Annotated in this window: 54 protein-coding genes, 1 pseudogene and 1 riboswitch (1 of these 56 running past the window's edge); of the genes and pseudogenes, 25 read left to right on the top strand and 30 right to left on the bottom strand. The window is 46.0% G+C overall.

The annotated features are described in order from the left end of the window. The 6 genes and pseudogenes from WH95_RS17555 to mtgA all read left to right on the top strand — a co-directional run. Positions 1 to 30 carry the final stretch of a DEAD/DEAH box helicase gene (locus WH95_RS17555; protein ID WP_245622994.1) on the top strand. The gene continues 3,165 nt to the left of window position 1, outside the view, so the window shows 30 of its 3,195 coding nt (coding positions 3,166–3,195); its start codon lies off the left edge, out of view; the stop codon is at positions 28 to 30. A gap of 168 nt (positions 31 to 198) precedes the next feature. Then, entirely contained in the window at positions 199 to 375 is a 177-nt protein-coding gene (locus tag WH95_RS21880) for a DDE-type integrase/transposase/recombinase (RefSeq protein ID WP_082114222.1), read from the top strand. An 860-nt stretch (positions 376 to 1,235) separates the two neighbouring features. After that, on the top strand, positions 1,236 to 1,805 hold the full coding sequence (locus tag WH95_RS17550; RefSeq protein WP_046509652.1) for a hypothetical protein: 570 nt from the start codon (positions 1,236 to 1,238) through the stop codon (positions 1,803 to 1,805). Further along, the gene (locus WH95_RS17545; protein ID WP_046509650.1) at positions 1,805 to 2,422 is read left to right on the top strand and encodes a hypothetical protein; all 618 of its coding nucleotides are present in this window, start codon (positions 1,805 to 1,807) and stop codon (positions 2,420 to 2,422) included. The genes WH95_RS17550 and WH95_RS17545 overlap by 1 nt, the downstream gene beginning before the upstream one ends. Positions 2,423 to 2,743: 321 nt before the next feature. Next, positions 2,744 to 2,894: pseudogene (locus tag WH95_RS21825) on the top strand (IS6 family transposase); the annotation flags it as partial. Between the two features lie 617 nt (positions 2,895 to 3,511). Beyond that, the gene (mtgA, locus tag WH95_RS17535; protein ID WP_046509648.1) at positions 3,512 to 4,177 is read left to right on the top strand and encodes a monofunctional biosynthetic peptidoglycan transglycosylase; all 666 of its coding nucleotides are present in this window, start codon (positions 3,512 to 3,514) and stop codon (positions 4,175 to 4,177) included. Positions 4,178 to 4,283: 106 nt separating this feature from the next. On the opposite strand, the gene WH95_RS17530 is transcribed toward mtgA, so the two are convergent. The 5 genes from WH95_RS17530 to WH95_RS17510 all read right to left on the bottom strand — a co-directional run bounded on the left by WH95_RS17530 (position 4,284) and on the right by WH95_RS17510 (position 10,896). Continuing rightward, on the bottom strand, positions 4,284 to 5,066 hold the full coding sequence (locus WH95_RS17530) for a substrate-binding periplasmic protein (RefSeq protein ID WP_046509646.1): 783 nt from the start codon (positions 5,064 to 5,066) through the stop codon (positions 4,284 to 4,286). A 201-nt stretch (positions 5,067 to 5,267) separates the two neighbouring features. Further along, entirely contained in the window at positions 5,268 to 6,077 is an 810-nt protein-coding gene (gene iolB, locus WH95_RS17525) for a 5-deoxy-glucuronate isomerase (RefSeq protein ID WP_046509645.1), read from the bottom strand. A 51-nt stretch (positions 6,078 to 6,128) separates the two neighbouring features. After that, complete coding sequence (iolE, locus tag WH95_RS17520) at positions 6,129 to 7,016, bottom strand: myo-inosose-2 dehydratase (protein ID WP_046509644.1); 888 nt, start codon at positions 7,014 to 7,016, stop codon at positions 6,129 to 6,131. A gap of 4 nt (positions 7,017 to 7,020) precedes the next feature. Next, positions 7,021 to 8,868 carry a 3D-(3,5/4)-trihydroxycyclohexane-1,2-dione acylhydrolase (decyclizing) gene (gene iolD / locus WH95_RS17515; protein WP_046509642.1) on the bottom strand — a complete coding sequence of 616 codons (1,848 nt, stop codon included), beginning with the start codon at positions 8,866 to 8,868 and terminating at the stop codon, positions 7,021 to 7,023. Positions 8,869 to 8,958: 90 nt separating this feature from the next. Then, the gene (locus WH95_RS17510; RefSeq protein ID WP_046509641.1) at positions 8,959 to 10,896 is read right to left on the bottom strand and encodes a bifunctional 5-dehydro-2-deoxygluconokinase/5-dehydro-2-deoxyphosphogluconate aldolase; all 1,938 of its coding nucleotides are present in this window, start codon (positions 10,894 to 10,896) and stop codon (positions 8,959 to 8,961) included. Between the two features lie 209 nt (positions 10,897 to 11,105). Between WH95_RS17510 and iolG the strand changes: the two genes are divergently transcribed. Then, the gene (gene iolG / locus WH95_RS17505) at positions 11,106 to 12,095 is read left to right on the top strand and encodes an inositol 2-dehydrogenase (protein WP_046509670.1); all 990 of its coding nucleotides are present in this window, start codon (positions 11,106 to 11,108) and stop codon (positions 12,093 to 12,095) included. A 105-nt stretch (positions 12,096 to 12,200) separates the two neighbouring features. Here the strand turns inward: iolG and WH95_RS17500 are convergent, their stop codons facing one another. From WH95_RS17500 to WH95_RS17485, 4 genes are all read right to left on the bottom strand, one after another. Beyond that, a complete protein-coding gene (locus WH95_RS17500) occupies positions 12,201 to 13,022 on the bottom strand; it encodes an inositol monophosphatase family protein (RefSeq protein WP_082114221.1) in 822 nt (273 codons plus the stop codon). Positions 13,023 to 13,083: 61 nt separating this feature from the next. Then, positions 13,084 to 14,214, bottom strand: a complete 1,131-nt coding sequence (locus tag WH95_RS17495; RefSeq protein ID WP_046509640.1) for an ABC transporter ATP-binding protein — start codon at positions 14,212 to 14,214, stop codon at positions 13,084 to 13,086. After that, positions 14,211 to 16,445 carry an ABC transporter permease gene (locus tag WH95_RS17490; RefSeq protein ID WP_046509639.1) on the bottom strand — a complete coding sequence of 745 codons (2,235 nt, stop codon included), beginning with the start codon at positions 16,443 to 16,445 and terminating at the stop codon, positions 14,211 to 14,213. The genes WH95_RS17495 and WH95_RS17490 overlap by 4 nt, the downstream gene beginning before the upstream one ends. Before the next feature lie 36 nt (positions 16,446 to 16,481). Further along, positions 16,482 to 17,513: an ABC transporter substrate-binding protein gene (locus WH95_RS17485; protein ID WP_046509637.1), complete on the bottom strand. Its 1,032-nt coding sequence runs from the start codon at positions 17,511 to 17,513 to the stop codon at positions 16,482 to 16,484. A 402-nt stretch (positions 17,514 to 17,915) separates the two neighbouring features. On the opposite strand from WH95_RS17485, the gene WH95_RS17480 reads away from it, so the two are divergent. Next, positions 17,916 to 18,743: a MurR/RpiR family transcriptional regulator gene (locus WH95_RS17480; protein WP_046509668.1), complete on the top strand. Its 828-nt coding sequence runs from the start codon at positions 17,916 to 17,918 to the stop codon at positions 18,741 to 18,743. Positions 18,744 to 18,780: 37 nt separating this feature from the next. Here WH95_RS17480 and WH95_RS17475 read toward each other — a convergent pair whose 3' ends face one another. Further along, complete coding sequence (locus WH95_RS17475) at positions 18,781 to 19,797, bottom strand: helix-turn-helix domain-containing protein (RefSeq protein WP_052742122.1); 1,017 nt, start codon at positions 19,795 to 19,797, stop codon at positions 18,781 to 18,783. Between the two features lie 152 nt (positions 19,798 to 19,949). Between WH95_RS17475 and WH95_RS17470 the strand changes: the two genes are divergently transcribed. The 3 genes from WH95_RS17470 (at position 19,950) to WH95_RS17460 (ending at position 23,558) form a co-directional block, all read left to right on the top strand. After that, a complete protein-coding gene (locus WH95_RS17470) occupies positions 19,950 to 21,995 on the top strand; it encodes a TonB-dependent receptor domain-containing protein (RefSeq protein WP_052742121.1) in 2,046 nt (681 codons plus the stop codon). Between the two features lie 5 nt (positions 21,996 to 22,000). Continuing rightward, entirely contained in the window at positions 22,001 to 23,134 is a 1,134-nt protein-coding gene (locus tag WH95_RS17465; RefSeq protein ID WP_046509636.1) for an ABC transporter substrate-binding protein, read from the top strand. Positions 23,135 to 23,276: 142 nt separating this feature from the next. Beyond that, on the top strand, positions 23,277 to 23,558 hold the full coding sequence (locus WH95_RS17460; protein ID WP_046509635.1) for a DUF2218 domain-containing protein: 282 nt from the start codon (positions 23,277 to 23,279) through the stop codon (positions 23,556 to 23,558). A 116-nt stretch (positions 23,559 to 23,674) separates the two neighbouring features. Here WH95_RS17460 and WH95_RS17455 read toward each other — a convergent pair whose 3' ends face one another. The 3 genes from WH95_RS17455 to pspA form a co-directional block, all read right to left on the bottom strand. After that, complete coding sequence (locus WH95_RS17455; RefSeq protein WP_046509634.1) at positions 23,675 to 24,157, bottom strand: hypothetical protein; 483 nt, start codon at positions 24,155 to 24,157, stop codon at positions 23,675 to 23,677. A 77-nt stretch (positions 24,158 to 24,234) separates the two neighbouring features. Continuing rightward, the gene (locus WH95_RS17450) at positions 24,235 to 24,462 is read right to left on the bottom strand and encodes a hypothetical protein (protein ID WP_046509633.1); all 228 of its coding nucleotides are present in this window, start codon (positions 24,460 to 24,462) and stop codon (positions 24,235 to 24,237) included. A 77-nt stretch (positions 24,463 to 24,539) separates the two neighbouring features. After that, complete coding sequence (gene pspA / locus WH95_RS17445) at positions 24,540 to 25,208, bottom strand: phage shock protein PspA (RefSeq protein WP_046509632.1); 669 nt, start codon at positions 25,206 to 25,208, stop codon at positions 24,540 to 24,542. Positions 25,209 to 25,369: 161 nt separating this feature from the next. Here pspA and pspF point away from each other — a divergent pair, with 161 nt between their 5' ends. Further along, the gene (gene pspF / locus WH95_RS17440; protein ID WP_046509631.1) at positions 25,370 to 26,368 is read left to right on the top strand and encodes a phage shock protein operon transcriptional activator; all 999 of its coding nucleotides are present in this window, start codon (positions 25,370 to 25,372) and stop codon (positions 26,366 to 26,368) included. Between the two features lie 91 nt (positions 26,369 to 26,459). Here pspF and WH95_RS17435 read toward each other — a convergent pair whose 3' ends face one another. From WH95_RS17435 to WH95_RS17415, 5 genes are all read right to left on the bottom strand, one after another. Further along, positions 26,460 to 27,437 carry a helix-turn-helix domain-containing protein gene (locus WH95_RS17435; protein WP_046509630.1) on the bottom strand — a complete coding sequence of 326 codons (978 nt, stop codon included), beginning with the start codon at positions 27,435 to 27,437 and terminating at the stop codon, positions 26,460 to 26,462. 271 nt (positions 27,438 to 27,708) lie between these two features. Continuing rightward, complete coding sequence (locus tag WH95_RS17430) at positions 27,709 to 28,230, bottom strand: winged helix DNA-binding protein (RefSeq protein ID WP_046509629.1); 522 nt, start codon at positions 28,228 to 28,230, stop codon at positions 27,709 to 27,711. 55 nt (positions 28,231 to 28,285) lie between these two features. Continuing rightward, positions 28,286 to 29,581, bottom strand: coding sequence for a TRAP transporter large permease (locus WH95_RS17425; RefSeq protein ID WP_046509628.1), 1,296 nt, complete (start codon positions 29,579 to 29,581; stop codon positions 28,286 to 28,288). Positions 29,582 to 29,594: 13 nt separating this feature from the next. Further along, complete coding sequence (locus tag WH95_RS17420; protein ID WP_046509627.1) at positions 29,595 to 30,167, bottom strand: TRAP transporter small permease; 573 nt, start codon at positions 30,165 to 30,167, stop codon at positions 29,595 to 29,597. Between the two features lie 119 nt (positions 30,168 to 30,286). Next, positions 30,287 to 31,264: a TRAP transporter substrate-binding protein gene (locus WH95_RS17415; protein ID WP_046509626.1), complete on the bottom strand. Its 978-nt coding sequence runs from the start codon at positions 31,262 to 31,264 to the stop codon at positions 30,287 to 30,289. A 276-nt stretch (positions 31,265 to 31,540) separates the two neighbouring features. Between WH95_RS17415 and pxpB the strand changes: the two genes are divergently transcribed. Genes pxpB through WH95_RS17400 form a run of 3 tightly spaced genes read left to right on the top strand, consistent with a single transcriptional unit; the run spans position 31,541 to position 34,141 of the window. Beyond that, positions 31,541 to 32,287 (top strand): 5-oxoprolinase subunit PxpB, encoded by a 747-nt coding sequence (gene pxpB / locus WH95_RS17410; protein ID WP_046509625.1) that lies wholly within the window; start codon positions 31,541 to 31,543, stop codon positions 32,285 to 32,287. After that, a complete protein-coding gene (locus tag WH95_RS17405; protein ID WP_046509624.1) occupies positions 32,287 to 33,378 on the top strand; it encodes a 5-oxoprolinase subunit C family protein in 1,092 nt (363 codons plus the stop codon). Before pxpB ends, WH95_RS17405 begins: the two co-directional genes overlap by 1 nt. Continuing rightward, positions 33,365 to 34,141, top strand: coding sequence for a LamB/YcsF family protein (locus WH95_RS17400; RefSeq protein ID WP_046509623.1), 777 nt, complete (start codon positions 33,365 to 33,367; stop codon positions 34,139 to 34,141). The genes WH95_RS17405 and WH95_RS17400 overlap by 14 nt, the downstream gene beginning before the upstream one ends. Positions 34,142 to 34,184: 43 nt before the next feature. Here the strand turns inward: WH95_RS17400 and WH95_RS17395 are convergent, their stop codons facing one another. The 4 genes from WH95_RS17395 to WH95_RS17380 form a co-directional block, all read right to left on the bottom strand. Continuing rightward, on the bottom strand, positions 34,185 to 35,312 hold the full coding sequence (locus WH95_RS17395; protein ID WP_046509622.1) for a ribonucleotide-diphosphate reductase subunit beta: 1,128 nt from the start codon (positions 35,310 to 35,312) through the stop codon (positions 34,185 to 34,187). Positions 35,313 to 35,348: 36 nt separating this feature from the next. Next, positions 35,349 to 38,213, bottom strand: a complete 2,865-nt coding sequence (locus tag WH95_RS17390) for a ribonucleoside-diphosphate reductase subunit alpha (RefSeq protein WP_082114219.1) — start codon at positions 38,211 to 38,213, stop codon at positions 35,349 to 35,351. Positions 38,214 to 38,318: 105 nt separating this feature from the next. After that, a riboswitch (cobalamin riboswitch) is annotated at positions 38,319 to 38,528 on the bottom strand. A gap of 90 nt (positions 38,529 to 38,618) precedes the next feature. Next, positions 38,619 to 39,701, bottom strand: coding sequence for a D-TA family PLP-dependent enzyme (locus WH95_RS17385; protein WP_245622992.1), 1,083 nt, complete (start codon positions 39,699 to 39,701; stop codon positions 38,619 to 38,621). 4 nt (positions 39,702 to 39,705) lie between these two features. Beyond that, complete coding sequence (locus WH95_RS17380) at positions 39,706 to 40,584, bottom strand: MurR/RpiR family transcriptional regulator (RefSeq protein WP_113772045.1); 879 nt, start codon at positions 40,582 to 40,584, stop codon at positions 39,706 to 39,708. Positions 40,585 to 40,835: 251 nt separating this feature from the next. Here WH95_RS17380 and WH95_RS17375 point away from each other — a divergent pair, with 251 nt between their 5' ends. The 4 genes from WH95_RS17375 (at position 40,836) to WH95_RS17360 (ending at position 45,327) form a co-directional block, all read left to right on the top strand. Next, the gene (locus WH95_RS17375) at positions 40,836 to 41,363 is read left to right on the top strand and encodes a TRAP transporter small permease (protein ID WP_046509621.1); all 528 of its coding nucleotides are present in this window, start codon (positions 40,836 to 40,838) and stop codon (positions 41,361 to 41,363) included. Continuing rightward, complete coding sequence (locus tag WH95_RS17370) at positions 41,360 to 42,640, top strand: TRAP transporter large permease (protein WP_046509620.1); 1,281 nt, start codon at positions 41,360 to 41,362, stop codon at positions 42,638 to 42,640. Before WH95_RS17375 ends, WH95_RS17370 begins: the two co-directional genes overlap by 4 nt. A 97-nt stretch (positions 42,641 to 42,737) precedes the next feature. Further along, positions 42,738 to 43,793 (top strand): TRAP transporter substrate-binding protein, encoded by a 1,056-nt coding sequence (locus tag WH95_RS17365; protein WP_046509619.1) that lies wholly within the window; start codon positions 42,738 to 42,740, stop codon positions 43,791 to 43,793. 82 nt (positions 43,794 to 43,875) lie between these two features. Continuing rightward, a complete protein-coding gene (locus WH95_RS17360; RefSeq protein ID WP_046509618.1) occupies positions 43,876 to 45,327 on the top strand; it encodes a M81 family metallopeptidase in 1,452 nt (483 codons plus the stop codon). Here WH95_RS17360 and WH95_RS17355 read toward each other — a convergent pair. Both WH95_RS17355 and WH95_RS17350 read right to left on the bottom strand, forming a co-directional pair. Beyond that, complete coding sequence (locus WH95_RS17355; RefSeq protein WP_046509617.1) at positions 45,324 to 46,709, bottom strand: M20 family metallopeptidase; 1,386 nt, start codon at positions 46,707 to 46,709, stop codon at positions 45,324 to 45,326. The two genes, WH95_RS17360 and WH95_RS17355, sit on opposite strands and share 4 nt — an antisense overlap. Beyond that, positions 46,709 to 48,286: a gamma-glutamyltransferase family protein gene (locus WH95_RS17350; protein WP_046509616.1), complete on the bottom strand. Its 1,578-nt coding sequence runs from the start codon at positions 48,284 to 48,286 to the stop codon at positions 46,709 to 46,711. The genes WH95_RS17355 and WH95_RS17350 overlap by 1 nt, the downstream gene beginning before the upstream one ends. A 285-nt stretch (positions 48,287 to 48,571) precedes the next feature. On the opposite strand from WH95_RS17350, the gene WH95_RS17345 reads away from it, so the two are divergent. Beyond that, complete coding sequence (locus tag WH95_RS17345) at positions 48,572 to 50,248, top strand: monovalent cation:proton antiporter-2 (CPA2) family protein (RefSeq protein WP_046509615.1); 1,677 nt, start codon at positions 48,572 to 48,574, stop codon at positions 50,246 to 50,248. Between the two features lie 32 nt (positions 50,249 to 50,280). Here the strand turns inward: WH95_RS17345 and WH95_RS17340 are convergent, their stop codons facing one another. Then, a complete protein-coding gene (locus WH95_RS17340) occupies positions 50,281 to 50,886 on the bottom strand; it encodes a substrate-binding periplasmic protein (RefSeq protein WP_052742120.1) in 606 nt (201 codons plus the stop codon). Between the two features lie 403 nt (positions 50,887 to 51,289). Here WH95_RS17340 and WH95_RS17335 point away from each other — a divergent pair, with 403 nt between their 5' ends. Next, positions 51,290 to 51,706, top strand: a complete 417-nt coding sequence (locus tag WH95_RS17335) for a GNAT family N-acetyltransferase (RefSeq protein ID WP_157845998.1) — start codon at positions 51,290 to 51,292, stop codon at positions 51,704 to 51,706. A gap of 47 nt (positions 51,707 to 51,753) precedes the next feature. On the opposite strand, the gene WH95_RS17330 is transcribed toward WH95_RS17335, so the two are convergent. Further along, the gene (locus tag WH95_RS17330) at positions 51,754 to 52,068 is read right to left on the bottom strand and encodes an AzlD domain-containing protein (protein ID WP_046509612.1); all 315 of its coding nucleotides are present in this window, start codon (positions 52,066 to 52,068) and stop codon (positions 51,754 to 51,756) included. Beyond that, on the bottom strand, positions 52,061 to 52,756 hold the full coding sequence (locus tag WH95_RS17325) for an AzlC family ABC transporter permease (RefSeq protein WP_046509611.1): 696 nt from the start codon (positions 52,754 to 52,756) through the stop codon (positions 52,061 to 52,063). Before WH95_RS17325 ends, WH95_RS17330 begins: the two co-directional genes overlap by 8 nt. A gap of 124 nt (positions 52,757 to 52,880) precedes the next feature. Here WH95_RS17325 and WH95_RS17320 point away from each other — a divergent pair, with 124 nt between their 5' ends. After that, a complete protein-coding gene (locus WH95_RS17320; protein WP_046509610.1) occupies positions 52,881 to 53,345 on the top strand; it encodes an Lrp/AsnC family transcriptional regulator in 465 nt (154 codons plus the stop codon). Between the two features lie 54 nt (positions 53,346 to 53,399). Here WH95_RS17320 and WH95_RS17315 read toward each other — a convergent pair whose 3' ends face one another. Next, positions 53,400 to 54,302 (bottom strand): LysR family transcriptional regulator, encoded by a 903-nt coding sequence (locus tag WH95_RS17315; protein ID WP_046509609.1) that lies wholly within the window; start codon positions 54,300 to 54,302, stop codon positions 53,400 to 53,402. A 104-nt stretch (positions 54,303 to 54,406) separates the two neighbouring features. Here WH95_RS17315 and WH95_RS17310 point away from each other — a divergent pair, with 104 nt between their 5' ends. Beyond that, positions 54,407 to 55,171: an SDR family oxidoreductase gene (locus WH95_RS17310; RefSeq protein WP_046509608.1), complete on the top strand. Its 765-nt coding sequence runs from the start codon at positions 54,407 to 54,409 to the stop codon at positions 55,169 to 55,171. Here WH95_RS17310 and arfB read toward each other — a convergent pair. Beyond that, positions 55,160 to 55,585, bottom strand: a complete 426-nt coding sequence (gene arfB, locus WH95_RS17305) for an alternative ribosome rescue aminoacyl-tRNA hydrolase ArfB (RefSeq protein WP_046509607.1) — start codon at positions 55,583 to 55,585, stop codon at positions 55,160 to 55,162. The two genes, WH95_RS17310 and arfB, sit on opposite strands and share 12 nt — an antisense overlap. Before the next feature lie 49 nt (positions 55,586 to 55,634). Next, a complete protein-coding gene (locus tag WH95_RS17300) occupies positions 55,635 to 56,303 on the bottom strand; it encodes a glutathione S-transferase (RefSeq protein WP_046509606.1) in 669 nt (222 codons plus the stop codon). A gap of 310 nt (positions 56,304 to 56,613) precedes the next feature. Between WH95_RS17300 and WH95_RS20770 the strand changes: the two genes are divergently transcribed. Together WH95_RS20770 and WH95_RS17290 are read left to right on the top strand one after the other, a co-directional pair. Then, positions 56,614 to 57,090, top strand: a complete 477-nt coding sequence (locus WH95_RS20770; protein WP_157845997.1) for a PAS domain-containing protein — start codon at positions 56,614 to 56,616, stop codon at positions 57,088 to 57,090. A 112-nt stretch (positions 57,091 to 57,202) separates the two neighbouring features. Further along, positions 57,203 to 57,671 (top strand): IS1182 family transposase (locus tag WH95_RS17290; protein WP_046509604.1); only part of this gene is annotated, 469 nt, incomplete at its 3' end.

Here is a 57,671-nt window from a genome sequence, read left to right as displayed (position 1 = left end):
AGTGTCCAACTGAAGCTATACTGTTCTTAGGTCACTTCAAAATACTTTCTACGTACTTAATTTAAGACGCTATGTTGAGTTGTTCTGCAATTACAACGCACTCGGAAACTAAAGCATGCAGACATGATTTAATGCCAGAAGTGTTTGTAAGTCAACGGAACATCACGAAGGCCGGGAAATGGTGGATTATTCAACGCTTTGCCGTTGGGTTTAGCGTTACGCTCCGGAATTGCTAAAGATACTCCATTGGTACAAGAAAGTCGTTCCTATTCCTGGCGCGAGGATGAGGCCTATATAAAGGTTGAAGGGAAGAGGAAATACTTGTCTCGAGCTATTGAAAAGGACGGGGATACCCTCGATTTTTCTTGTCCTTAACGCGCAACACTAGAGCAGACAAGCGTTTCCTCAGTTAAACTCTCAAACGCAAGCAGCAATATGTCCCTATATTTATCTCATCAGACAAGGCTCTAACATATAGAGAAGCTATCAGTGAGTTGAAAGCTGAAGGCAAGATCCATTAACCGGCTATTTGGTGTTTATGCCTGAAATCCGTCTCGATAATGGAGTTTTGTACCTTGGTTAAGTTTTTGCAACGGAGTCGTGAATTTTGTCCTTTTATAAAATACTACCTCAATGGCAGAAATATAAAGAGGTAGGAAAATGAAAATCTACTGTAGAGTAATCTCGAGAGGATTTTTGCAACAGAGCCGATATGTATGGGGTAACTTAATTAAATCAAACATATGGTCCTTCATGAATATATTTTCATATGGCACATAGCATAGTGGTTTATAACATTGAAAAAGAAGATGTTGTAAGGTATGTAATGTTGAAATCGGCTTGTTATTGAAATCGAATTATCGGTGGTTGCGTGCCCCCGCAACCAATATAAACCCCGGTAACTCACAGAGTTACCGGGGTTTTCCTTTAATCTGGCTATTTCCCTGGCTGGTCATTGGGTTAATTTGGGCGTGAATGAGTTATCAGAAGTAGGCTAGATAAAATTTTTGATATTTAACCTTTTTAGTTGATGATTTTGACTTAATGCACCTTAAGAGGTAGTTTTGTGTCTCTAAAATGTTTCAGCAAAATTATAATAAATGCTTCGTATCTTTGTTAGTTGAGGCTAGAAGTCGGGATGCTACAGGCTAAACCTAGCTCTGCTAAGATGGCTAGATGCCATCTTGGCATGTTTGATCGAGATTCTGAAGCTACTACATAACAGGGAGTTTTCTATGAAGATCAAAAGCGCTATCTCTGCTTTTTCTGTCTTGGCCTTTATGACCATACCGTTGTCTGCGTCTGCCGGAGATTATATAGATGACGTTGATAAGGCAAAGATTGTTACTTCTTACCCATTTTTTGGTATTGAACCTGATGCCTCTCTGAAAAGCGTATTGGCCTATTTTGAACGTATGGGATACGACAAAACTCAAGATAAGTTTGATGAGGTAACAAAATCGCGAATAGCTGCGTTTGAAATAAATAGGTCACCTCAACTCATTAAAATTAAAATTAGCGAATCAGAAGAATTTGGAAAACGAACGATAGAATTTAAAGGCTCTAATCCAGATAAAACGTTTTTAGATCAAGTCACAGATGTAATCGTGAACGACCTGTGTGAAGGGAAATTTGAAAAACGGCGAGCACCAAATAATAATGCGGCTCTGTCATGCATTACGCGTCCCGTGGATATGACTGCGGTAAAGGCAAAAGCAAAAGACAGTGACGGTGTGAAATATAGCTTAAGTTTCACTCGACGTGGCGATAAAAAAATGAGTCTAGTCTACTATAGTGAAAAGTGATGAATAGCTTACTATTTATGCAAGAGGATAACGCCAATGGAAAAAATTTTACAATGCGTATTTTGTACTTTTTTTCTGCATTTTTGTTACTCCTAACTACACTGGCTAAGGCTGACGAACGGCCGTTTGTCCGTGATAATGCGCAAGCAGAATATTTAAAGGCTCTTAAGTTTTCAGGAATACCATTTAATGCTGCAGTAGACGATTTAATCGAACATTTTAAGGTACTAGGTTTTAGCAATGTACTAGATATGCCTCTTGGCCTCAAAGGGCGCAATGTGACTTTGAGAAACCTTGATGCAATGGGGAGCTCTGTTACTATTATGGATGTTCCTTCAACAGGCGTGCGTAATGTTACGATTGGTCTACGTAGTGTCAGCCAAGGTAAGGCATGGTGGGATATGTCTTACAGTTCAGACTTGCAGAGTATCATAGACACATTATGTGATGGTAAACTTGAAAAAAATACGTCTCAAGCAGAAGCTGTTCACTGTGCAGAAACTACTGGAATTTTGTATGTTTTTGCGAACATTAATGACGAAACAGGTGTGAAATATCGTCTAAATATTGTGGCAACAACTGATTCAATGTTGCGTATCAGTTATTCTCATAATTAAGAAATGAATCAAATATCGCACTATTCTTTCATTGTAATTATTTTGCGGCACACAAAATTGAATTTGTACGAGCTTGGTTGGTGCCGAATAACATCGAGCAGATATTTGTTGTGCTAAATAGGACGCAAGAGCTCTAACGCTTGTTCAAAACGACAACTGATTTTTAATTTTACTCCTTTGCGATCAGCTTCTCTCGGAATGACCTCTACACGCCCAATTAGCCTTTGGAGTATTTCTGCTGTTTGTGATTTGATGCTTTCTTGCTGCAGAACTTTCTCGAATTGCTTAGGTAATGTCTCCATAATTAGAGGGCGCATTACCCGTGGTGTTGAGGTAGATTACACAATGATTTAATCGTTGGGTGCAACACTATGCTACAGAGATCGGAAAACGGCTAAGGTGGTAATGGCTTCGCCCGAGCGAAGCTGGAACTTGGAAAGTTGATGAAACTTATATCAGGGCTCGTGGTAAGTGAATGGGTAATGCCCCCGTTTTTAACGGGTTCATGAAGTAGAATTTTCATGTATGTGCCCGAACATGCTTCAGGCAAGTCTCTGTTTTTGCGTGATACTGCCGAGGGCCATATTGGGTCAACCATTTTAATATAGCTTATGGCAAAGTGGTTTTAATATTGAAAAGAGGATGTTGTAAGATACGTAATGTTTAAATTTAAAAAAAAATCGGCTTGTTATTGAAATCGAATTATCGGTGATTGCGTACCCTCGCAACCAAAGTGCTCTGGAAAACGCCATAGATATCAATAGCTTACCAATGTATATGGTGAGCCTTTTTTGGTCTAATCCTAACGAACACCTAATCATCTGCTACCAAATTGCAACCAAACGAAAATTTTTTTGTGATTGTACTTGGTTGCTGGCAAACTCTCGAACGGGCGAATAAAACTGGTTCACGTCATGCGCCTATACCTGATTCACGATTAAGCCAAACCGTAATATAAGTGAATAACTCAGATATTTGACGGAACCAAACTGCGGAAAACTCTTATTGTACCAAAAAGTAAGGTTGTTAAACTGATGCGCTCGATTAATTTCTGTCAGGAATAAGTCCCGTTCGGGATGATTTAATTTGATGAAATTGTTTTTCCGTCGTTTGATTTGGCTGGGTCTGTTAATTGGGGGGGGATTACCCATTGCGATAATTCTGATGTATCGCGTGGCTCCCCCTTTGGCGACGCCATTGATGTTAATAAGAGACGACCCCATTCACTATGATTTTGTCGCGTTAGAAGATATTTCACCAAACCTTGTCAGAGCGGTTCTCGTCTCTGAGGATCAGCGTTTTTGTGAACACACAGGCTTTGATTGGAAACAGTTGAAGATTGTTTGGGATGAAGTGCTCGATACAGGGACTGCGTCACGGGGCGCGAGTACGATTTCTATGCAAACGGCCAAGAATCTTTTCCTTTGGCCGTCTAGAAGCAAGTTTCGGAAGGTTCTGGAAATTCCCTTGACGATAATGCTTGAGGTTCTATTGCCCAAGCATCGAATTTTGGAAATCTATCTCAATATAGCAGAATTTGGCCCTGGGATTTACGGGGCTGAAGCTGCGGCACAGGCTCATTTTACGCGCGAAGCAAGAAAATTGTCCGCCTTGCAATCGGCCCGCCTTGCGGCTGTTTTACCTAACCCATTAACAAGAAGTGCAGCGCGCCCAAGCGGTAATGTACAAAAACGTGCCGAGAAGATTATGAGGAGCATGCGTATTGCACCTGCAACGCTGTGGGGATGTGTCTAGGTAGTGATGAGATGTCTTGCCGGACAGTAAAGCCCCACTAACATAAGATGATATCATAGAACCCAGAGTATGATTAATGTATCCCGGCTGGTCTAATCACAATCTTTTACTGGGGAAAAATTAGGCTGATTTGCGTATTGCCCGTTAAGGTATCTAGATGATTATAGGCGACATTGTCACTGTCTTTTCGGCAGGGGGTAACTTGCCGGTTGAAACGTTCTATAAACCCCGGGTTATGCAGTAAGAAACGATTAGAAAAATAAACGCCGAGAGGCTTGTTTTTTAAGTCCACCTTTCGAATATTTTCAGATTGATTTGTTTCATGTAAAAGCCGATCCATCACGAGTTCGTTTGCCAGAACAGCTTCAAAGCGGTCACTTAATAGCATTTTCAACAGACTCTTTGTGTCTGTTGCAGGGGTATTAGAGACGTTATAACCGTTGTCAATCAGCCATCGGTGCATATTTGCCCCCAGAAAACTGGAAACATTCGCGTTGTTCTTAAAGTCGTTGGATTGTGGATCAAGTTGAGATTCTTTACGGAGATACCAAGTCCAGGTTTGATCCGCAATTGCCTTTGTCATCACGGCATAACTATCTCGAAATGCATTTTTTGAGGCAGCGTAAAATCCATCAGCCTCATGATTTTGGACGAGCCTCTGAGCTCTTTTCCAAGGAACAACCTGAATTTGATATGGTCTTTCTAGTTTATGTAAAACGCATTCCAGCACAGTTGTTGCAATACCTGTGAAGTTATTGTCTTCATCAAAATAACTATAAGGCGGCAGCTCGTGGGTCGTTATGATAACTGGTTCAGCGGCAACCGTCGCAGCTGAAAGGTAATTCATAGCGATTATTGGCAAAATACTGAGGTGGTTGACCAGTCTCATGTTTACTATACCTACTTACTCTTGAACAGAATGCGTAGCTAGTTATTTTATTGAATGTACCAAACGCTATAGGTTGTTTTATTCGTATGTATCCATTTTAAAATATATTTATCTAAAACACCATATAATTGTGTTTCGTGTATTTTTTGCGCGTTAGTTTTGCGCAAAATTGTTCACGGTTTAAAAATCGTAAAGTGGAGACTATTTCAACATCCATTCATGATCCGGATCGTTGTGAAACTTCCAAACGCGCTTTGGCCCAGCCATGACATTGAGATAATAAAGATCGTACCCATGCGGAGCGCCACAGGGATGATATCCTTCTGGAACCAACACAACATTACCGTCTTCTACAGCAAAGGTTTCATCCAATGATCGGTCATCAGTATAAACCCGCTGAAAAGCAAAACCCTGGGACGGATTAATTCGATGGTAGTAGGTTTCTTCCAAAAGAGATTCGTTGGGTAGGGCATCCTGATCATGTTTGTGTGGAGGGTAGGATGACCAGTGACCGCCAGGGGTAATAACCTCTACAACCAATAAACTGTCTGCAGGTTCCGTCTCGGGAAGAATGTTAGCTACATGGCGAACGTTTGTGCTCTCTCCGCGCGTTTCCTTGCCAGCCTCTTTGGGCGAAATAACCCGTGGTTTGAGACGCTCGTCAGCACTGGATGTAACTGGGGCTGAACACACAGCCAATTCAACGTCTGTTTCAGCTGTTAGTGACCATGTGCATCCCCCGGGAATATAGACGGACCAAGGATCTCCTTCGAATGGGGACATACGTTCTCCTAAAGAGCCAAAGTCTTGATCATCCACAGATACTTTGCCTTTGCCTGATACAAAGACCAGGCAAACTTCACGATCGGTTGTTTGTTCTGATATAACTTGATCTTTCACAAGCTTATGCAGGTTAAAGCCAATATACTTCCACCCGGCACTTTCGGGAGTGATTTCGAGTACCTTGCCGCTAGGATCAGGGGATGTTGGTTTAACAAGTAAGTGGCTCATGATGTTTCTCGTTGGATTGAATGATCGGATGGTTCTTTGCTTCTGGATTTTTTAATCGATGAGGTTCGCTTCTCGCAGATAGCCAACCAAATTTGTGTACCCCATTTGGGCAAAGGAAAGTGCCGAGATTGTGTCTGAATACTGCTCTGCCTCGACCACGATCCAGCCTTGGTATCCACTTAGCTCTTTCAAAGTTGCAGCGAAGTCAATCATGCCGTCACCCGGAACGGTATAGACACCCGCAATCACGGCTTCTAGGAAGCTCATATTGCTGTCGGCGGCTTTTTCCATCACATGTGAACGGACATCCTTGGTATGTACATGACTGATTCGACTTTTATATTGTGCCGCCAATTTTGCTGGATCAGCCCCACCCCAAGTTGCATGTCCCGTGTCCAGCAACAGATGAACCGAAGGCCCAGTGACACGCATGAAGGTGTGAATGTCTTCTTCGGATTGTACGATGGTTCCCATATGATGATGATATACAAGACGGATACCTTCGGCCAATGTAGCATCGCCAACTTCAGTAACGCGTTTCCCAAATTCAGCCCAATCTTCATCGCGTAGTACTGGTCGTTGAGAAAGCGGTATATTGATGTCACCATGAATGGCGTTTGACGTTTCAGCGAACACCAAAACATCTGCACCGCAGCCCTTTAAAAGGTCTAGGTGAGGGCGCAAGTTCACGAGCTCATCCTGAACACTGCGGGTTAATAGTTCAGAAGAATACCAACCAGAGACAAGACTATGGCCGTATTCAGCAAGCGTTGCCCTTAGTGTCTCAATTTTACGGGGGAATTTGTTGCCAAGTTCCATCCCGACAAAGCCAGCTTCCTGTGCTTCTCGAAGGCATTGTTCTAGCGGAATATGACCACCAAGTTCCGTCATATCATCATTTGACCAGCCAATAGGATTGGCCCCAATGCGAATGGCCATGCAATTAATCTCCGATACGTTGTTTTTTGAGCGCAGCTTCATAGTTTTCACGCGCTGAGTTCACATTTTTGTCCATTGATACTTCTGGGATGGCAACATCCCACCAATGGCCACCGGCTTCTGTTGATGCCAAGGGGTCTGTATCAATAACAATGACAGTTGTTTTTTCGTTGTTTTTGGCCTGATCTAGTGCCGCTTCCAGTTCATCAATTGTGTTCACCTTTGACGCTAAGGCGCCCAAACTTTCGGCATGTGATCTAAAGTCGATATCGGGCAGGGATTGATGATTGGTGTGGGCCAATAGATTGTTGAAAGAAGGATTTCCGGTACCCCGTTGCAAGCGATTGATGCATCCATATCCACGATTATCAAGAACGATAATTGTTAGTCGCTGTCCCAATAGAACAGACGTGGCAATTTCGGAATTCATCATCAGATAGGAACCATCGCCGACCATGACCATGACTTCCTTGTCAGGGTGGGCGAGTTTGACCCCAAGGCCGCCCGCTATCTCGTACCCCATACAAGAATACCCATATTCTACGTGATAGCTTCCGGGGGACGAGGCTTGCCAGAGTTTGTGGAGCTCTCCAGGTAAACCGCCCGCTGCACATACAACAATAGAGTCTTTGTCCGAAGCCCGTTGGGCCGCCCCGATTACTTGGGCGTCAGAAGGATACAGATCAGGTGTTGAGGCGGTTACTTCATGGGCGGCATCCCGCCAGCTTTGATATGCATTGTGCCCCAGCGTTACCCATTCTTCTGGTGTTTGCCAGTTTCCAAGTGCGGTGCTTAATTGCGCCAGGGTGCTTTGTGCATCCCCAATCAGGGGCAAAGAGCGATGTTTACTTGCATCAAAGCTTTGTACATTTATACCAATAAAACGGCGATCAGGATTTTTGAAAAGAGCCCATGACCCGGTGGTGAAGTCCTGAAGTCTTGTACCGACAGCAAGGATCATGTCGGTATTTTCGGCAAGTTTGTTTGCAGCGGAAGTTCCCGTTACGCCGATTGCCCCCATATTAAGTGGATGATCATGGGGTAACGCAGATTTACCACCCTGTGTCTCGGTTACAGGAATTTTATGTTTTTCAGCAAAAAGCCGAAGGGTGTCACATGCCTTGGAATAGTGGACACCACCCCCCGCGATAATCAGAGGCTTCTTGGCTTCTTTTAACGCTGAAAGCGCTGTTTCAAGTTCGTAGGGATCTACGGCGGGGCGGCGAATATGCCAAATTTTTTCCTCAAAAAAACTTTCGGGATAGTCATAGGCTTCTGCTTGTGTGTCTTGGCAAAGTGATAGGGTTACCGGCCCGCATTCTGCCGGATCTGTAAGAACATTCATTGCTCTGTTAAGTGCAGGAATAATTTGTTCCGGGCGTGCTATACGATCAAAGTACCTTGATACTGGCTTGAAGCAGTCGTTAGCGGAAATTGTACCATCCCCAAAGTCCTCGATTTGTTGCAGAACGGGATCGGGATTTCGATTGGCAAAAACATCACCGGGTAATAGCAAAAGCGGCAGACGATTGACGTGGGCCAAGGCCGCGGCGGTGACCATATTTGTTGCACCGGGACCAATTGATGTCGTACAGGCCATCATACGTTGGCGTTGAGATGACTTGGCAAAGGCGATTGCTGCGTGCGCCATGCCTTGTTCATTGTGTGCCCGGTATGTGGGAAGCCGGTCCCGAACCTGATAAAGAGCTTCGCCCATTCCTGTGACGTTACCATGCCCAAAGATTGCCCATACACCTGCAAAAATAGGTTCTATTTTGTTATCGATTTCAATTTTCTGAACACTTAAAAAACGGGCAACTGCTTGCGCCATTGTTAATCGTATCGTTTTCATCTGTTTAATCCGGCTTGTTCAGACTTCTGTTTTTTAACAAAAAGTGAAGTATGACATATTTTGGGTTTTGAGTATGGTTTTCAGGTGTCGTTACCTGTCGAGGGGGTGTTCTGAAAACTGGGTTGTCTTTTCTATCGCCATCCAGGATTCAGTCAGGCGACGGAATTTATTTTCCATATCTGCAACTGCTGTGTCGTCATCAATTTCTCCTCTAAGCCAAGCGTTGGCTGCTTCGGCAAAGATGGTGCGCCCTACGGCAAAGCCCTTTACCCAGGGTGATGATATTGCAGAGGCAAAGGCATCTTTAAGCTGTTCCTCGGGGGCCTCAAGCCCAAGAAGAACAATACCCCGGCAATAAAGGTCATTTTCCTCTATTACGTTACTGATATTTTGCCAGGCAATCTTGTTGGTCTGTGGTTCAAGCTTCCACCAATCCGGTTTTATCCCCAGCCCGTAAAGTCGGGACATGACCTTTGATATTGTTTCATCCCCAAGTGGACCGTTTTTGCCAGCGATAATTTCGATCAAAAGTTCACGTCCAACCTTTCGGGCGGCTTCATGAAGACGCAGAAGGGATTTTTCTTGCTGTTCTCTGATGCTTTGTTCGTCGTCGGGATGGTAAAAGCAGAGACATTTGACGACATGATCAACGGGCCATTCGTTGAGGTGTGACCCCAAGTCATTGATTTGGTCAAAATCCAACGGATGTGATCCTGGCAGTTCAACGGGCCGGCCAATCCACAGGGGATTTTTTGCGGCATCAAAAAGTGCTTTGACACCGTAGGTACTGTCGAGCAGCATTCCGTAGTTCGGACGTCCCTGTGCGACATTGCATGCGGCTTTCACCGCGAGTTGCTTAAGCCGAGGAATCTGATCACGGGAAACCCCCGCACGATCAGCCATGTCCTCTAGTTGCGATCGATGGTCAATGGCAAAAGCCATCAGGCTTTTATCTGTTGGGCGCCGTGTTGTTGCCCAATGGATGTGATTTATATCCTGATCTTTACGTAAAGCACGATGTTTGCTGCCGACTTTTAGGAAGTATTGCAGTTCGTCCCATGTTGGGATTTCCGGAGAGCAAAGCAGACGTGAGACGGCAAAGGCACCACAAGCGTTGGCCCATTTTGCACAAGTCTCAAAGTTTTCGGCCCGGAGCCATCCCCTTAAAAAACCAGACATGAAGGCATCGCCAGCCCCAAGCACATTATAAACCTCTACCGGAAAGCCAGGGCCAGTGATGCCTTCTTCCAGATTTTCCGGTATCGCGTCTGGATAGACGATACAGCCCATAGGACCACGCTTGAGTACAATAACAGCCTTGGAAAGAGAACGAATAACAGTCAGAGCTTCGCGTGTGTTTTCGGTGCCACCTGCTATGTGTACTTCTTCTTCGGTACCAACAATCAGATCGCAATCAGCTAAAACAGATTGAAGGTGGGTGGTCACAAGATCTGACTTGATAAAACGTTCTTCGCCCGCTTCGTGGCCTGCCAACCCCCAAAGATTGGGGCGATAATCGATATCAAGAATAACCTTGCGGCCTGCAGATTTGGCAATCGATACTGCTTTTTTGCTCGCTGCCAGAACATTTGGTTTTGACAGATGCGTGCCGCTAATAAGGATAGACCGGGATCGTTGTATAAACAGTGGATCTATATCTTCTTCACACAGTGCCATGTCAGCACAGTTTTCACGATAAAAAATCAAGGGAAAGGTGTCATCATCCCTGACACCCAAAAGTACCAAAGCCGTCAAGCGTTCCTTGTCGGTGATGATGCCGTCAGTAGCAACAGTTTCGCGCACCATTTGCTCTTGGATATAGCGCCCCATCTGTTCATCACCTACCCGGGTGATAAAGCCGGATTGTAACCCTAACCTTGAGGTGCCGATAGCGATGTTTGCCGGACAGCCACCAACTGATTTTGCGAAACTTGCCATATCTTCCAGGCGTCCGCCAATCTGTTGTCCGTAAAGGTCGACAGAGGCGCGGCCAATAGTGATTACATCAAGGTCTTGTTGCTTTGTCATATTTTATCGTTTCTTCTTGCGAGCACTTTGACCTATCCGATTATTGTATAATATGCGGAATATAGATCTTAATTGTTGTATGTGCATAAAGTTTCAATTTTCATATCCGGGATTTGAAAATTGAAACTTTTATATCTTCTTCTTGTGACAATGAAACACATATTCTATATTCAAGTCAATTCAGAATATGTATTCCTTTGGAGGCTCTTTTGGTTGGGTTTGGATTAATCGGGGCTGGTCGTATTGGACAGCTTCATGCAGAAAATATTGTGGCAAATGCCCGAGCAAAATTGGTCACTGTTTCAGATGCTTTTGTTGAGGCCTCTGAAACTTTAGCAGCAAAGACAGGTGCAGAGGTTTCATCCGTCGAAGATATGTTGGCACGGGACGATGTTCAGGCCGTTTTTGTCGCTTCGTCAACGGATACCCATGCCGATTTTATCGAAGCCGGGGCACGGGCTGGCAAAGCGGTTTTTTGTGAGAAACCAGTGGATATGGATGCAGAAAGAATACGGTCTTGTTTAGAGGTTGTTGAAAGCTGTAACCAACCCCTGATGATTGGCTTTAACCGTCGTTTTGACCCAAATTTTGCGTCGTTACAGCGTCGATTGTCCGATGGGGAAATCGGGGATGTGGAAATTGTTACCATTCAGTCCCGCGATCCCTCTCCACCGCCTGTTTCCTACATTGAGCGGTCCGGAGGTTTGTTTCGGGATATGATGATACATGATCTTGATATGGCACGATTCCTTTTGGGTGAGGAGCCTGTTTCTATCTATGCTACCGGCTCAGCTTTGGTTGATCCCGCTATTGGTGATGCTGGAGACGTCGATACCGCACTGGCTGTGTTGAAAACGGCAAGTGGTAAGGTGTGTCAGATATCTAATTCTCGGCGGGCAACCTATGGATATGATCAGCGTGTTGAAGTTCATGGATCAAAAGGTATGCTCCGCGCAGGTAATGTTCACGAAACAACGGTAGAAGTCGCAACATCTGCTGGCTTTAAAACTGATCCTGTTCAGCATTTCTTTTTGGAACGCTATATGGCTGCGTACCGCGATGAACTCAATGCCTTTATCGATGTCGTAGAAAAGGGCATACAGCCTTCGCCAAGTGGGTATGATGGCCTCATGGCACAGGCTTTGGCTGATGCAGCCACAGAATCTCTGAAAACAGGAGTGCCTGTTTCACTGGTCTAATCAGCAGTAGAGTTTTGATCAAAAAACAGAGGGCGCGAAATGCATCCTCTGTTTTTTTGTGTGAACTCGACAGAATTTCAAAGATCAATTATGCCCTATGACTAATCACGCAAGACCGGCCATTTTTTGTAAATCGTTTGCGACACCACTGGCTGATGAAAGAATGGGGTTGCCCTGGGTCAAGCCCTCGTTCTCAAGAAATGGTGATGACCATCCCCCGGCTTCCTCGATCAGAATAATACCTGCGAGACAATCCCAAGGGTTGATATGGGGTTCGTAATACCCAATTAACCGACCGGATGCGACGTATGACATCATCAAAGCACAGGAACCGTTACGGATAAACATTCCCCCCGCCGAAAGTAAATTATCCAGAAAAGGTAATAACTGAGATGGAGGAATTCTATGGGATGTGCCCAAGCCCATTACCCCCTGAGTAACAGAGTTGACGTTTTGAGTTTCAATTTTTTTGCCATTCAGATGAGCATTGTTTCCGGTTAAGGCAGAGAAAAGTTCGTCTGTATTTGGATCGTAAACAAAGCCGGCAACGATCTTGTCGCCTTTCATTAGGGCAACGGAAATACACCATGCATACATTCCCGTTAGAAAGCATGCTGTACCGTCTATGGGGTCGATTACCCAGAGATAATCGTTGCTTCCTTTTTCCTGTCCGTGTTCTTCGCCAAGATAGCCGTCGTCTGGGAATTTTTCACGTGTGAGATCACGAATAATTCTTTCTACATTTTGATCCGCAATACTGACGACGTCTTGTGGGTCTGTTTTTGTTTCGATAATGAGCTCGTCCCGGCGATTAAAATAATCCAGGGCAATTTTTCCCGCTTCCTTGATCATTTGCTTTCCATGAGCAAATCTTTGATCAATTTCATTCTTATCTTCGGGGGTAAGGTTCTGATAGGTAAGAAACAAAACTAGAGTCCTTAAACTTTATGCCTGATATGGCTGTTGGAAAGAGCTGTTTCGAGGAGCGTTATGGGGCTATGAGCGCCATCCCCTTGGTCGCAAAGGTTATTGAAATATCACTCCCGGCTTTAATGGCATTATCAATGCGGTAATCGACCACGAAAAGTTCGCCCAGAGGACTGTCGACGGAATAGTGCATTTGATTACCTAAATAGGTGGAATGAGTGACGTTCCCTCTGATGCCAATTTGATCTTTTGCCCCAGCAGATCCCGATTCAGAAGATCCAGATACTGAAGATCCCGGGCCCGACGACCCTTGAGCAGGCTCCAGGAGTATTGAATCGGGGCGTACCGCGATTTGTGCCGAGCCAATCCTCAGCCCCCGACTTGGTAATTCGTATTCGATACTATCTATGCGTACCTTGGCTTTTTCATGATTTGCGCTAATAACTTCGCCCGTGATCAAATTTGCATCCCCAATAAAGTCTGCAATAAAAGCTGATGAAGGTGCTTCGTATAGCTCTCTTGGTGTTCCCTCTTGGGCGATAATCGACCTGTTCATCACAATAATACGATCTGAAACCGCCAGAGCTTCTTCTTGATCGTGGGTGACGTACACGGCGGTTAAACCGAGTTTTTGTTGCAGATCCCTTATTTCTTCACGCACTTTCCGGCGGAGTTTTGCATCCAGATTGGACAGGGGTTCATCAAGCAGTAAGACCTCTGGCTCCAAAACGAGGGCGCGCGCAACGGCAACTCTTTGTTGTTGTCCGCCGGAAAGTTCACTGGGCAAACGCGATGCATAGCCTGCAAGGCCAACCAACGCCAAACCTTCTTCTGCGCGTTCAGCCGCTTCAGCTTTTTTCAGCCCGCCAACAGTTAAACCATAAGCCACATTTTCACCAACAGTCATGTGAGGGAAAAGAGCGTAGGATTGAAAGACCATGCTGACATCCCTGTCTGTGGCGGGAAGGTTTGTAACGTCTTTTCCGCCGATCAAGATCCGCCCCGAAGAGGCATGCTCTAGCCCGGCAATCATGCGCAAGGTTGTCGTTTTTCCACACCCACTTGGTCCCAAAAGGGTAACGAGGTGACCGGGTGCAATTGAGAAGGACACGTCGTCTATTGCGGTAACCGCGCCATATTTCTTGGTTACATTTTCAAATGTAACTGATCCTGCTTTCAGGTGCAGACTCATGCTTGTTTCTCCATCGTGGCAGACTTTGTTGATGGGGTTGTTTTGTCGGATTGAGGGGCCAGCCTGTCAGCTTTGCGTAATTTTCGTTCGCCAATCACTTTTTGTACCAGCAAAATGGCGGTCAGCATCACAACGATCAGCACAGAAGAATAGGCGATGGCAATGCCATATTCGCCATTTTCCACAAGGCCAATAATATAGGATGTTGCCATGTTGTGGTCTGCGCTGACTAAGAATATGACAGCACTAACCGATGTGATCGCCCGGACAAAACTATATACCAGAGCAGCAACTATGGCTGGACGGAGCAGGGGAAGAATTACTTTCCGCATTGTTGTAAAGCTGTTGGCCCCAAGTGTGAGAGAGGCTTCATCCAGGCTTTTGTCCAGCTGGCTCATAGCCGCGATCCCGCCGCGAACACCTACAGGCATGTTTCTGAACATAAAGCAAAGTACAAGAATGGCGGCTGTTCCGGTTAGCTCAAAAGGCGGAACATTAAAGGCGAGGATATAGCTGACACCAATAACAGTTCCGGGGATCGCAAAGCTTAACATTGTGCCGAATTCAAAGATGTTTTTCCCGCCGAATTTCTGGCGAACAAGAAGGTAGGCTGTTAGCAGGCCAAGAGCCGCGGTAAGGGGGGCCGCTATCGCGGAAATTGTAATGGTGGTCCAAAAGGAATCCCATGCGGCACCTTCCCAGACCAGGCTTCCTTCGTTCCAGCCTATGCCAAAACCCTCGCCATAATGTTGCAGGCTGAAGCTGTTATCCCGGCCCCAATTTACAACAAAGCCACCAAACAGAACTGTGCCGTATATGACGATGGTAAAGAAAGCCCAAGGAATAGTGACGCAGAGACAGGTCCAACGAAGCAGAGGGTTCATGCCTGCGTGAATACCAGAATCAGCTTTGCCTGCGACAGTGGTATAGGATTTATTACCAAGCCATACCCGCTGTGTGAAAAAGGCACTGAGGGTGAACATCAATAGGATGATTGCTAAGACGGCGGCCATGCTTTGATCATTTTGTGCGCCAACGATGGCAAAAAAGATCTCGGTTGATAGAACATCATAGTTGCCACCAAGTACCATTGGGTTGCCAAAGTCGGCCATGCTTTCGATAAAGCCAATCAAAAAGGCGTTGGCGATACCCGGGCGCATCAGGGGCAAAGAGACTTGTTTAAAGGTGTGCCAACGGCTGGCGCCCAGTGTTTGTGATGCTTCTTCCATCGAAGGGCTGACCCCTTCGACAACACCGATCAGAACCAAAAAGGCAATCGGGGTGAAAGATAGTGTTTGAGCTAACCAGATCCCGGGAAGGCCGTAAAGCCAGCGCCCGGCTTCAATATTCAGAAGGTCAGCAACAAATTGTGTGATAGTTCCGGACCGCCCCAATAGAAGAATAAGCGCGAGGCCGATAACAAAGGGGGGGGTGATAATTGGTAGAATTGTCAGAACTCTGAGGGATTTTTTCCAACGAAAGTCCGTTCTGGTTGCCACCAGAGCAAAACCAAGACCCAGCAAGGTCGTTGATGTAGCTGTTAAAATTGCGAGAAAGAACGAGTTTAATCCCACCCCGCAAGAAACACTGGTGCTCAGACAGTCAAGGCCCCAGATTTTTTTGGTGAAGAAGTTATCTGTAAAGGTACTGAGGGCATATAGCCCTGCGTCATTTACAAAAGCAGAAACCAGAATTTTACCGACAGGCAAAAATACAAATGTTGCGACAAGGGCGACAACAATTCCAATTGCCGATGTGACAAAGACATCCCCACGCAAGTTTCCCGCAGCAGCTAGGCCCGTTGTCAGGAGTATGAGAAAAGATCCTGCGGTAAAGAGTGCCCCATACCCCATGCCGAATTGGCGTGTCTCAAGGGGGCCAAAAGCTGCTTCCAAGGTGCTGTATTCCCAGCCACCTATTCCGATGGTAAAGCCTTGACCTAGTAGATAGGCGAGGCCAAAGCCACCGGATATAATCAGGGTTGAAGCGTATTTTGGATCACTTTTTACTTTGTTGAAAATCCACAAGGGGAAAAGAAGAGGAAAGAGAAGTGGCAATAGCCATTCTTTATCCTGAAAGATTTGAATCAGTGCCGGAGCATAGTCACTATCAAAGGGATAGCCATCTATAAGCCATTCAAATGCCCAAAAGCCGTCCTCTAGGGCATACCAAGGAAGTATGGCAAAGCCGATCCAGCCCGCGGCAAGCCACGGAAAAAATGATGTACGCACGAATCTTTCCTCTTTATCTCAAATAACGCTAACGGATTAGCGTGGCAGAGACTTAATTTCGTCATCCCAGCGCTTCAAAAGGCGTTTTCGCGTTTCACTGGAACCGTATTTGGCAAAGTCATAGTTGATCAATTTGGTCTCTGTGAGCTTTGGTGCGCCTTCTGGCACCGAAGATCCAGAATTGGAGGGAACCTGATAGGCTTTGGCCTGTTCAGCCAAAGACTGTACATCGGGGCGAAGTGCGAATTCAGCAAATTTCTTGGCGTTATCCAGGTTACGGGCACCTTTGATGATGCTCATGGAACCCACTTCATAGCCAGTGCCTTCGCATGGGGCGACGACCTTGATTGGAAAGCCTTTTTTGACCTGTTTTACCATGTCGTGCATGAAGGTAATGGCCAGAGTTGTTTCACCCCGTGCTGATGCTTTGATCGGCGCGGATCCTGATTTTGTATATTGGTTGATATTGGAATGAAGGCCAGCCAGGAATTCAAAACCTTTTTCTTCACCGAAAAGCTGTACAACTGTTGCCAGTGTTGTGTACGCGGTCCCTGATGAATTAGGGTTCGCCATCTGAACTTCACCTTTATAGGCTGGGTTGGTCAGGTCAGCCCAGCATTTTGGCACAGGCAGGCCTTTTTCTTTCAATAGTTCTTCGTTGTAACCAATGCCAAGGGCTCCGGCATAAATGCCGACTGTTTTATAGTCGCCTTGTTTCGCTTGATTTTGAGCCCATTCCAGAAGGTCATCAATTTGTTTTGATTTATACGGAGTGGTCAAGTCTTCTGCCGCAGCTTGAAGATGGGGATCACCTGTTCCGCCCCACCACACATCAACCTTTGGGTTTCTTGCTTCGGCTTTAATATGCGCGAAGATTTCCCCGGAACTTTTCCGTACCATGGATACATCAACGCCGGACTCTTTTTCAAACGTTGATTTCATCAAGTTACACCATTCTTCATCAGCTGCGCAGAGAACATTCAATTTCTCTTTTGCTTGTGCTGAAACGGCTGATACAGCACACAGTGCTGCGACAGCAAAACCAACTGCTATATTCTTTCTAGTCATCCCGTGACCTCCCTTTTTGGTCTTGTTCCCGAGGTTTTCCTCTTGCTTTTTCTTGTGCAAATAAACGCACAAATTGGCTCAAAGATCCTCTTAAGAATCCTTGTCCTTGATGTGATGATAAGAGGGGAGAAAAATAAATGAAAGAAAAATTTCAATAAATTAATTATTAGAATATATTTTCTAAAATGAGCTTATCAAAAGCGCCTGCAATTTTATTAAGTATTGAGCCCTTGATATTCGTGCCTTTGTTAGAGCGTTTCAGCATTGGCCAGTATTTGTAGGCCTAATAAATTATTGGATAAGGAGGGATAACGTTTTGAGTATCATTTATTCCTTTTGTGGAATTTATATTCCATTTGTGTGTAAGTCTGTTATGAAGAATAAAAAATGAAAGGTTCCTTGATGACAGCGCCCAGTACCTATGAAGCGTTAAGAATTGAATTGGCTTCCCGCCATGATGATCTGAGCAAACGTCTAAAGCAGATTGCCGAATATGCGCTGGATAATCCCAATGATATGGCGCTGGAAACTGTTTCTGCTATTGCTGATCGCGCAAATGTTCAGCCGTCTAGTCTTATTCGTTTTGCCAAGGCTTTTGGGTTTACTGGCTTTAGTGAGATGCAAAAGGTTTTTCGATCTCATTTGGTCGACAATGGTTCAAACTATAAAGAACGAATTCGGTCTTTGGGCAGGGATAGTACCCATCAACCCAATGCATCCAGTATTGTGTTGGATGATTTCATTGATGGCGGTGTTGCAGCCTTGAATAATCTACGGGATGTGATCAGCCCGGACAAACTGGAACAGATTGTAAATATATTGGCAAAGGCAGACATTATATATCTATCTGCTCAGCGCCGATCTTTCCCGATTGCAAGTTATTTGGCGTATGCGTTTGCTCATTTGGACAAGCGTTGCATTTTGATCGATGGCAATGGGGGGATGTTTCTGGAACAGGCGCGCTCTATGCGCAAAGGGGATGCCTTGTTGGCAATTAGTTTTAAAAGCTATGCGTCTGATGTTGTCCAGCTTGTTAAGGAAACAAAGGAAAAGGGGATTCCAGTTGCTTCAATCACTGACGGAGTTCTAAGTCCTTTGTCACAACATTCCGATGTTTGTCTAGAAGTCGAGGAAGTCGAAGTGCATGCGTTTCGATCCTTGTCGGCAACCATGACATTGGCTCTTTCGCTTGTGGTTGCACTTGGACAAGCTTTGGATCAAAGGTCCTGAGATACCTGTGATGCTGACTTCTGGGGATGGCTTGTTATTATTCAGTAGTTAAATCTGATGGGGAAAAGCCAAACACCCTTTTAAAGGCGGTAGAAAAGTTTGCAGCACTGTTGTAACCGGCCAAAAAAGCTGCTTGTGAAATGGTGATATTGTCCTGCTCAATCGCATCCCTGGCTGTTACAAGGCGGCGTTCCCGCACATAGTCCATGACCGTCATGCCATACGCGATCTTGAAAGATTTTTGCAAAGAGCTTTTGCTCATGGCGAGTACGGTTGAAATTGTGTCCAGGTTCAGACCTTCATGGACATTGTCTTCTATATACTCTCTGACAATTCGGGCTTTGTGTTCTTGTGGGGTATCTTCTTTAACGTCTGATGATATTGATTGCGAAGAAAGAATGCTTTTTAGCGCTTCGGCCAAAATTTCTAACGCGTGGCTTTCTGCCTGTAGCTTTTTAATAATTGGCGATGATGTCTGTGGCGTGATCAGCTTACCGGCAAGGGCAATGGCCCGCTTTGACGGTTTCCACTTTCTGATATCAAGTTTTCCATGAAGAAATTCCTGGATGCGAGATGAGCTTTCAATATCCTGATCTATGTAAGTTTCAATCCAGTTGAAATCTGCGGAAATAATAACTTTGCTGACCTTTGTTCCTTTGCGCATCTGTCGTGTCCACAGGGTGGGCTGTGAAAGGGCCCATATATATCCTTTGGGGCCGTTGTTTGCGTCCAGGCAATAAGAGGCGTCTCCCAATGTGCCCTCTATGCGTCCATGCGTGATCAGACATATTTTCAGGCTTGGCCCAACCATAGCTTCAGCATGGTGATTATGTACTTCAATTGTATCAGTCGCATGAACCTGCAGAGAAGAAGAATACCGGTTGTTGCTTATATTTCCTTTTAGGATCGTTCTGTCATTTATAGGGGTCTTGTCTTGGCGGGGGGAAGTGGCGGTGGTCGGCGCGGCCATTTGCAACAGGGTGGTTTCTTTTATCTGATTTTCATAAGTCAGGTTCTTGCGCTTGATGTAATCAGCTGTTTCAGAGGAAGGCATAGGATACTCCGCGCGAAAAGGATTTATGCAAAAGCGTTTGTTGCAAATGAAAGAAACGTTTTTGCAAAAGCATTCAGTCTGGTGTTTAAAAAGAACAAGTAATAATAAGAAGCATTCTCAATTAGTAAAGATTTTTGATTGCTGAGGTTGCTATGCGAACATGCCCTGGACTTGTTTATGAATGTTTTTTTGCTTTTAGTCAGAGAAAGCTAAAAGGTCTTTTGTTGGGGAGCGTTGCGCTAACTGCTTTGCCATTGGGTGCATGGGCGCAAGAGGTTGAAAAAGACCCGATGCCAATTGAAACAGAGACCGTTACTCACGAACAGGATATCGTTCTTGATCCCGTGTATGTCGATGGTAAGGCCGATGTTCTAACCGGGGGTGTTCAGTTGGGGCAAGAGGCGTTGGAGCGGATCAATCCACAGGATATTAAAGATGTATTCCGCCAGGAGCCGGGCGTTGCCGTTAGTTCGCCGATTGCAATTGGGCAAAAGGTATATGTGAACGGTATTGAAGATACAAAGCTTGCTGTTGACGTTGATGGAGCCCGACAGGTGACAAAAACGTTTCATCACATTGGAACCGCAATTATTGATCCTGAATTGCTCAAGGCCGTGAAGGTTGAAACCGGGGTTGCTCCTGCGGATGCTGGACCGGAAGCGCTCGGTGGTTCTATTTCTTACGAGACAAAAGACGGGCGTGATTTTCTGGATTTTGATGAAACCTTTGGCGGATATGGAAAGCTAACCTTTAACAGCAACACAGGTGGATTTTCCGAAAATGTAGCTCTGGCGGCACAATATAACAATTTTGATGTTCTGTTGTATGGCTCAAACGATGGTGGTGATAACTATTCAGATGGTAAAGGGCACGAAGTCCCCGGAACCAAACCGGAAATGCAAAGCGGTCTTTTTAAGTTAGGGTATAGTGCTGACAACGGGTATCGTATCAAGCTTACAGGTGACTTTACCAAAGATGATGGTATTCGCCCCGTACGCCCAAACTTTGGTGGTTCCAGCAATCCGTCTGATGTTCCACAGCGTGTAGATTACGAACGAAAGTCCGTGACTCTCTCTATTGGCGACGAAACCCCGACCGATCTTTGGGATCCGCGTTTTAGCATTAGCTATACAGACACTTCTCTTTTTGCGGATATCAAAAACACGCCGATTGGCGAAGGTATTGTGTCTGATATCACCACAATAAATGGCAAGGCTTCTAATACTTTCACGGTTGGCTTGGGCAAGATTACCTCTGGCGCTGACTTCTATATCGATTGGGGAAAAGGCGGGCGCGAAAATGATGCCAACTATAAAGAGGAAGTTTATGACATTGGTGTCTTTACCCAGGCAAGGTTATCGCTGAGCGACGAAGCGCGGGTCTCTTTTGGCGGGCGTTTTGATTATAACCACCTAGAGGGAAATGAGGGAACGACCCTGGATAATGCGGGCCTTAGTGGAAACTTTAGTGGTGAGTATGATGTGACCCCCTGGTTGATGGGCTATGCCGGGGCTGGTACTGCATGGGGCGGTGTGCCCATGACCGAAATCGGGGTTCAGAATTACTGGAGTGCCTTTGGCGTGCGGTGGAACTATGACGATCTGGCACCGTCACGTTCCTTTAATTACAAAGCTGGATTTGTGATTGAAGAGGGTGATTTCACCTTTGATGGTAATGTTTTCTACACCAAGATTGATGATTCTCATGATGTTTCCAACAGTAATCGTGGTACTCAGCACGATGTCGTCAGCAAGGGGATAAATGCTTCGGCAAAATACAGTTTTGGTGATGGTTTTGTGCGCGGCACCTATTCGAAAACAAGGGTCCGTGTTGACGGGGATGTGCCGGTTAGTACCTTGGCCTATCAAGGGATTCTAATGGGGGATACCTATGGCGTTGAAGCTGGATATTCCTGGCCTGATCTTGGATTGCGTGCCGGTGCAACAGGCGAAGGTGCTTTGGAAAATGATGATACCAAGAAAAACGGTGGCAATGCATTGGATAGTTATTTTGTCGCGGGGCTTTATGCGGAATGGTATCCCGAAGATATCGATGGTTTATCCCTGCGCGTAGATGTGAAAAACCTGTTTGATAAAGATTACGTTGATCGGGCGAATGTTGGGTATGACAGTTCTCGGTACACGCCCTATAGCGAACCGGGGCGTACATTCCTTCTTGCTGCAAAGTATGAGTTTTAGTTCCAATGAATGTGTGTAGAAAAATTGCCATCGCCCTTTGGGTTGGGTGTTTGTTTTTTGGACAGGCAAATGCAGAGCAGACAGTTACGATAACTGATCTTGCGGGGCGGTCGGTAGAAGTGAGCGTTCCCGTGAAGAAGTTGATTTTGGGCGAGGGACGCTATTTACCGAGTTTGGCTATTTTGGATCGCGATGATCCAACACAACGTGTTGTTGGGATGATGGGCGAGTTTGAAAAATATGATCCTGCGTCCTATGAACAGTATCGACATCGTTATCCCGCCCTTGACGATATCCCGAGAATTGGGGCCAGTAATGCGTCGTCATTTAGCTTGGAACAAGCTCTGTCAGTTTCCCCGGATGTTGCGATTTTTGGGCTTTCAAGCGGTCACGGGCCGAATGACAATGATAAGCAGCTTCTCGCGACATTGGAAGCGGCTGGCGTTCCCGTTGTTATTCTGGATTTTAGAATTGATCCTTTGGTCAACACGCCCAGAAGTATAGAAATTCTTGGTGAGTTGTTGGGGCGCAAAAAAGAAGCAGACGAATTTCTGTCCTTTTACCGCGAACAACTCAACCGGGTGACGTCAGTGCTGCCTGAAAAAAGTTCGGGGCCAACGGTGTTTATGGAATCCCGGGTTGGATTAGCGGCAGATTGTTGCGAGGCAATCGGGGCGCGTATGATGGGGCGATTTATTACTGCTGCGGGGGGGCGTAATGCCTTTGGGGATATGATCCCCGGTACTCATGGCTCTGTTAGTCGGGAATATCTATTGTTGAATGAGCCGGATGTATACATCGGCACAGCGATTGGATCGGTGGAAACGGAGGAACGTTTCCCGCAGTTTATTCAGCTGGGGGCTCGTACGCTAAAGGGCAATGCGGAGGAAAGTTTGCAGGCGGCACTTTCGCGTCCGGAGTTAAGAGAGTTGAAAGCGGTTAAGCAGGGAAGGGCTTATGCTATCTGGCATCATTTCTATAATAGCCCGATGAATGTCGTCGCGGTTCAGGTAATCGCAAAATGGTTACACCCCCAGAGTTTCAAATCTTTGAACCCGGAAGAAACCTTACGCACATATTTTGATCGTTTTCAGCCCGTCCCGTTGAATGGTGTTTATTGGGCACATCCCGGTCGATAGAGATAACAGATTTCATTTTATAGCACGGATTAACACCAAAGAAGACTGTGAAAAACCAAGCAGTCCGCAACCAAGCAGCCCGCAACCAAGCAGCCCAAGGTGTTAAATTATCCAGATAAATCAGGAGATACACGTATTGCCAATGACAATGAAAGCATCGGTACAGACCGATCATGCATCGAAATATTTACAACAACTTTGTAAGCATTTTGCCCATAAAGTTTCTGTTCAATACACACCCGAAAAAGGCGATGTTGATTTTGGCTTTGGTAATTGTCTGATGACGGCTGACGAAAAGACATTGTCTTTTGTTTGCCACGCGGATGACAGACCACGGTTAGGGAAAATAGAAGGTATTATTTCCATACATCTGGAGAAATTCGCCTGGAGAGAAGATCTGGAATTGAAGTGGAACTATTCTTAAGTCAAGCCAGACAAATAAAGATGAAAAAGCAGAAAGCACCCTATGATTTACAGGTTGCTTTCTGCTTTTTTTGGAGTGTTGATCGAAGTTATGATCAGGCGGTCGAATGATGAGCGTTATCCATCATTGTCCTTTTTCATCTTTTGAAACTCTTTATTGAGTTTGTACTCTTCGGAAGAAACATGTTTTTCCATGTCTGCTGTCCGCCGTTCCAAATCTTCAAATTCTCTGCAAAGTTCGGAAAAATCCAAATCTACCTCACTGTCAGAGGGGGGAGGTGTTTTGTGTGTCCCTGCATAGGCATACTGTGTTCGGGTTCTGCTTGAGTTTGCCCCGCTCATCCAGTGTCTTGTCTTGTCTGCCATCTTGTTGAATTTTCCCTCTAGCCGGCCAGGGTTATTTACCCAGTAGAGGGAGAGAAAAAAAACGATTAGCGTCAAAACAAAGTTAATGAAGAGACCGATAATAAAGGCGGCTAGAACAAGCTTGCGTGGGACGCCAAAACGGTCTGCTAATGCGCGGGTAACGCGTTTGATCGCCCCTTGGTGATGGTGGGCCTGGTAACTGTGACAGCCCGGTTTTTGTCTATGGTTGTGCATTTGAATAATCCCGTTCTCTTCTGGTCACTTCGTCTATTGTAATGAATTGCTGGTGCGTGGATGAAAAGGGTTGTGGATCAATCCTGTTCAAGCACCTTTTCAAGTGTGGCGACGCGATCAGCCAGTTTTCTGGCAACATCACGCATTTTTAGAAGCTCGTCTTTGGGGACAGCAACCATACCATTTCCCAGATCTTGTTTTTTCATGGTTTTCCACTTTGTTATGTAATGGAAAATGATCCAGAGCGGGGCGACAATAGACAGGAACACCACCAGGGGGACGAAGAAAGCTACAGCGAAGCTCATTGTTTTAATTTCTTTCTCAGTTCAAAATCTGTTTGCTCTAAATCCCGGCCGCTCTGGACCGTTGCAGGCTAGGGGCATTATTTCTTGGACTTTGACATTTTTGCCTTCAATGCCGCCAGTTCGTCGGCGATTTCTGATTCTGCTTCCAGCTCAGAGAACTCATCGTTCAGTGTTTTAGTGCGACCAAGGTCGTATGAATCCGCCTCTGCATCAAGTTCTGTGATTTTGCGCTCTAGGTTGTCGTAACGCGCCAGCGCATCATCTACACGACCGTCGTAAGTTGTCTTACGCAGTTTTACCCTTTTTTCGGCTGTGTTTAAACGGATTTCCATGGACTTCTTCTTGGCCTTTGCTTCGTCCAGTTTTGCCTGAAGCTTTGAAAGGTCGTCATTAGACTTTGCAAGGCTTTCTTCAATATAGCCAAGTTCAGCTTGAAGGGCGTCAGCTTGTTCCTCAATCTTCCTTTTCGCCAAAAGAGCGCCTTTGGCAAGATCGTCACGGCCTTTTGAAAGGGCGAATTCAGCTTTGCTTGCCCATTCAGCTTTGGAAGTTTCAAGTGCTGCGAGCTTTTTCTCTATGTCTTTTTTGTCGGCAATTGCCTTTACAGAAGATGAACGAACCTCGATTAAGGTGTCTTCCATTTCCTGAATCATAAGGCGGGCCATTTTTTCCGGTTCTTCCGCACGGTCCAACAGGGAATTGATGTTGGAATTAACAATGTCGGTCAGACGGGAAAAGATACTCATAACGTTTTCCTTTCGAGGAGTAAGAATACTTCGATAGATTGCATGAGGTGTGCCAACTCTAAATATTCATTAAAAACAATAGCTTAAAAAATAAACTTGAAAATTATCTTGATTAAATCGATATTTATTAGCGAAAATAGATAACTAATTTAGCTAATATTATGGATGTTCTTGTCAATATTATCGGGGAAGATCCACATTTTCTGGATGTGGTTGAAAAGGCTTCACAGCTTGCCTTGATCGATAAGCCGTGTCTTGTGGTTGGAGAACGAGGAACAGGCAAAGAGCTTTTTACGTCCCGTCTTCATTATCTATCCCGACGCTGGGATGGCCCCTTGGTCAAAATCAACTGTGCTGCTTTAACCGATAGCCTGTTGGAAAGTGAGTTATTTGGGCATGAACGCGGTGCTTTTACGGGCGCACAAAGGACACATGTCGGGCGGTTTGAACGTGCGGATGGCGGGACATTGATTCTCGATGAAATTGCGACAGCATCCAGTGCGGTTCAGGAAAAGGTTCTTCGTGTTATCGAATATGGAGAGTTTGAGCGCGTTGGCGGTAGTGAAACGTTACATGTGGATGTGCGCGTTATTGGGGCTGCAAACGTTGATTTGCCAACACTCGCTGCAGAAGGGAAATTTCGGGCTGATTTGTTGGATCGTTTGGCTTTTGATGTTTTGACGTTACCGCCTTTGCGGGTGAGACCACGAGATATTCTGACGCTGGCTCATCACTTTGCACTGGAAGTCACACGGGAAGTGGGGAGGGATATTTTCCCGGGTTTTTCTGAACGGGCACGAAAACAACTTGTCGATTATGCCTGGCCGGGGAATGTCAGAGAGCTAAAGAACGCTGTTGAACGTACCATTTGCAGGCTACCAGCTTCTGAAACTGCGATTGATGAGATCTATATAGATCCTTTTGATAGTCCTTGGCGCTTTGGCGCGACCAAGAAGAAAACGGACGATAATCCAGAGGGTGAGGGGGCGGTTGTTGATGACTTTACCAAGGCTGTTTCCGGCTTTGAACGTAAAATTTTAATTCAAACGCTTGAAAGGTATCAGTTTAACCAAACTGACGCAGCCCAAGCTTTGTCGTTGAGTTATCACCAGTTTCGGAGGCTCTTAAAAAAATACGATGTACCCGTTAGATCTGCATAGGGTGTAGGGTCTAAAATTGATTGAGCTTGACTTCGGGACCTCTTATTCAATCCGTCTCGCATGATGGAATGACAGAAGGTGGGGGATCTATTTAGATCGCCAGTTTCATAAACTTGATTTTTCGATGTAACGTCGCGCGGCTTATGCCCATCGCACTGGCCGCGGCTGATATGTTGCCGCCCGTGTGTGCCAATGCCTGTAGAATAACCCGGCGTTCTGCCAACTCATATTCCTTGGCGTGATTAACCTTTTTGCCCTGTAAATCAGCAAGCAAAATGGGTTCCTTTAAGGGGCCGTTTTTAAGCCCGTAGATACGCCGAGCCCCTCGTGATGCTCCTATGACAATGCCGTCCTGATCAACAGCCAACAAAGAGGTCTGTAAATTGGCGGTAGTTTCTGGGGTCCCTATGGGCGGGGTGGCGAGTACAATGTCTGCGTCATGATAGGTTTGGCGAAAGTATTCTGATTCAATTTGTCTGGCAGCATTAATTACCGAAAGGGAAATGATGCGAGCAAAATCAGGGGTCAGGTCCGCGCGGCTGGAAGAAACATCAATAGCGGCAAGTAGGTGGCCTTCGTGATCGAAGATTGGCGCAGCACTACAGGATAGGTTAATATTTTTACTGTGAAAATGTTGGTCTTTGTGAATTGTTAATGCCCTTTTTTCGACGATACAGGTGCCAATACCATTGGTGCCTTCACTTTCCTCGCTCCATAAAGCCCCCGTGCAAAGTCCCCAGTCGTCATAAGTCTTATCGTCGCTGACGGCCCCTCGGCGATCAACAGCAATGCCGCTTGCATCGGCCAGAACAACACAGCAACCTGCATTCCCGACCGCAAGATAGAGATTGTCCAGACTGGTTTCAGCTGTATGTATCAGGGGGCCTAACTTTTCTTTGGCGTGTTTCAGTTCGCTGGCCGTTATTCGCTCGGGCGGACGCTTTTGATCGGGGGAGAGGCGGTGTAGCATCTTGGAACGACGCCATGATGCCGCGATTGCAGTTTGTGCAGCCCCATTTGTCTCTAGAGTATTTTCCACATGTGTAGCGTGGTGACTTGTTGATCCCATGTTCGTTGCCCCAAGAGCAATTCACAAGAAAATATCTAGTTGTTTTCTGTGTGTTTGCTCTTTTCCTGACGTTTCTAGTGCGCCATTATTTTATGGCTTCACTAATCCCTTTTTCTTTTTATGTGGAACTTTGTTCCATTGAATACGCCTGTTTTCGTATTCTTGTTATTTATTTACGTTAGAACAAGTGGGATCATTTCGCAAATTTTATAAGCCTGCGATGGAATTGCCTGTTTACTCTTTGGGGCCTTGTTGGCGGTCAAAGATGGCGTTAGAGAGACGCTGCGGCTCTTGATGCCTGATCGTAAAGGCCAGAGATACTGCGCAGAATTTGTGCGGTATGAGCGACTTCGTCAAATCGGGTATCTGTTGCAACGGCGGGGTCGATAAGACAAAGTTCGCGAATCTTCCTGTATTCAGAACAGGCTTCTGCGCCTTCCTTTGTTGTTGAATAGAAAATCTCTTTCCCTTTTTTTGTGCCTTTGACCAGTTTGCCTTTTATCAATTTTTTGAGGGAATAGTTCACTGTGTGAGGATCTTCAACGTTAAGGACGAAACAGATATCGTTCAGTCGTTTTTCTCTGTTTCTGTGGTTCACATTGTGAAGGACAAGGACATCAAGAGGATTAAAATCTTGATGCCCTGCAGCATTCATACAGCGAACCATCCAGCGGGAAAAGCCGTTGAACGCAATGATCAACCCGTATTCCAGTTCACTCATTTGCCAACCCTGATCACTGGCCAGGTGTTCCGATGAAACGATGTGGCGCGGGGTTTTGGGTGTGTCAGACATACTGGAACCTTTTGATCTGTAATAGGATTATCTCGTGGATGGTGTTTAAACCTGCCTACATATTGTTGGGAAGATAGGTTACGATTTCCGGTACGGCAATAATAATAGCCAAAGCGAGAACCAGCAGGCCAAAGAAGGGCAATGCTGCTTTTGCAACGGCCAGTATATTTCGGCCCGTGAGTGCCTGTAGAACAAAGAGGTTAAATCCGACAGGTGGTGTGATTTGCGACATTTCAACCACAATCACGATATATATACCGAACCAGAGCGGATCAATTCCGGCCTGTTCAACCATGGGCATGATGACTGATGTGGTTAAGACCACGACACTAATGCCATCGAGAAAGCAGCCAAGCACGACAAAGAACACGGTTAAAGCAGCTAGAAGGGCGTAGGGGCTTAGTTCCAGGCCGCCAATCCATTCAGCCAATAGTTTGGGAATTCCGGTAAAGCCCATGGCCACAGTTAAAAAGGCTGCGCCGGCCAGAATAAAGGCAATCATACAAGATGTTTTTGTTGCACCCATCAGGCCCTGGAAAAAGGAGGTTTTGTTCAGGTCACCTGTAAACCATGACAAGAGAAGTGCCAGAACAACACCGACCGCTGCGGCGTCTGTTGGTGAAGCAATCCCGGTGTAGATTGAGCCAATAACGCCACTGATCAAAATGATGACAGGCAAGAGGCTTTTGGCGCGTTTAAGCTTTTCGCGCAGTGAAATTTCTTCGATTACATCTGGCAAAATATCTTTGTTCATCACTGCCCAAATAATGACAAAACCAACAAAAAGACCAACAAGAAGCAAGCCGGGCAGAACGCCAGCAATGAAAAGACGGGCGATGGACTGTTCCGTAGCGACGCCATAGACAATCAGGATGATGGATGGGGGGATAAGCAAGCCAAGGGTTGCTGATCCGGCCAAGGTGCCGATCATCATGCTTTCGGGGTATTTTCGCTTTGAAAGTTCGGGGATTGACATCTTGCCGATGGTTGCAGCTGTTGCGGCGGACGATCCGGAGACAGCTGCGAAGATTGCACAGCCAAAGATGTTAACGTGTAGAAGTTTGCCCGGCACTTTCCCCATCCAGGGGGAAAGGCCGCTGAACATATCTTCGGATAAGCGGGATCGGAAGAGTATTTCCCCCATCCAGATAAAGAGCGGCAAAGCGGCAAGCGCCCAGTGATTGCTCGCGCCCCAAACCGTTGTCGCCAGAACATCACCAACAGGTGCGTCGGTAAAAAGTGTCATGCCAAAAATGCCAACACCAAAAAGAGAGAAAGCAACCCAGACACCCGATCCTAATAGGGCGAATAGGGTGAGTATAAGAAGAAGGGTTAAATAAATTTCTGACATTGTTTTGCCCTTCTTATTCCGCGTGCAGATCGGCGTGATCTTGTTCTAGTAAATTTTCACCCTTGCCTTCGTAACTTGGATCCCCGCCCGACAGGACGCAAACAAGTTCATCAATCAAGGCGATGGAGAGGACGGTTAACCCGATAAGCACAGGCATCATGGGGATCCAGATCGGAATGGCGATCATGCCAGGGGACAGGTCGTTATAGATGTATGATTCGTGCACCAGGAAGCCGGTATAGGTTGTGAAATAAAGGGCCATAGCTGCGGCAATACCCAAGCACCAGATTTCAACAAAATGGCGGAGCTTCGGAGAAAGATGCTGTAAGACCAGTGAGACCCTGATGTGGCTGCCGTCTCTTAGTGTGTAGGCCAAGGCGAGGAATGAGGCGCCAGCGAGAAAGAAGCCTGTGAAATCGGCATATGAAGGGATGGTTAATCCAATTGCTTCACCTGTGATCAGGCTGCTGAGCCGGTCGAGCAGATTCAAAACCACCTGTGCCATAACTGTCAGACAAATGGCCACAAGAAAAAAGGCCGCTGTCCAACCGCTTGTCGTATAAATTTTATTGAGTATCTGTCTCATGGTCGCGCACATCCCCTCGGTAATGAATAGGCCTTTGGGCAATTCATTCTGGCTGGGTCCATATAAAAAGGGGCGATTCATGACACTATATGTGTGAAATGAACCGCCCAACAGGGAATTTATTTGCCGTAAGAGGTCAGGATTTCGGATCCTTCGTCACCGGCAGATTCTTTCCAGTCAGAAAGCATATCTTCACCAACTTTTTTCAAGCCAGTCATCAATTCAGCCGCAGGCGGATTTACAATTGTTACGCCATTGTCTTGCATGATTTTGATTTTTGCCGCGGTTTCTTCCTGGCTCATTGCCCAACCGCGCTTTTCTGCTTTTTCAGCCGCAGCAAGAACAGCTTGCTGGGTTGCTTCATCAAGTTTGCGCCAGTATTTTTTGTTGATCACAACAATGTTTTTTGGCACCCATGCTTGAATGTGTGTGTAGTGAGAAACGAAATCCCAGGCTTTGCTGTTCGCGCCAGTAGACGGGGATGTTATCATCGCCTCGACACGGCCTGTTGCATAGGCTTGTGGAATGTCTGGAACTTCTACCTGCGTTGGTGCTGCGCCTGTTAGCTGGGCGAATTTTTCCAGTGTCGCATTGTAAGCTCTGAACTTCAGACCTTTGAGATCGTCAACGGTTTTGATTTCTTTTTTCGTATAAAGCCCTTGTGGGGGCCATGGAACAGAGAACAGTGGCATTAGACCCTGTTTGTCCAGTAGTGCGCTAATGACAGGTTTTTGTGCGGCCCATAATTTTCCTGCATCGTCATAATTCGTTGCAAGGAAAGGAAGTGAGTCTGCACCAAAAGCGGCATGCTCGTTCGATAGGCGGGACAGGAAGAATTCGCCAATAGGTACCTGACCACTGCGGACGGCATTTTTAATTTCCGGGTGTTTGAAAAGCGAGCCAGCAGAATGAATTTTAATCTTCAAGTCACCGCTTGTGGCTGTTTCGACGTCTTTGGCAAACTCAATGATGTTGGCGGTGTGAAATGTTTTGTCCGGGTATGGGGTTGGCATATCCCAGGTATCAGCAGAAGCGGTGGCTATTCCGCCCATAGCAAGGGCAGCAACACCAGCGGTGAAGTTACGTAAGAGTTTCATTTTTTAAAACCTCCCAGGGGTTTTCTGTGGATTAGCCTTGATGTTGTTTTCTTTTCAGGGCCTTAAACGTTCTTTTTGGCCCAATTCTATCTGCGATTTTCAGAAAGAGCTGAGCAATACAGCGTGATGAATGAGCCAAAAATACCTGTGTCATCATTAACGCATGAATTAACGATGACGTTATGTTGACAAAAAGTCAATAAAACAATAACGATTTATAGTTGATGTGTATCTAATGCTGTAGTTCAATAACGAAAAAATTAAAGAGAGCTAATTTTGGATATCCGAGTCCTTACATTAGGCGACAGTGCCTTTACGATTGAATTTCCCAAGTTGAAGGGAGCTATCGGTGCGCGGTCAGTCCGTGCGCTGAGAAGCTGTATCGAACAGGAAATTGACGAAGGCCGTCTGTCTGGGGTGTTCGATATTATTTCGGCCAGCCGTTCCCTGACGGTGTGTTTGAATCCGGATGTTGCGAACTATAGTGATGTTGTTGAAAGTATCAGTGTATTAGCCAAGAAGCCCTTGAATAACGAAGGGGGGCATAAATCACTTTGGGTTTTGCCTGCTTGTTATGAGGGGGATCTGGCACCTGATTTATCCGATGTTGCCCGGCGAAGCGGGCTTTCCGTAGAAGATGTTGTCAGCATACATAGTTCAGCTATCTATGATATTTTCCTAATTGGCTTTTTACCTGGCTTTGCCTTTATGGGGGAAATTGACCCACGATTACAGTTTCCAAGAAGGACAAGCCCAAGGATAAGGGTTCCTGCGGGGTCTGTTGGTATCGCAAACGAACAGACGGCTGTTTACCCATGGGAAAGCCCTGGCGGATGGCATCTGATCGCGCGGTGCCCGGTTCCGTTTTTTGATAGCGCTTGGGCGCAACCAAGCCTGCTTTCGCCGGGTGGGTCTGTGAAATTCAGACCAATTTCAGCAGAAGAGTATGACGACGTTACGGCTGATTTATCTGCGGGTCGTATTTCACCGCAAAGCTTTTTGACAAATGGGGAAGAGAGCTAATGTTAGTTGTTCTAAAGATTCTCTCCCCGGGTATTTTGTCTTCCCTTCAGGACGAAGGTCGCAAAGGATTTGCCGGCTTTGGCGTTCCAAGAAGCGGTGCTGCGGATGCATTGTCATTGCAGGTGGGAAATGCGTTGGTTGGTAATTCTGCTTTTGAAACTGCTCTTGAATTCCGCTTTTTGGGCCCAAAGGTAATGGCCGTGGGGGGGCGTATACGATTAGGGCTTGCGGGTGATGTTACGGCCGAACACAAGCTGGCTTCTGGTAGTGACACGATTGCAATAAAGCCTTGGCAGTCAGTGACGTTGGATGATGGAGATATTTTGTCTATCGATCCCCTGAAAAATGGTGCGACAGGATATTTAACCGTCGAAGGAGGATTTGATTTAACTCCGGTACTTGCGAGTAGTTCGACCTATGCACGGGCGAAACTTGGGGGAGTGAACGGTTTGCCGTTACAAGCCGGAGATTCTATCAAAGTCAGAACAACCCAGCCAAGAGATGGATTGGAGAAGATTGTATCTGCGCCACTTTCAACGGTAACAGATGTAATTCGCGTCATGGCGGGGCCACAGGATGATTATTTTTCCGATGATATGATCTCTAAATTTTCTGATCAGGATTACAAGGTCAGTTCTGATGTTGATCGCATGGGCATCCGTCTGGAAGGTGACGAGATAACACCGTTACCTGAAAAGGGTAGCGATCTTATTTCTGATGGTATTGTTCCCGGCGCTATACAGGTACCGGGAAGTGGACAGCCAATTATCTTGTTTGTGGATTGTCAGACAATTGGTGGGTATCCAAAAATTGGTGCTGTGATTACATCCGATCTTCCCCTTTTGGGGCAATTGGTGCCGGGGAATGAAATCAGGTTTCGGTTTGTCTCTCTTGAAGAAGCTCAGGCCGCGCGGAAACAACAGAATATTGATCTGGATCGGGCGATTGCATCAATTCAGGATTATTTTGGCGAAGGGGTTATGGATTTGAAAGCCCTGTACGAAGTGAATTTGATTGGTGGTGTGGTTGACGCCAGCATGTCCGGGCATTTCCCCGGCCATTTAGAGGGAGTTGTACATGGAAAAAATTAACCTGAATGCGGATATGGGCGAAGGCTTTGGCATGTATTCCATCGGCAATGATGCCGCGATGCTGGATATTATCGGGTCTGCCAATATCGCCTGTGGGTATCATGCTGGTGATCCCTTGGTCATGTCTGATGTTACGCGTGCAGCCAAAGATAAAGGTGTCAGTGTCGGTGCTCATCCCGCTTTCCCGGATTTGCAGGGCTTTGGGCGTCGTAAAATGCACCTTCCACTTCCGGAACTAGAGGCCATGATGGTGTATCAAATTGGTGCCCTGATGGCCGTCGCCAAGAGCCAGGGTACGAAAGTCACACACGTGAAGCCTCATGGTGCGCTGAACAATATGGCTGCGGTTGATATGGAGATGTCATTGGCCATTGCCCGTGGGATTGCCGCAGTCGATCCATCTCTTATTATGTTGGCGACTGCGGGATCGTGCCTGTGCAAAGCAGGTCTTGAGCTTGGCTTGCCAACAGCTGGTGAAATCTTTGCCGATAGAACCTATGACGAAAACGGAAACCTGACCCCAAGGTCAGAACCACACGCTGTAATACATGACCCCGAACAGTCTGCAGATCAGATCCTCTCTTTTGTCGAGGAAGGTAAAATAATAACGCCATCTGGCAAACGAATAGACACCCCGATCCACAGTGTTTGCGTTCATGGGGATACTGCCGAGGCGGTTGCTATTGCCCGTCGGGTCAAGGAACGGCTTGAACAGGCAGGTTTTGAGTTGGCGCAGCTGCCAGAAGTTATGGGGATTTCTTGAATCCCCATAACGGATTATGGCAAGCTTTGATTAGGGGGACAGATTAATCCCAGCTTAATGCACCACCATTCTGGTATTCGATAACTCTGGTTTCAAAGAAGTTTTTTTCCTTTTTCAGGTCCATGGTTTCTGACATCCAGGGGAAAGGGTTTTCTGTTGTCGGATAAACCTGTTCCAGGCCAAGTTGTCCGCATCTGCGGTTGGCGATAAAGTGCATGTATTGCTCGCAGAGATGAGCGTTGAGGCCCAACAATCCCTTGGGCATCGTATCCCTGCCATAAGCGGCCTCGATTTCGGCTGCTTCTTTTAACATCCCCTTTACTTCCTGCTGGAATTCCGTTGTCCAAAGATGCGGGTTTTCGGCCTTGATTTGATTAATAACATCAATGCCGAAGTTTAGATGAATGCTTTCATCGCGAAGAATGTATTGATATTGCTCGGCAATACCGACCATTTTATTGCGACGTCCCAAAGACAGGATTTGTGCAAATCCTGTGTAGAACCACATTCCTTCAAATACGACATAAAAAGCGATTAGATCTCTCAGGAATGCCTGATCCGCTTCGGGAGTTCCTGTCTTGAAATTTGGGTCATCAAGACTCTGGGTATACTTCAATGCCCATGCGGCTTTGTCGGTGATGGATGGTACTTCGCGGTACATATTAAAAAGCTCACCTTCTTCAAGGCCAAGGCTTTCGACGATATACTGAAATGTATGCGTGTGAACTGCTTCCTCAAAAGCCTGTCGTAATAGATACTGACGGCATTCGGGATTGGTCAGGTGGCGGTAAATTGCCAGAACGATATTGTTGGCAACCAGCGATTCAGATGCTGCAAAAAAACCAAGGTTTCTTTTTAGCATCTTGCGCTCATCCGGGGTTAAGCCGTCTTGGGATTTCCACAGCGCAATGTCGGCCTGCATTGATACTTCGGTTGGCATCCAGTGGTTGTTGCAGCCAGCGAGATACTTTTCCCATGCCCAGTGATATTTCATCGGTAATAGTTGGTTTACATCTGCACGGGCATTAATCATTGACTTGTCATCAACCGAGACACGTGCGGCGCCTCGATCAATATCTCCCAAGCCACTTGCATCAGCGACAGGCGATGGTGTGGGGGAAAGGGGCTGTTGCGCATTTGATTTGGTTGTTGGTTCGGACCAATCAAGCATGTCGATATTCCTGTTAAATGAATTTGGTGGAGGGAGCTATTGGCAGGCTTCGCATTCTGGATCATCGATTGAACAAATCTGAGGCCCACTTATTGGAGCAACCATATTTGTCGCAACAGCATTCAGTTTGCCGTCAGTGCCTTTAAGTGTTGATTTTTCAACATGAGTTGCTGACTTTGACCGTAGGTAATAGGTGGTCTTTAACCCACGCTCCCACGCAAGCTGGTATAGGGAATCAAGCGCTTTGCCGCTGGGGTTTGCCAGATACAGATTTAAGGATTGCGCCTGATCAATCCATTTTTGCCTTCGTGCTGCGGCTTCGATCAAGAAGCTGGAATCAATCTCAAAAGCAGTTGCATACAAAGCTTTAATGTCTTGAGGGATGCGGTCGATTTCCCCGATACTGCCATCATAGTATTTCAGATCAGAAATCATGACATCGTCCCACAAGTCGATGCTTTTAAGGTCATTGACCAATGCGGCATTTACGACGGTAAATTCGCCGGACATGTTGGATTTAACAAAGAGATTCTGATAAGCGGGTTCAATTGACTGTGAAACGCCACAGATGTTTGAAATGGTCGCTGTAGGGGCAATTGCCATTGTATTTGAATTGCGCATTCCTACTTTCTTGACGCGTTTTCTCAGTTTGTTCCAATCAAGTTTGCTACTGGCGTCGTAATCAAGATTGTTTCGCTGCTCTTTTAAAAGCGCCATGGAATCTATGGGCAAGATACCTTTTGACCACAAAGATCCTTTAAAGCTGGTATAGCTTCCTCTTTCCTCTGCAAGATCGGTTGATGCTGTTATTGTGTGAAAGGATATTGCTTCCATACTTTCGTCTGCGAAGGTTATTGCTGCTTCCGAGCAATAGGGAATTCGCTGTTTTTGCAATGCATCCTGAAAACCCATTAAGCCAAGACCAACCGGACGGTGCCTCAGGTTTGACTTGCGGGCTTCGGGAATCGTGTAAAAGTTGATGTCGATAACGTTGTCGAGCATACGCATTGCGGTCTTTGTTGTTCTTTCCAGCTTGTCATGGTCTATGCCAGAACTGTTTGTGTGAGCTGCAAGATTTATAGACCCCAAATTACAAACTGCGACCTCTTCGCTAGAGGTATTAAGTGTGATTTCTGTACAAAGATTCGATGAATGCACAACGCCGACATGGTTTTGTGGCGATCTTATGTTGCAAGGATCCTTGAAAGTGATCCAGGGGTGTCCGGTTTCGAACAGCATGGTTAACATGCGCCGCCAAAGATCGAGCGCACGAACTTTTTTATGTGTTCTCAAGTCCCCGTTTTTTGCCTTGGTTTCGTAATTTTCATAGGCTTGCTGAAAATCCCGGCCATAGAGATTGTGCAGGTCCGGGGTTTCGTCAGGGGAAAAGAGTGTCCATGCAGCGTCTTCTTTGACACGTTGCATAAAAAGATCAGGAACCCAGTTTGCGGTATTCATATCATGGGTTCTGCGTCGGTCATCCCCGGTATTTTTTCTTAAGTCCAGGAATTCTTCGATATCAAGGTGCCACGTTTCCAGATAGGCGCAAACTGCTCCTTTGCGTTTTCCACCCTGGTTCACAGCAATGGCGGTATCATTAGCAACCTTTAAAAAAGGAACAACACCCTGGCTTTCACCATTGGTCCCTTTGATATGGGCCCCGAGGCCACGTACCGGTGTCCAGTCATTTCCCAGACCCCCAGAATATTTTGCCAATAATGCATTGTCTTTTATTGATTTGAAGATGGATCCCAGATCATCAGGGACAGTTGTTAAGAAGCATGATGATAGTTGGGGGTGACGTGTCCCTGAATTAAAGAGTGTCGGTGTTGAACACATGAAATCAAAAGAAGATAGAAGATTGTAAAACTCGATAGTTTTTTCTTCCCGGTCCGTCTCGCGAAGGGCTAGGCCCATTGCAACACGCATAAAAAACGCTTGTGGTAGCTCTATTCGATTTTCATTGAGATGAAGAAAATAGCGATCGTAGAGTGTTTGCAGCCCCAGATACTGAAAGAGTGTGTCCCGTTCCGGCTTAATTGCACCGGCCAAACGCTTTAGGTCATATCGACCCAGCTCGGGGTCCAACAGTTCTGCTTCTATACCCTTCTTCACATAAGCCTGAAAATAATCAGGGTAAATTACGGCAACTTCGTCCTGGGTTGCGGTTTGATTTTGTTCAAATATGAATGACAGAACTTCTGTTCTAAGTTTATCCAGCAAAAGTCTTGCTGAAACATAGCTGTAATCGGGTTCTGTTTCGATTAGGGTTCTTGCTGCGAGTATTGGTGCGAGTGCTAGTTCTGCGGAGCTGATGCCATCATAAATATTGCGCTCGGTTTCAGATAAAATTTTCTCTTTTGACGTGTTCTCCAACCCTGCGCAAGCTTCAGTAATGATGGTCTCCAGACGCCCTTGGTCCAGGTCGATCTCTGTTCCATCTTCTTGGGTGATTTTGATTTGTTGCCTTGCCACAGGTTGGACGCTGGTTTCAGCTTGGCGGCTTTTGTTGCGTTCTTCCCGGTAAAGAACATACGCCCGTGCGATTTTCTGATGGCCTCCGCGCATTAATGCCAGTTCTACCTGATCTTGAATGTCTTCAATGTGAAAGGTGCGTCCGGATATGCCCCGGCGTGTGAGGGACTTGGTGATTTCTTTTGAAAGTGCGTAAATCGTTTCATGAACACGAGGGGAAGCCGCGGCATTTGACCCCTCCGTTGCGATAAAGGCCTTGGTAATAGCCGATGTTATCTTTTCTGGTTCAAAGGGGGAAACCGTTCCGTTGCGGCGTATTACTTTGTAGTCTGTGCCTAAAGTTGTAAGGCCTGAAGTTGTCAGAGTATTGTCAGGGGTGTCTGGAATTACCTCACCCGGTAATGCGTTTGCTTCTATGAGAGACATAAATTGACCCTTTTTGTCTATGAGTGGACAGGGCCAAATGATTTGCGGAGAACATGAAAGGATGGTTCATGCTGCCTGCAACACCATCGGAGCACCCCGCCCGCGGAATTGACTTTTATCGGGGCAGGTCTCCTGGCTTGCAGATCAATGCTTGTGTCCGCCTTCCCAATGTAAAAATGACATCAGTGGCATACGCGACAGTTGCTAACTGCTTACAGTTGCGGGGGCAGCTTCGGGATTGCGATTGTATCGCTCACCGAATTCCCTCTTAGCTTTCGAATGGATTTCGAAAGAACCTCGATATCTATATTTGGTATGCTAAAGTTTTCGGGGTGTCAATACATAGTACCTTTCTGTCGGTACTGATTCGTAGCGTATGGTAAGAGGCTGGTTGTTTTATTTGGTTTAAGTCACTAAGCCACGTGCGAGAACTGGTGCTTTGATTGTTTTATCGGGTTCTACCAAATAAACATAATCCACCATGTTTGATACGACGCAAACGTGGTTGGGAATGATATGAATTTGATCGCCGACTTTGGGTGACCAATTGGTATTGCTGAGATCCAGAATGCCGTGTTCTTCGCTTAGGCTGGTAATTTTTGCATCTGGGGCTTCTTTGATTAGACCGAATCCTTCCATGCCCAAAAGGTCGGATGTTAGCATTTTTGACCCCGCATCAATGACGGCACGATCCTTTGTCGGTTTGCTGACAATGGTTGCTTTGACGGATAGTGCGCAATCTTCAATGCGACACAGACCAGCTTCAATTAGGGATCTGTCATTATAGATGTAGGTGCCTGAGCGATGTTCTGTTGCGATAGTAACGTCTTGGGCGCGGCTCATGTTTGGGGTGCCGCCATTGCTTATTTTCGGACAAGGAAGTCCCTTGGAAATTAACAGATTTCGGGCCTTTTCAAGCCAGTTATTTACAAGAGCTTGATCTCCCATTGGCGGGTAGGTCATCAAACCTCCAAGTGAAAGCCCACTTGCATTATGAATTAAACGGCCGAGTACAAGGGCTTCTTCGGCAGACTGTACGCCGCATCGCTTTGCACCAGTGTCACATTCGATCAAAACTTCTAGCGGCCGTTCGGCCTTGGCGAAGGTCTTGGCCAGACCATCAACGACATGGGCGTTATCAGCAACAACGGACAACCTGCATTTTGTTGACAGTCTCACCAGACGATCAAGTTTATGCTGGCCGAGGATGTTATAGGTGATCAGTATGTCTTCTATGCCTGCTTGGGCCATGACTTCGGCTTCACCTATTTTTTGACAGGTGATGCCAATTGCCCCGGCTTGAATTTGGCGTTTGGCCATACATGGTAGTTTGTGTGTTTTGATGTGCGGGCGTAACGGAATGTTATGCTGGTCACAATGAGCTTGCAGCTTCTCGATGTTCCTTTGTGCAATCATCATATCAATTACGACTGCGGGGGTAGAGATATCATTGGTCATGAATGTTTTTGTTTCTGTCGTACAGTCCATCACGTTAATCCCCGATTGGCTGTGGATCTGTATTGCCGTGCAAAGCTGTAAGAGAAGCCCTGATCCGGCGTAGTTTTTCTTTGGTTTTTTCGGGCATTTTTCGGGCGACAGATGCGGCTAGTATGTCTATGACGGCCAAAAAAACTAACCTTGAGGCCGTGGGTTTGTATATGTCGGGGTCTTCGGGAAGTTCAAGCCCAACGGTTAGTGTGCACACTTGGGACAGTTCCGAATTTGGCTTTGTCAGACACAGCGTTGTGGCGCCGTATTGATTGGCGATTTTTGCCGTGTCGATCAAAGCTCTGGGGGTGCCTGTCGATGAGATAAAGAACATAAGATCATCTGGTCCCAATGTCGCGGCATGCATGCGGAGAAGGTAAGCATCATTGAGAGACAAAGCTGTAATCCCAAGTCGGAAAAATCTGTTTGCAGCATCAAAGGCAACCGTCGTTGAGCCGCCGCCGACACCGCAAAAAATAAGTGTTTTGGTGCGTGTCAGGGCGCTAACTGCATTTGATATTTCATCAGGATTGATTTGATTTTTTGCGAATTCAGTTGTTGATATCAATGCATCAAGAACCTGATCAATTGTACTATCTGGAGAGGTGACAGTTTTCTCTGACCGCGAGAGGTATTGCAGGCTGACAGCAACATTTTGAGCGAGTTGAATTTTAAAATCCTTGAAGCCATCGCACCCTAGTTTCCGGCAAAAACGGATGACAGTTGGCTCGCTGACATCACAGAATTTAGCAAGTGAATTAACGCTTATTTGGCTGACGGTTTCCAGATTATTAAGCACATAGGTGGCGACCTGTTGTTCCCGTGCTTTGAAGCTCCCGTCCATTTTTTTTATTTTTGTAATGAGATCAAAAGTAGCGGCCAATGGGACATCCTTGGTTGTTTTCTGTGGGGTTGCCTGTGCGTAGTTTTATCAAAACGCATGATTTTAATGTTCTGAGTAAGGTTAATATACTACGTAGTTAAATTACACAAACAAACAAATTTTGCAATTAAACCAATAAATATCGCTAAAACTACGCTTTATTTATAGATTTTGAAGTTATTTTACGTAATTTTGCTTTACATGAGCCGATTCTGAGCAGTAAACGTAGTTAAATTACGTTTCTGGGAGGAATGATGAAAGCTGTCGCTGCAAAAGCCAGCAAAAGGTTGAACTGGGCGGTTGAGCGCATTGTCGCCTTACTGATGCTGTTATTGGTTTTGGACGTTTGGCTCGGCGTGGTTGATCGTTACCTTTTTCACTGGCAACTGCCTTGGCCGGAAGTTTTAGCCCGTTATCTCATGATTTGGGCGGCATTACTGGCGATATCAGCGGGTATTGCCCGTCGGGAACATATCGGCCTCTCTATTTTAATTGAGCGATTGCCACAGGGGATTCAGCGGCCGCTGTTGATTCTGGTTGATATCATGACCTTTGCTTTGTTTGCCTTTTTGTGTTGGTACGGAATTGATTTTGCCGAGGGTGGGGGAAGCCGTCAGGCAATGATCTTCGGCATGACACTGGCAATGCCTTTTGCGGCAATCCCTGTGGCCTCTGCTGTTGCCGCGCTTCAGGTTTTACTGGTTGCCTTGCGGGACCAGGGGAACGTCAACATTGACCCGAATGATAACCTTTCATCTGGCGCGGGGGCGGTACAATGATTGTTGGAATTGCTTTTGTTGTTCTGGTCTTAATTGGGATGCCAATAGGGTTTGCTTTGGGATTGGCAGGGGTGATCGGGCTTATTGACATGGGCGGTGGTGCTTTTTTCGCCCTTGCCCCAAGTAAAATGTTTAATGGGTTGAACATTTTTCCCTTTCTGGCGATGCCTTTTTTCATCCTTGCGGGTGAAATTATGAACCATACAGGCATTACCCATCGTTTGGTGAATTTGGCTCAAGCATTGGTCGGGCATTTCCGAGGAGGCCTAGCGCATACCAACATGTTGGCGTCTGTTTTCTTTGCGGGTCTGACCGGGGCTGCAACGGCGGATGCTGCTGCCTTTGGCAAAACACTTGTGCCTGCAATGGTCAAGCGGGGCTATAGTCGGGATTATGCCTGTGCCGTAACGGCAGCGGGATCGATTATTGGCCCCACGATCCCGCCATCTGGGTTGATGGTTGTTTATGGTTCCTTGATGGGGGGGTCTATTGGGGGGCTATTTGCCGCGGGAATTTTGCCCGGTCTGTTGATTTGCCTGGTTTGCATGATTGTGATTGCTGTCGGTGTAAAGGCAAATAATCTCCCCGAGGCAGAGGACAGATCAAGCCTGAAAGAGCTGTGGCAGATTTTCAAGTCGTCTATTTTGGCTCTCTTTATGCCGATTATCATTCTCGGCGGAATTCTGGGGGGGATTGTAACCCCCACAGAAGCAGCGTCCATTGCTGTGGGATACGCCCTTTTCATCGGTGTTGTGGTTTATCGCGCCATTAGTGTTTCTGATTTTATCGGTATGTTGATCAGGACAGCCCGAATTACAGGTGTGATCTTTGTCATTATTGCCTTTGCCGCGATCTTGGGCTGGTGGATGAGCTTTAATCGTATTCCACAGGAAATCGCAGAAGCAATTTTATCTATTTCCAACAACCCCTACATTATCATCGCGTTGGTTATCGGATTGCTTTTGGCAATTGGCATGATCATGGATATCACAGCCATCTTGATATTGCTGGCCCCCGTTCTGGTTCCTTTGACCGAACAAATTGGTCTGGAACCCATTCACGCGGGAATCATATTTATTCTTGCTTTGAATATTTCCTTGATGACACCACCAGTCGGGGCGTGCCTTTTTGTTCTGTCATCAGTGACGGGGGAAAAGCTGGAACGTATCGCAGCAAAGCTTTGGCCCTTCTTGATCGCCGAAGTCACCATTCTGTTCATTTTTGCTTTTTGGGAGGACCTGACCATGGCCCTTCCACGATTACTGGGATTTGCCTGATCCCAGAGAAATGAGGAGTGGCGACTGCTCCTTTGCCTTTTTTGAAACTACAGACGCACGTTTGGGAAAAGAAATAAAATCTTAAGGGAGACGTAAGATGAAATTACTAAAAAAAGTAGCCACTTCTGTTGCTGTTGGTGCTTTGCTTTGTTCCAGTGTCACCGGGGCAATGGCTGATACCAAAGTTTTGAAGTTTGGCCATGACAATAAAATGGACCCGTTTGAAAACCCGGCACATGCCTGTACCGCCGTTTTTGCAAACATTGTAGAGGCTGATACAAATGGCTCCATCAAGGTCGAGGTTTATCCTTCGAACCAACTCGGTTCTGCGAAAGAACATGTGCAGTTGGTTCGGGACAACGTCATTCAGGCAACCTTGACTTCAACCGGGGCTATTTCGTCCTATTATCCACGTATTGATGTTTTGAACCTGGCTTTTGCCTTTGATCATAATGCCGCAACCTATGATGTTTTTGACGGTCCTTTTGGTGCTGAACTGTCCAGAGATATCGAAGAGACAGTTAGCGGTGTGAAGGTACTTGGTTTCCCTGATACAGGTGGGTTCTTTGCCGTTACAAACTCTAAACATCCGATCAAAAATCTAGAAGATTTTAAAGGCATTCGTGTCCGTACCATGACTTTGCCTTCGCATCAGAAAATTATTCAATCACTTGGTGGTGAAGCTTATCCCTTGGCTTGGGGAGAGGTTTATTCCGGTCTGCAAACTGGTGTGATTGATGGGCAAATGAACCCGGTGCCGATTATTTCTTTTGCCAAATTTTCAGAAGTTCAGAAATACATGACCCTGACCAATCACCTGTTCGCACCTTATACTTTTATGGTGTCCAAAGCATTCTGGGATGATCTGAGTGCTGATGAACAGCGAGTGCTGAACTATGCTGCGAATTCCTGTGTTGTTGCCAGCCGTGGCCTGAGCCGTGTGATCGAAGCCTCAGATCGTGGTTTGGCTGGTTTGAAAGATAAAATCGAAGTGACGGCCCTGTCTGCTGAAGCACGCAATCAATTCAAAGCTGCGGCACAACCCGTTGTCTTGAAGCATGTGGAAGAGACCCTTGGTGATAAAGGTGTAACACTTCTTGATCTTTTCCAGGCGGAACTGGGCAAAGCCAATACACGTAATTATCTAAAATAATTACCAACCAATCACCCGGGGGAGGGTTTTCCCCCGGGTTTCTTTTAGAATATTTTTCAATATTAATTTGTGGGGTTTTCCTGTGCGGATATTTTGCGCATCTATCGCGACTGAGACAAATACCTTTTCTCCTCTGCGTGCCGATCTCAGTGATTTTAAGGAAAGCTTTTATGCGGCTCCGGGGGAACACCCGGAAACCCCGACCCTGTGTAGTGCGGTGTTTCCTGTTTGCCGCCGTCGTGCACAGGAAGAAGGCTGGGACCTTGTTGAAGGGACGGCAACCTGGGCAGAGCCCGGGGGAATTGTGAACTCAAAAACCTGGGACGGATTAAGGGAAGAGGTATTGGCTCAATTACGATCTGCGTTACCTGTTGATGCAGTTGTTTTGGGGTTACACGGGGCGATGGTGGCTCAGAACTGTCGGGATTGCGAAGGGGCGTTGTTAGAGGCCGTTCGAAAGATTGTTGGCCCGAATGTGGTTATTGGCGCAACATTGGACCCACATAGTCACCTGTCGCAAAAACGTACAAAGAATGCCGATGTTCTGGTTGCCTTTAAGGAGTTTCCGCATACCGATTTTGTTGAATGTGCTGAAGACTGCGTTGATCTGGTCGTTCGGGCCGTTGAAAAGAAAATCACTCCTGAATTACATGTTGCCGATTGCAATATGATTGAAGTGCTGCCGACAAGCCGTGAACCAATGCGTGGCTTTGTTGACAAGATACAGTCGTTAGAAGGGAAAGATGGCATTCTGTCAATTTCAGTTATACACGGCTTTATGGCTGGTGATGTGCCGGATATGGGGACAAAAGTCTTAATTGTTGCTGATCGGAATACGGATAAGGCCCCCAAGCTGGCTGCTGAGCTTGGCCGGGAATTGTTTTCGTTTCGGGGGACGACGCGACCGGAATTTTTATCCCCCGCCGAGGCTGTTGTCCGGGCGAAAAGCGCACTGACGGGGCCGATTGTTATTGCTGATGTCTGGGATAATCCGGGGGGGGGAGTGCCCGGTGATTCCACGATTTTATTACGCACATTGGTGGAACAGAAAGCCTTTGATGCTGCTGTCGGAACAATCTGGGATCCAATGGCTGTTAAGACCTGTATCTCTGCGGGTGAAGGAGCGACACTCAAGCTGCGTTTTGGAAGCAAGATGTCAGATACTGCTGGTCCGCCGATTGATGCAGAGGTAAAGGTTCTCAAGATCGTTTTGGATGCAACCCAGGACTTTGGTACATCCATTGTTCCGCTGGGCGACAGCGTTGCAATTGACTATATGGGAATTACTGTGATCCTTAATTCCAACCGCAGCCAGAGTTTTGACCCCAGCCTTTTTGTCAATCTCGGGGTTGATCCCAAATCTAAGAAAATTTTGGTAATCAAGTCGACCAATCATTTTTACGATGGCTTTGAACCTGTGGCATCGGACATACTTTATGCCAGCGTTGATGGACCTTATCCAAATGATCCCAAAACTACTAACTACAAGTATGCCCGATCCGATATTTGGCCCAGATCAGACCTTTTCGATTAGAAGCTATTCTTATCTATTGAGCTTAGATCCCAAAAAAGACCTGCCATATTTCTTAAGCCGTTTCGAACAATAGATCCCAGAAGATGTTCATTTGGGGCATGTTGAGAACACCCCCCGTAGGAATGTGGGACCCACACCGTCGGCAATTCCAGTATCTCACTAAAGGTTTCGTTGGGAAGTGATCCGGCAAGATTGGGAAGGATGTGTGGTTTTTTGCCACTGGTTTTTTCAATAGATCTTGCGGCAAAGGTAACCCAGGGGTGGTCCGGATCAAGGCGGGTGGCCTTGAAAAATGCTTCTTTGCTGGGCACGATCTCGACAACAGAAAAACCTGTTTTATCCAGGTGTCTGCGGAGCGCAGGCAGAATTTCATCTATATCTGTTCCCACCACAAAACGGAGCTGACAGTGAGCAGAGGCGTGGCCCGCGATCGCATTGACAGGCGCCTCGGGAACACCGCTTTTCATTGCTAGTACAGCGAATGAGTTCCATCCAAAGGCCCTTTGGGCCGGATCCAGACCTTTTTCCCCCCAATCTTGACTGATTTCGGGGCCTCCTTCAATTGGCAGGTCTTTGAGCGTTTTTTTTATATCGTCGGTTAAACTCGTTGGGCGCCATTCGGGAATCAGGATCTGCCCGCGTGCATCTGTGATCGACGCAATGGCATGAGATAATATTATAGCAGGATCAGCCAGCAACCCGCCCCAATTTCCTGAATGGTTGGCGCCTTCGCGCAAGTTAACCGAAAGATCAAAGTTAATTGCCCCGCGGGTTCCCATGAACAACGTTGGTGTGTCTGGTTGTAATCTGGGGCCATCAGAAGCTATCAAAACGTCGGCTTTTAACAGGTCTTTGTGGCGGTTAAAAAAATCGCCTAGTCCTGCGGACCCTGTTTCTTCTGATGTCTCTATAATAATCTTTAGGTTAAATCCTAATGATCCTTTTTCTTCAAGAAGACATGACAAAGCAGCCAGATTAATAAGGTGTTGCCCTTTGTTGTCTGCCGTGCCTCGTCCATAAATCTTATCGTCCCGGGTGACCACCTTGAACGGATGCAGCCCCTTATGCCATTGGTTTGTTTGTGACCGGATGACATCCCCGTGGCCATAGGTCAGAACCGTCGGCAGTTCAGGGGATTCAATCCGTTCACCAACAAGAAAGGGACCACCAGAGGGGGCGGGGTTTTCGTATATCTTGCTTGTGATTCCAAGTTTGTTGAGTAGTGGCGTTATTCCATCACTCAGATATCTGTGAAGTTCCGGGTACTGATCGGGGTTCTGGCTTTCTGTTTCAATGGCAATAAGGCGCGCCAGATCTGTTAAAAATTGACCATCATCGTAATAGTTTTCAGCTCTGGTTATGATTGCTTCGCGTGTTACCATTATTTGGTGCCTTTTTCCGCAACCGCGTCGCCCCAGGGTGACATGATCTCGGTACAGCCGGAATTGATTCCGTTTTCTCTGGAAACACCTGCTGGACAGGCAAATGCATAGGGGAATACCGTCCGTTTTGTTGTTGTGACTTTGTGTTTTCGAGATAGCTCAGAAATAATTTCCGGGGCGAGGTCTTCATCGGCTATGATAACGTCACCGCCGGATACATCCATTCTGGGGTGATGGAAGGCATCTTCCAGGCTCAGTCCATGGTCAGTCATGAAGGATGTAAGATGCATAACCGCTGGCATGATTTTTCGACCGCCTGAAGCGCCAATGGCAAAGCGTTGATCACCCTGTTCACCAATAACCGGGCAGACATTCATCAAGCAGCGCTTATTGGGTGCCAGTGAGTTCGGATGCCCTTGTTCTGGGTCAAACCACATGATGCCATTATTCATCAGAAGACCTGTGTTCGGGGATACGACACGGGACCCAAAAAGGGATAGAAGCGTTTGTGTCATTGAAACCATATTACCATGACGATCGACCACGGAAAAATGGGTGGTACAGGACGGGGCATGAGGCGCATCCTGATCCCCCATGGATGCCAGCCGCCGTTGATAAGCGGCGCTTAATGCATCTGCATAGGCAGCGAAGCTATCTGGTGACGGGGTGGAGCCGGGCGTAAATAGCTTTTCCATCTGTCCGAGAGTGTCGGCTAAGGTGGGACCCGCTGTCAGTGTAGGTGTTGCGAATATGCGGCTGTTTCGATAGGGGATCGTTAGGGGGGCTTCGAATTCAATGGCATAAGAGGCAAGGTCGTCTAGTGACAGAAAACCACCTTTGTCTTGGATATCTTTGACCATTGTCGCGGCAATATCCCCGCGATAAAAATCATCTGGGCCCTGATCTGCCAACCGGCTGAGTGTACTGGCAAACAAGGATTGATCAATTCGCTTTTCTGATAAGGCTGTCCAGCCTGCAATGGTTGGCCATTGCCCGTCTTCGAGATAGGTTGCTGCGGCATGCGGATCTTTGGATAAAGCGCGTGTTGCCGAGGCTATGATAAGGGCGGCGTACCAATCAACGAGCAAACCGGACTTTGCTTCTTTGATGGCGGGTTGCAACAGATCTTTCCATGGCATATTGCCAAAAGCCGCATGTGCCTTTCCTGCACCAGCAACCGTTCCGGGAACCGCAATGGAAAGTGGACCCTGTACGTTCAGATCGTCTTCGACAGCACGCCAGGGGAACAGGTCGGCTGCTTTTCCATCTTTTGAAAGGGGAAAGGCGCTGGTATCAAGTGATTTAGGCGATTTCATGCCATAGGTAAGGGCGTAGGATTTTTGTTCTTCTTCTCGCCATATCATCATGGAACCACCACCCGCAGGCCCGCTCATCCAGGGTTCTAAAACACCCATCGCGAAGGAAACAGCAACTGCCGCGTCAACAGCGTCGCCACCTTGTTCAAGAATTTCGGTGCCGATCCGGGCCGCGGTCACATGTTGTGCGGCGACAACGCCGCCTGTTGATGCGATTGCTGGTTTTTTGACGGATTGCGAGAGGGAAAAACTATGTGACATGTCCGGTACTCTTTGGTGTGAATTATATAAAGTTTAGGAAGGCAATTTTGGTTGGACCACTATTCTGGCGACTTTATGGGGACAGGTCAAAGAATTGCTTGGGGCCTCTGTTATCCAGAAGGCTGTGGTTAAAATACGGATTCTGGAAATTAACCATATATATTCATTCCGACGGTATGATACAAAAAATCAGGCAAAAAAGCCTTTGCGGAAAATTTGTAAAACAAACTGATTTAGAAAGGTGTCGCGTACACCAAATAAATTAAATCGGGGGAAGGGAGAAGAATGGTCGAGATCGTATCGTTGCTGGCAGCATCCGTTGTGGCGGTTTTGTTGTTTAGTCGATTGGGTCTCGGGTCTGTTCTGGGATATCTTGCGGCCGGGGCTTTTATTGGCCCGGCTGGTTTCGGCCTTGTAAATGATGCTGATTATATGCGCCATATTGGTGAATTTGGTGTTGTTTTCCTTCTCTTCTTAATCGGTATTGAAATTAAGCCACAACGTCTTTGGGTACTGCGTAAGCTGGTATTCGGGCTGGGTGGGCTGCAGGTTACCGTCTCGGGTTTGCTTATTGCTGCCCTAAGCTATTTTGCTTTTGGTATTGCGCGGGAAACGGCACTGGTTATCGGTTTTGGATTGGCGCTTTCTTCGACAGCCTTTGGGGTTCAGATTCTAGCTGATCAGCATCAGACGACCAGCCACTGGGGGCGAACGAGTTTCTCTATTCTGCTTTTTCAAGATCTTGCCGTTGTTCCCTTGTTGATCCTGTTGCCCTTGCTGTCTTTTGGGGAAATGCGTTTTTCTGTCTCTATGGGGTTTGCGCTTTTACAGTCAGTGGGCATCTTTATTTCAGTTTTGATTGCTGGACGCTATGCTATCAATCCGATGCTGCATGCGATTGCGCACAGTAAAAACAGTGATGTGTTCGTCGCGACGGCTCTTTTACTTGTGCTTGGTTTTGCCTGGATTATGGAGCTGGTTGGGCTTTCCATGGCTATGGGGGCTTTTATTGCGGGGGTCTTACTTTCTGAATCAGAATACAAGCAGCAAATTGAAGCAGATGTAATGCCATTCCGGGGATTGTTACTCGGACTTTTCTTTATGAGCGTCGGGATGTCGTTCGTGCCGGAAACCGTCTTTGATAATCTGGAAGTCGTTATTTTTGGTGCTCTTGCCCTTATTGCTGTTAAAGCCTTTGTTATCATAATTCTGGCCAAGCTGTGGAAGACCCCACTGGCGATTGCTGTAAAATGTGGGTTTTTACTCTCTCAGGCGGGGGAGTTCGGGTTTGTCCTGTTCACATTAGGGGATAGTTTGGGCCTGTTGCCGGAAGACATGATGGAAACACTGATCGCTGTTATTGTGCTCAGCATGGTAACAACGCCGTTGATGGTCAAAGTTGGTGAATTACTGGCAGAGTGGCTGAAATCACCGGCATCCGACGCAATGGAAGTTTCAGAACCTGTGCCGGAACGTCCCGTTATTGTCGCCGGGTTTGGACGTGTTGGTGAAGTCATTGCCGGGATGTTAAGAAAGGTCGATGTTTCAACCATTGCTATTGATATGGACGCCAAGAAAGTCGCCGAGGGACGCCGCCTTGGATATAATGTTCTTTTTGGAGATGCCAGTCGGCCAGAGATTTTAAAGTCGGTCGGGGCCGGTCGCGCACGTCTGGTTGTGGTTACACTGGATAATTACAAAGCAGCCGAGGGTGTCGTCCGAACGATGAAGCGGCACTATCCTGATGTGCCCTTGCATGTTCGGGTCAGGGATTGGCCGGATGCGGACCATTTTACTGAACTTGGTGCTTCACATGCGATACCTGAGACCGTTGAGGCTAGCCTCAGGTTAGGGGCGTCTGCGTTAGAAGCTGCGGGTGTCGGTGAGGAGGAGCGGCGTACTTTGTTTGAATATCTTCGCGAAGGTGACTATGAAAAACTTAGGGATTATCACAAACTTTAAGTTTTGCTGATTATACCTTTTGAAATTTTTCTTCAGTTTTGCCACTTTATTCCATATTCGTCGGCGATCCATTGGTATTTTGGGCTATTGATGACGGATAGGATAATGTTTTCCAGCTCTGTTGCTGTGATCGCTGCTTCTTTTCTGACAATACCAACGAAGTTGTATTCTTGGTCATAGTTTTCTGAGATGACAATCCTGTCTCTCACTTCAATATTTTCTTTTAAATATTTTTTTAGAAAAGTTTCCGTAATGACGCCAATTTCAACCCGATGGGATAAAACCTGTTTTATAATCTGTTCCTGATAGGTCACCAGGTTGATATCAAATCGTTTTTTTAATTTTTCTGGATCCGTTTCAAAATTTGCAAAGTTATAATGGTACCCCAGAATAGCACCTATTTTTCTGGAAGAAATATCTTTGAATAACGTTGGAGCAACTTCTTTGTTTCGGGCCGTGATATAGCGCTCTCCCCCCCTGAGGAATACCCTTGTGACCATGACGTCTTCGGGGGTCCATCCCCAGCTTAGATGATCAAATAATGAAATATCGTATAAGCCTTTTTTAAACATATCATGGCGTCGGCGCGGGCTTGCTTCTACGACTTCAAATCGATAGTCGGATTGTATTTCATTCATCGCATTTATGAGATCAATCCCAAGACCGCTGAGGGGTTGATTTTGTTGAATGGTATAAAAGGGAGGGAAGTCGACGACGCCTATCTTGATCGTGCTTGTTTTTTGCTTGAACGCTTGCCCCGAAAATAAAAACCATGAAGATAGTTATAGACAAAAAAAGAGGAATGCTTTTTTTACCTGAGCCATATTGTGTCGCGTTATTTTTTAGCGGCATTGTGCACAACAACCATGTTGCAAGAGTATCAATTACATCGATTGTACTGTGAAATTTGAGTTAAAAGCTATCTTTTTTAACATTGAGCTATCAATATCAAGCTGACCTGACAATAAAAGAGGGGATGTTGTGCAAGAGGATATCGTTATTCGTTCGGCAGAACGACAGGACATGCCGTTGCTGGTGTGTATGGCTGAGGATTTTGCGAATTATCTGGTTGCGTTAGGTGAAAACCGGGTGGCTTTTGATAGGGATGCCAGCCTAGCTCAACTTTTGAAGCATGGGTTTTGTGATAAGCCACTATTTTCTGCCTTTATTGCAGAGGCCGAAGGGCTTCCCGTAGGTTATGCAATATATAATTTCGGATTTTGGGCTGATAGTTTTCAGGGCATGGTTTTTATTACTGATTTGTTTGTTCGAGAAAACTGGCGGTCACAGGGGATTGGGCAGTTAATGATAAGAGAATTGAAACAAGTTGGGCGCAATAATGACTGTGATCTTCTCGCTTGGACCGTATGGGCCGATAATCCCGTAGCGCAAGATTTTTACGATAAACTAGGGGCTACCCCTTTAAATGATGAGATATTTATGAAGCTGGATATCTAGAACGAGGATCTGTTGTCTTGGTTTCCAGCTTCAAAATAAGAAATCATTTATCCTGAAACAAGATACGTAAAATAATGGTTTAAAGTGAATATTGTGATGAAGCCGAAAGCCATTGTCATTACGACATGATTTGTAATTAATGCAATCGCCAAGGTAATCGCCGCGGCTATCCAGGTGATGCTGTTCTCCCCCGCAAGAGAGGCCGCAATCAATGCGACAATCAAACAGCCGGGCAAGTCAGCAAGGAACTTGTTGAGGTGTTTGTGCTCACTTATCAGTTGTCCGCTTACTAATCCTAAAAAGCGGATTGAATAGGCACCAAAAGCGAGTGTTCCTATTAAAAGCCATTGTGCATCAGTCATACTGTAACCTTTTAACCTTCTTCGTTATCTGTTGTGTAAGGCCTGTTGTGATCACACCAGCGATGCTGCCAACAATGATGGCAAAGGCACTTCCCAAGGATAGGTGAATAAGAACAACTGTGACGATGAACGTAATAATCCAGGGTAGAGTGTCTTGTTTGTTGCGCCACATCGCACGAGCCATGGCGATAAAGGCAGCTGTGAAGGCGAAGCCCAGACCATATTCGATGAGATTGGGAATAGATTGCCCGAGTAAAGCACCGCCTGTTGTCGAAATAATCCATGTGACAAACATTGTTAAGCCCGATCCAATTAAGAAGGGCGCGCCAACTGTGGGGTCTTTTGCTTTCTTCGCAAAAGTTAAGGCCCAGTTTTCATCACTTGTGATGTGAACGGCCAAAAGGCGTTGAAAAAGGGGAACGTCTTTAAGGACTGAATTGAGCGAGGCTATGATGCCGAGATATCGCATATTCAATGCCAGTCCGGCCAAAACGGCGCCAATAACAAATCCTTCTGACGCAAATTGTTCGACTGCTACAATCTGGGATGAGCCAGCATGTACGGAAGCACTCATCAAAGCGATCCCCCACCACGGAAAATCAAGCTGTGCGGCGACAACACCAAAAACAAATCCATAGGCGGCAGCGCCGGCAGCCAGCGGTAGGATGCTTATAAAACCTTGTTTCATTTGAAATACCAAAAGTGTTTACAGAGCAGATGATATTATCAAGTTGCTTTGATTGATATGTATCACTATTCATTAGTTGGTGATTTAATATCGTCATTTTTATTGGTTTTGTGATGTGAATATTATGGATAATACTGATAAACGAATATTGGAAGAGCTTCAGGTTAACGCCAGAACATCGATCGCTGTGCTTTCGGAAAAAGCAAACGCATCAACAGCGTCAGTTCAAAGACGTTTGAAACGTTTGCGCGAAAGCGGTGTTATTCAATCAGAGAATGCCATTGTTGACCCAGAAGCTGTTGGCTATGAGGTCACAGCCGTAATCTCTGTGGATCTAGAGCGTGATCGAATTGATGAGACGGATGCGTTTAAACGTCGTGCAAAGAAAGAACCACAGGTTCAGCACTGTTATTGTGTTGCCGGAGGATCAGATTTTGTGTTGATTGTGATTGCTAAAAATATGAAAGACTATGAAGCTTTTACGCATCGTTTCTTTTTTAATGACAGTAATGTAAGACGGTTCCAGACATCAATTGCTGTTTCCCGGGTAAAGGCGACGACCTTTGTGCCAATGATCAAAGACGATTGATCTATGTTTCACTTGCGCACATCTTTGACGTGTCGTCAAAAAGATAAGGGGCACCTAAGTAAGGCTATTCAAACGGCGACGGATAAAATCAATTGCCACGCGTGTTTTATTTGGAAGAAAATTTCTGTTTGGATAAATGATCCAGGCTGCTGTCTCAAAGGTTGTTGCCGCGACACGATAATCTGGGAATAAATTAATAAGTTGGTCTTCTTTAATCGCGCGATCGACTTGCCAGTCGGCCAACAAGGCAATTCCCATGTTTTTGTGAACGCATTCCTGTATGGCTATAGCGTTTGAGATCATCAAAGTTCCATTGACCGGCACTGAACTTATGTGTCCGTCTTTAGTTTTGAATTGCCATTCTGATCTATAGTCAGGCAAAGAAAATAATATCATTTTATGGTTTGTGATGTCTGCCGGCTTTGTTATGGCATCGGCAGTTGCGAGGTAGGTCGGACTGGCTACAACTCTGTAGTGTGTGTCATGCAGTTTAGTGCAAATGACATCGTTTTCTATAATTGGTGCCATGCGGATAGCAAAGTCGATATCATTGGACACAAGATCAAGGTTTTGGTCTGTTAATAGCAATTCTAAAGTAATGTCGGGATAGGTCTCGCTAAATTCAGAGAGTAACGGCAGCAAGCATTTTTGCCCATATGATACTGAGGCTGTGATTTTTAAGTGCCCCCTAGGGGCAGAGGTCATGCTCGTTATTTCGTCATGTGCCTGTTGCAATTCGATCAAGACAGGAGAAATTCGATCTAGATATCTTTTGCCTGCTTCTGTTAGGGCAATTTTTCGTGTTGTTCGTTGGAACAATCTTACGCCCAGTTGAGTTTCCAAGCTTGATATAGTGCGGGATATTTGAGAGGGGTCAGTATTAAGTTTTCGCGCGACTTTAGCAAAGCTACCCAAGTGAGCTGCTTCTGCAAATATTGTAAGTGCTTCAATATCCATTGATGTAATATATGCATGAAGTATGTGTTCTTAAAGCTATTTATTGGTTATTGCACATTAATTATAAATTTGAAGATGAATTATTATTTTCAAGGGATCATAAGATGGATGAGTTAAAAGGCAAAGTTGCCCTGATTACAGGGGCAAGCCGTGGGATCGGGGCGGCGACAGCACTGGAAATGGCAAAGCTTGGTGTTAAAACAATGTTGGTGGCGCGATCCACTGAAGCACTTGCTATGATTGCCAAAGAGATTAGAGAGATTGGGGGAGAGTGTGAGACTTTTGCCTGCGATGTTAAACACTATCACGAATTTAATAACGCTTTTGAGGCATGTTTAGACCGGTTCGGTGATTTTGATATTCTTATAAATAATGCCGGTTTAATTGATCCTATTGCGCGGATCGAAGATTCAGATCCAGCGCAGTGGTGTAATGTCATCGATGTTAATTACAAAGGGGTGTATCACGGTATTCGGGCCGTTACCCCCTATATGAAAAACAAAAAAAGCGGTGTTATCGTTAATGTGAGTTCGGGTGCTGCCAGCAGCGCTTTGGAAGGGTGGAGCCATTATTGTTCATCTAAAGCTGCAGCCCTGTCTTTGACGCAGTGCGCCGATAAGGAGTTTAGGGCGGATGGTATTCGTGTTGTGGGCTTAAGCCCGGGAACGGTTGCAACAGATATGCAGTTGTCTATCAAAAAATCGGGGATCAATCCTGTGAGCCAGCTTGATCCGAACGCGCATATTCCGGCAAGTTGGGCTGCCAGGGCTATTTGTTGGCTCTGTACAGAAAATGGGGACGATTATCGGGGAATGGATTTTTCCCTTAAAACAGAGGAAAATAAAAAGAAAGTTGGATTAATAATCTGATTTAGAAACCCGCCTCCGACCTTTCTTGACTTCACCACGTTGTTTCTTTTTATCCGTTCGTTTTGCCTTGGCGGATTTCGAAGGTTTGGTTGGTCGGCGGGATTTTTGTTGTATCGTGGCTTTTTTGATTAAATCGGCAAGCCGATCACGGGCATCCTGACGATTTCGTTCCTGTGTTCGATAGCTATTTGCCGTAATAAGGATCTCGCCATCTTGGGTCATCAAATGACTGGCGATATTCTTGAGACGGTTAAAGACAAATACCGAAATCGTTGGGCACAGCTTTGCATTAAACCTTAGTTGTACAGCAGTAGATACTTTGTTGACGTTTTGCCCACCCGCCCCAGAGGCTCTGATAAAGGTTTCCTGTAACTCTTCCGGAGCAATCTGAATTGTATTGGTTATTTTAAGCATAAAAGCGAAAACCTACAGAGAGACGGTGATTGATTTCTTGGGCGACTTATTATGCAACAGGCTTTTCAGGAAAATAAGTGATGGGATCACCTGTTGCCCAGACAGGGTATTTTTTCAAAATTGATTTGAAGCGAGTAGAGTCAAGAAACTCATAGAGCCAAAGCTTTAGGTGCGGATAGTCGGTTTCGTCAAACCATGCCCGATCAACATTGGCGAACTGTCTTATAAAAGGTGCGATGGCCATATCTGCCAGTGATCTTCTCTCGCCAAATAAAAATGTATTTTTTGTTAATAACTTGTCCAACTCTCTCAGGAAGTTTTCAGCAAGGCTTCTGTGCGTTATGGGGTCGGTGCCTTCTTCAAAACGTGGGGCGTATTTGTATCGGTCGAGATGACCTTTAAACTCTGTTTCGCATCTATTAATAAGATCCAGCATCTCGTCCAGAGTCCCAATTTCCGGAGCAAGCCAGCTTTCTGGATCATTTTGTTTGAGGGCCCAAAGCATGATATCCAGGCTTTCTTCCAGAACGTCACCATTGGATAGAATTAAAACAGGGACCGTACCTTTTGGCGAGGCCTGGAGCATTTCCGATGGTTTGTCGCGTAAAACTATTTCTCTTAATTCGCAAAGTTGCTGACTGCTTTGCAAGCCGAGTCTGGCGCGCATGGCATAGGGGCATCGTCGAAAGCTGTAAAGAAGTGGAATTTTTTGCGACATAATTAATCAGCCCAGAAAGAAAAGCACTTAATAGGTTTACCGCTGTCTTTCAGTCTTTTCAATACCTTATGCAATGAGTAACTTGAAGGTAATGTTAGGAAATTATTCTCTAGGTACTATTGCGAATAGAGATGAAATCTATATGTAAATATATATTTATAATAAGCGAGGAGGTTTAGTGTGGTTTTTTACTCGCATTTATTCATCAGGATAATGGTTTGGTTGCATGCGCAAGAATGTAACAGGGCTAAAGAATCAAACAGGGTGGTTCTCTGTTGTAGCAGAACCAGCTTATAGGCCAGTTTTTAGAATGAAATCAACATATGACAGATTGACAACACTGGATTTTCTGGACACTTGTCCAGAAAGTATTCGGGCATTCTATAAATATTGGGATTCAAAACGCCAAGGGCGTCAGATGCCCTCACGTGCTGATCTTGATCCTATTGAAATGAAAGAATTTCTTTCCAGCATTATCCTGGTTGATGTAAAGCGACAGCCCCTTGATTTTGTATACCGTCTTGTTGGCACCAAAGAGGTCGATGCGCGAGGTTTTGATCCGACTGGGAGGTCAGTCTCGGAAGGAAGTTTTGGCGCAACAGTGGAAGAAGTTTTGACAAACTATCGGATTGTCTCTGAGCATAAATGCCCCGTTTATGATCGTGAGGGGGTACCATCAGATATTGCGAACCTGTGGCAAGGCGATGCTATTTTACTCCCGCTATCGGATGATGATGAAACGGTAAATATGGTTGTAGCCTATACCGACTTTATCCATATTAAATAATTTTTATCAGAGATAGTTCTACAGGCTGATCAAAAAAGGCTGCCCGATGGGCAGCCTTCAGACTGCTGACAAAGTCCTCGCAAATTGCGGGGACTTTTGATTCAATAGGGTTATGTTAAAGAAACCGATCCCCGAACAGACCGAACTCGAGATGGTAACGCTTGATAGTTTGGTTCCCGCCGATCATCTGTTACGCAAGATCGACAGTGTGATTAACTTTAGCTTTATCCACGACCGGGTAGCAGATCTTTACTGTGCAGATAATGGTCGTCCAGCGCTTGATCCCGTTCGAATGTTTAAGGCGCTCTTTATTGGTTATCTCTTTGGAGTTCGCTCCGAGCGTCAACTGGTTCGTGAGATTGAAGTCAATGTGGCCTATCGCTGGTTCTTACGTCTTAAGTTAACCGACAAGGTTTTTGATGCCTCCACTCTGAGCCAGAACCGTCGTCGACGCTATCGCGATGCGTCCGTCGCCCAGGATATTTTTGACGGCATTGTCGAGCAGGCCCTTGACCATGGTCTTGTCGAAGGCTCTGTTCTCTATACAGACAGCACGCACCTCAAGGCGAATGCCAACAAGA

The sequence above is a fragment of the Kiloniella litopenaei genome, from assembly GCF_000982415.1.
Classification (GTDB): Bacteria; Pseudomonadota; Alphaproteobacteria; order Kiloniellales; family Kiloniellaceae; genus Kiloniella; species Kiloniella litopenaei.
The sequence above is the reverse complement of the archived record's forward strand: the minus strand, read 5'-3'. Positions and strand labels throughout refer to the sequence as shown.

Bases quoted from the DNA above. Each gene is read 5' to 3' on its own strand.
- WH95_RS17450 (WP_046509633.1), bottom strand. From the start codon at position 24,462: ATGAGCTTCGCTGTAGCTTTCTTCGTCCCCCTGGTGGTGTTCCTGTCT.
- WH95_RS17460 (WP_046509635.1), top strand. From the start codon at position 23,277: ATGACAATGAAAGCATCGGTACAGACCGATCATGCATCGAAATATTTA.
- iolB (WP_046509645.1), bottom strand. From the start codon at position 6,077: ATGAGCCACTTACTTGTTAAACCAACATCCCCTGATCCTAGCGGCAAG.
- WH95_RS17325 (WP_046509611.1), bottom strand. From the start codon at position 52,756: ATGAAACAAGGTTTTATAAGCATCCTACCGCTGGCTGCCGGCGCTGCC.
- WH95_RS17530 (WP_046509646.1), bottom strand. From the start codon at position 5,066: ATGAGACTGGTCAACCACCTCAGTATTTTGCCAATAATCGCTATGAAT.
- WH95_RS17550 (WP_046509652.1), top strand. From the start codon at position 1,236: ATGAAGATCAAAAGCGCTATCTCTGCTTTTTCTGTCTTGGCCTTTATG.
- WH95_RS20770 (WP_157845997.1), top strand. From the start codon at position 56,614: ATGAAATCAACATATGACAGATTGACAACACTGGATTTTCTGGACACT.
- WH95_RS17480 (WP_046509668.1), top strand. From the start codon at position 17,916: ATGACAGCGCCCAGTACCTATGAAGCGTTAAGAATTGAATTGGCTTCC.
- WH95_RS17430 (WP_046509629.1), bottom strand. From the start codon at position 28,230: ATGTCTGACACACCCAAAACCCCGCGCCACATCGTTTCATCGGAACAC.
- WH95_RS17315 (WP_046509609.1), bottom strand. From the start codon at position 54,302: ATGGATATTGAAGCACTTACAATATTTGCAGAAGCAGCTCACTTGGGT.
- WH95_RS17365 (WP_046509619.1), top strand. From the start codon at position 42,738: ATGAAATTACTAAAAAAAGTAGCCACTTCTGTTGCTGTTGGTGCTTTG.
- WH95_RS17320 (WP_046509610.1), top strand. From the start codon at position 52,881: ATGGATAATACTGATAAACGAATATTGGAAGAGCTTCAGGTTAACGCC.
- WH95_RS17330 (WP_046509612.1), bottom strand. From the start codon at position 52,068: ATGACTGATGCACAATGGCTTTTAATAGGAACACTCGCTTTTGGTGCC.
- WH95_RS17345 (WP_046509615.1), top strand. From the start codon at position 48,572: ATGGTCGAGATCGTATCGTTGCTGGCAGCATCCGTTGTGGCGGTTTTG.
- WH95_RS17470 (WP_052742121.1), top strand. From the start codon at position 19,950: ATGCGAACATGCCCTGGACTTGTTTATGAATGTTTTTTTGCTTTTAGT.
- pspF (WP_046509631.1), top strand. From the start codon at position 25,370: ATGGATGTTCTTGTCAATATTATCGGGGAAGATCCACATTTTCTGGAT.
- WH95_RS17395 (WP_046509622.1), bottom strand. From the start codon at position 35,312: ATGCTTGATTGGTCCGAACCAACAACCAAATCAAATGCGCAACAGCCC.
- WH95_RS17425 (WP_046509628.1), bottom strand. From the start codon at position 29,581: ATGTCAGAAATTTATTTAACCCTTCTTCTTATACTCACCCTATTCGCC.
- WH95_RS17300 (WP_046509606.1), bottom strand. From the start codon at position 56,303: ATGTCGCAAAAAATTCCACTTCTTTACAGCTTTCGACGATGCCCCTAT.
- WH95_RS17415 (WP_046509626.1), bottom strand. From the start codon at position 31,264: ATGAAACTCTTACGTAACTTCACCGCTGGTGTTGCTGCCCTTGCTATG.
- WH95_RS17545 (WP_046509650.1), top strand. From the start codon at position 1,805: ATGAATAGCTTACTATTTATGCAAGAGGATAACGCCAATGGAAAAAAT.
- WH95_RS17475 (WP_052742122.1), bottom strand. From the start codon at position 19,797: ATGCCTTCCTCTGAAACAGCTGATTACATCAAGCGCAAGAACCTGACT.
- WH95_RS17370 (WP_046509620.1), top strand. From the start codon at position 41,360: ATGATTGTTGGAATTGCTTTTGTTGTTCTGGTCTTAATTGGGATGCCA.
- WH95_RS17485 (WP_046509637.1), bottom strand. From the start codon at position 17,513: ATGACTAGAAAGAATATAGCAGTTGGTTTTGCTGTCGCAGCACTGTGT.
- arfB (WP_046509607.1), bottom strand. From the start codon at position 55,585: ATGCTTAAAATAACCAATACAATTCAGATTGCTCCGGAAGAGTTACAG.
- WH95_RS17385 (WP_245622992.1), bottom strand. From the start codon at position 39,701: ATGGACTGTACGACAGAAACAAAAACATTCATGACCAATGATATCTCT.
- WH95_RS17355 (WP_046509617.1), bottom strand. From the start codon at position 46,709: ATGGTAACACGCGAAGCAATCATAACCAGAGCTGAAAACTATTACGAT.
- WH95_RS17390 (WP_082114219.1), bottom strand. From the start codon at position 38,213: ATGTCTCTCATAGAAGCAAACGCATTACCGGGTGAGGTAATTCCAGAC.
- mtgA (WP_046509648.1), top strand. From the start codon at position 3,512: ATGAAATTGTTTTTCCGTCGTTTGATTTGGCTGGGTCTGTTAATTGGG.
- iolE (WP_046509644.1), bottom strand. From the start codon at position 7,016: ATGGCCATTCGCATTGGGGCCAATCCTATTGGCTGGTCAAATGATGAT.
- WH95_RS17435 (WP_046509630.1), bottom strand. From the start codon at position 27,437: ATGGGATCAACAAGTCACCACGCTACACATGTGGAAAATACTCTAGAG.
- WH95_RS17420 (WP_046509627.1), bottom strand. From the start codon at position 30,167: ATGAGACAGATACTCAATAAAATTTATACGACAAGCGGTTGGACAGCG.
- WH95_RS17455 (WP_046509634.1), bottom strand. From the start codon at position 24,157: ATGCACAACCATAGACAAAAACCGGGCTGTCACAGTTACCAGGCCCAC.
- WH95_RS17340 (WP_052742120.1), bottom strand. From the start codon at position 50,886: ATGAATGAAATACAATCCGACTATCGATTTGAAGTCGTAGAAGCAAGC.
- WH95_RS17335 (WP_157845998.1), top strand. From the start codon at position 51,290: ATGGCTGAGGATTTTGCGAATTATCTGGTTGCGTTAGGTGAAAACCGG.
- WH95_RS17405 (WP_046509624.1), top strand. From the start codon at position 32,287: ATGTTAGTTGTTCTAAAGATTCTCTCCCCGGGTATTTTGTCTTCCCTT.
- iolD (WP_046509642.1), bottom strand. From the start codon at position 8,868: ATGAAAACGATACGATTAACAATGGCGCAAGCAGTTGCCCGTTTTTTA.
- WH95_RS17510 (WP_046509641.1), bottom strand. From the start codon at position 10,896: ATGACAAAGCAACAAGACCTTGATGTAATCACTATTGGCCGCGCCTCT.
- WH95_RS17465 (WP_046509636.1), top strand. From the start codon at position 22,001: ATGAATGTGTGTAGAAAAATTGCCATCGCCCTTTGGGTTGGGTGTTTG.
- WH95_RS17495 (WP_046509640.1), bottom strand. From the start codon at position 14,214: ATGAGTCTGCACCTGAAAGCAGGATCAGTTACATTTGAAAATGTAACC.
- pspA (WP_046509632.1), bottom strand. From the start codon at position 25,208: ATGAGTATCTTTTCCCGTCTGACCGACATTGTTAATTCCAACATCAAT.
- WH95_RS17400 (WP_046509623.1), top strand. From the start codon at position 33,365: ATGGAAAAAATTAACCTGAATGCGGATATGGGCGAAGGCTTTGGCATG.
- WH95_RS17350 (WP_046509616.1), bottom strand. From the start codon at position 48,286: ATGTCACATAGTTTTTCCCTCTCGCAATCCGTCAAAAAACCAGCAATC.
- WH95_RS17310 (WP_046509608.1), top strand. From the start codon at position 54,407: ATGGATGAGTTAAAAGGCAAAGTTGCCCTGATTACAGGGGCAAGCCGT.
- WH95_RS17375 (WP_046509621.1), top strand. From the start codon at position 40,836: ATGATGAAAGCTGTCGCTGCAAAAGCCAGCAAAAGGTTGAACTGGGCG.